Origin of the sequence: Pseudoxanthomonas sp. PXM02, assembly GCF_014851805.1 — a bacterium.
In the GTDB taxonomy this organism is placed as follows: Bacteria; Pseudomonadota; Gammaproteobacteria; order Xanthomonadales; family Xanthomonadaceae; genus Pseudoxanthomonas_A.
This window is the reverse complement of sequence record NZ_JACVAK010000001.1, coordinates 229,863-287,533: the sequence shown is the minus strand read 5'-3', so window position 1 is coordinate 287,533 and position 57,671 is coordinate 229,863. Positions and strand designations below refer to the sequence as shown.

48 protein-coding genes (2 of these 48 cut by a window edge) are annotated in these 57,671 nt (G+C 66.3%); 16 read left to right on the top strand and 32 right to left on the bottom strand.

Translation table 11 applies throughout. The annotated features are described in order from the left end of the window. Both IB225_RS01240 and cfa read left to right on the top strand, forming a co-directional pair. On the top strand, positions 1–571 hold the 3' portion of the coding sequence (locus IB225_RS01240) for a DUF3298 and DUF4163 domain-containing protein (RefSeq protein WP_225583413.1). The gene continues 224 nt to the left of window position 1, outside the view; the window shows 571 of its 795 coding nt (coding positions 225–795); the start codon falls outside the window, past its left edge; its stop codon occupies positions 569–571. A 5-nt stretch (positions 572–576) separates the two neighbouring features. Beyond that, positions 577–1,695 (top strand): cyclopropane fatty acyl phospholipid synthase, encoded by a 1,119-nt coding sequence (cfa, locus tag IB225_RS01235; RefSeq protein WP_192308982.1) that lies wholly within the window; start codon positions 577–579, stop codon positions 1,693–1,695. 63 nt (positions 1,696–1,758) lie between these two features. Here the strand turns inward: cfa and pilH are convergent, their stop codons facing one another. The 12 genes from pilH to purB form a co-directional block, all read right to left on the bottom strand. Beyond that, positions 1,759–2,151, bottom strand: a complete 393-nt coding sequence (gene pilH, locus IB225_RS01230) for a twitching motility response regulator PilH (protein WP_055942820.1) — start codon at positions 2,149–2,151, stop codon at positions 1,759–1,761. Positions 2,152–2,253: 102 nt separating this feature from the next. Continuing rightward, positions 2,254–3,249, bottom strand: coding sequence for a YhdH/YhfP family quinone oxidoreductase (locus IB225_RS01225; protein WP_192308980.1), 996 nt, complete (start codon positions 3,247–3,249; stop codon positions 2,254–2,256). A gap of 18 nt (positions 3,250–3,267) precedes the next feature. Beyond that, a complete protein-coding gene (locus tag IB225_RS01220) occupies positions 3,268–3,534 on the bottom strand; it encodes a GIY-YIG nuclease family protein (protein ID WP_345776557.1) in 267 nt (88 codons plus the stop codon). Positions 3,535–3,841: 307 nt separating this feature from the next. Further along, complete coding sequence (locus IB225_RS01215) at positions 3,842–4,435, bottom strand: TIGR00730 family Rossman fold protein (RefSeq protein ID WP_192308976.1); 594 nt, start codon at positions 4,433–4,435, stop codon at positions 3,842–3,844. Positions 4,436–4,533: 98 nt separating this feature from the next. Further along, a complete protein-coding gene (gene lpdA / locus IB225_RS01210) occupies positions 4,534–5,970 on the bottom strand; it encodes a dihydrolipoyl dehydrogenase (protein WP_192308974.1) in 1,437 nt (478 codons plus the stop codon). Positions 5,971–6,209: 239 nt separating this feature from the next. Then, positions 6,210–7,433: a dihydrolipoyllysine-residue succinyltransferase gene (gene sucB / locus IB225_RS01205; RefSeq protein WP_192308972.1), complete on the bottom strand. Its 1,224-nt coding sequence runs from the start codon at positions 7,431–7,433 to the stop codon at positions 6,210–6,212. A gap of 51 nt (positions 7,434–7,484) precedes the next feature. Then, positions 7,485–10,310 (bottom strand): 2-oxoglutarate dehydrogenase E1 component, encoded by a 2,826-nt coding sequence (locus IB225_RS01200; RefSeq protein ID WP_345776586.1) that lies wholly within the window; start codon positions 10,308–10,310, stop codon positions 7,485–7,487. A 186-nt stretch (positions 10,311–10,496) separates the two neighbouring features. Beyond that, the gene (locus IB225_RS01195; protein WP_192308968.1) at positions 10,497–11,408 is read right to left on the bottom strand and encodes a GNAT family N-acetyltransferase; all 912 of its coding nucleotides are present in this window, start codon (positions 11,406–11,408) and stop codon (positions 10,497–10,499) included. Next, on the bottom strand, positions 11,405–12,655 hold the full coding sequence (locus tag IB225_RS01190) for a cupin domain-containing protein (RefSeq protein WP_192308966.1): 1,251 nt from the start codon (positions 12,653–12,655) through the stop codon (positions 11,405–11,407). The genes IB225_RS01195 and IB225_RS01190 overlap by 4 nt, the downstream gene beginning before the upstream one ends. Positions 12,656–12,740: 85 nt before the next feature. Further along, complete coding sequence (gene bla / locus IB225_RS01185; protein WP_225583165.1) at positions 12,741–13,646, bottom strand: subclass B3 metallo-beta-lactamase; 906 nt, start codon at positions 13,644–13,646, stop codon at positions 12,741–12,743. Further along, positions 13,643–14,041, bottom strand: a complete 399-nt coding sequence (locus IB225_RS01180; RefSeq protein ID WP_192308964.1) for a VOC family protein — start codon at positions 14,039–14,041, stop codon at positions 13,643–13,645. Before IB225_RS01180 ends, bla begins: the two co-directional genes overlap by 4 nt. A 23-nt stretch (positions 14,042–14,064) precedes the next feature. After that, on the bottom strand, positions 14,065–15,432 hold the full coding sequence (purB, locus tag IB225_RS01175; RefSeq protein WP_192308962.1) for an adenylosuccinate lyase: 1,368 nt from the start codon (positions 15,430–15,432) through the stop codon (positions 14,065–14,067). Positions 15,433–15,571: 139 nt separating this feature from the next. Between purB and IB225_RS01170 the strand changes: the two genes are divergently transcribed. Beyond that, on the top strand, positions 15,572–17,008 hold the full coding sequence (locus IB225_RS01170) for a class II fumarate hydratase (RefSeq protein ID WP_192308960.1): 1,437 nt from the start codon (positions 15,572–15,574) through the stop codon (positions 17,006–17,008). A gap of 40 nt (positions 17,009–17,048) precedes the next feature. On the opposite strand, the gene IB225_RS01165 is transcribed toward IB225_RS01170, so the two are convergent. The 8 genes from IB225_RS01165 to IB225_RS01130 form a co-directional block, all read right to left on the bottom strand. Further along, the gene (locus IB225_RS01165) at positions 17,049–17,708 is read right to left on the bottom strand and encodes a DUF2884 family protein (RefSeq protein ID WP_192308958.1); all 660 of its coding nucleotides are present in this window, start codon (positions 17,706–17,708) and stop codon (positions 17,049–17,051) included. A 16-nt stretch (positions 17,709–17,724) separates the two neighbouring features. Then, the gene (locus IB225_RS01160; RefSeq protein WP_192308956.1) at positions 17,725–18,564 is read right to left on the bottom strand and encodes a hypothetical protein; all 840 of its coding nucleotides are present in this window, start codon (positions 18,562–18,564) and stop codon (positions 17,725–17,727) included. Positions 18,565–18,629: 65 nt separating this feature from the next. Continuing rightward, the gene (locus tag IB225_RS01155) at positions 18,630–19,304 is read right to left on the bottom strand and encodes a hypothetical protein (protein WP_192308954.1); all 675 of its coding nucleotides are present in this window, start codon (positions 19,302–19,304) and stop codon (positions 18,630–18,632) included. Positions 19,305–19,369: 65 nt separating this feature from the next. Next, complete coding sequence (locus tag IB225_RS01150) at positions 19,370–20,032, bottom strand: hypothetical protein (RefSeq protein WP_192308952.1); 663 nt, start codon at positions 20,030–20,032, stop codon at positions 19,370–19,372. A gap of 58 nt (positions 20,033–20,090) precedes the next feature. Continuing rightward, positions 20,091–21,089 carry an ABC transporter permease gene (locus IB225_RS01145; RefSeq protein WP_192308950.1) on the bottom strand — a complete coding sequence of 333 codons (999 nt, stop codon included), beginning with the start codon at positions 21,087–21,089 and terminating at the stop codon, positions 20,091–20,093. Next, positions 21,086–21,961, bottom strand: a complete 876-nt coding sequence (locus tag IB225_RS01140; protein ID WP_192308948.1) for an ABC transporter ATP-binding protein — start codon at positions 21,959–21,961, stop codon at positions 21,086–21,088. The genes IB225_RS01145 and IB225_RS01140 overlap by 4 nt, the downstream gene beginning before the upstream one ends. After that, the gene (locus IB225_RS01135; protein ID WP_192308947.1) at positions 21,961–22,323 is read right to left on the bottom strand and encodes a GntR family transcriptional regulator; all 363 of its coding nucleotides are present in this window, start codon (positions 22,321–22,323) and stop codon (positions 21,961–21,963) included. The genes IB225_RS01140 and IB225_RS01135 overlap by 1 nt, the downstream gene beginning before the upstream one ends. 3 nt (positions 22,324–22,326) lie before the next feature. Further along, a complete protein-coding gene (locus IB225_RS01130) occupies positions 22,327–22,587 on the bottom strand; it encodes a hypothetical protein (RefSeq protein WP_192308945.1) in 261 nt (86 codons plus the stop codon). 192 nt (positions 22,588–22,779) lie between these two features. Here IB225_RS01130 and IB225_RS01125 point away from each other — a divergent pair, with 192 nt between their 5' ends. The 6 genes from IB225_RS01125 (at position 22,780) to IB225_RS01100 (ending at position 27,305) form a co-directional block, all read left to right on the top strand. Beyond that, the gene (locus IB225_RS01125) at positions 22,780–23,286 is read left to right on the top strand and encodes a glutathione peroxidase (RefSeq protein WP_192308943.1); all 507 of its coding nucleotides are present in this window, start codon (positions 22,780–22,782) and stop codon (positions 23,284–23,286) included. 82 nt (positions 23,287–23,368) lie between these two features. Continuing rightward, the gene (locus IB225_RS01120; protein WP_192308941.1) at positions 23,369–24,304 is read left to right on the top strand and encodes an FKBP-type peptidyl-prolyl cis-trans isomerase; all 936 of its coding nucleotides are present in this window, start codon (positions 23,369–23,371) and stop codon (positions 24,302–24,304) included. Positions 24,305–24,344: 40 nt separating this feature from the next. Next, a complete protein-coding gene (locus IB225_RS01115; protein ID WP_192308939.1) occupies positions 24,345–25,697 on the top strand; it encodes a UDP-glucose/GDP-mannose dehydrogenase family protein in 1,353 nt (450 codons plus the stop codon). Further along, entirely contained in the window at positions 25,687–25,923 is a 237-nt protein-coding gene (locus tag IB225_RS01110; protein ID WP_345776556.1) for a SlyX family protein, read from the top strand. Before IB225_RS01115 ends, IB225_RS01110 begins: the two co-directional genes overlap by 11 nt. Before the next feature lie 36 nt (positions 25,924–25,959). After that, positions 25,960–26,589, top strand: a complete 630-nt coding sequence (locus IB225_RS01105; RefSeq protein ID WP_192308935.1) for a DUF2058 family protein — start codon at positions 25,960–25,962, stop codon at positions 26,587–26,589. Further along, positions 26,586–27,305: an alpha/beta hydrolase gene (locus IB225_RS01100; protein WP_192308933.1), complete on the top strand. Its 720-nt coding sequence runs from the start codon at positions 26,586–26,588 to the stop codon at positions 27,303–27,305. Before IB225_RS01105 ends, IB225_RS01100 begins: the two co-directional genes overlap by 4 nt. On the opposite strand, the gene IB225_RS01095 is transcribed toward IB225_RS01100, so the two are convergent. From IB225_RS01095 to IB225_RS01075, 5 genes are all read right to left on the bottom strand, one after another. Further along, complete coding sequence (locus IB225_RS01095; RefSeq protein ID WP_192310808.1) at positions 27,302–28,483, bottom strand: MFS transporter; 1,182 nt, start codon at positions 28,481–28,483, stop codon at positions 27,302–27,304. The genes IB225_RS01100 and IB225_RS01095 overlap by 4 nt on opposite strands. Positions 28,484–28,522: 39 nt before the next feature. Next, positions 28,523–29,878, bottom strand: a complete 1,356-nt coding sequence (locus tag IB225_RS01090) for an amidohydrolase family protein (RefSeq protein WP_192308931.1) — start codon at positions 29,876–29,878, stop codon at positions 28,523–28,525. 70 nt (positions 29,879–29,948) lie between these two features. After that, entirely contained in the window at positions 29,949–32,630 is a 2,682-nt protein-coding gene (gene metH / locus IB225_RS01085; RefSeq protein ID WP_192310807.1) for a methionine synthase, read from the bottom strand. A gap of 2 nt (positions 32,631–32,632) precedes the next feature. Next, positions 32,633–33,718, bottom strand: coding sequence for a homocysteine S-methyltransferase family protein (locus tag IB225_RS01080; protein WP_192308929.1), 1,086 nt, complete (start codon positions 33,716–33,718; stop codon positions 32,633–32,635). Further along, on the bottom strand, positions 33,715–34,644 hold the full coding sequence (locus tag IB225_RS01075) for a metalloregulator ArsR/SmtB family transcription factor (RefSeq protein ID WP_192308927.1): 930 nt from the start codon (positions 34,642–34,644) through the stop codon (positions 33,715–33,717). The genes IB225_RS01080 and IB225_RS01075 overlap by 4 nt, the downstream gene beginning before the upstream one ends. Positions 34,645–34,770: 126 nt before the next feature. Here IB225_RS01075 and IB225_RS01070 point away from each other — a divergent pair, with 126 nt between their 5' ends. Together IB225_RS01070 and IB225_RS01065 are read left to right on the top strand one after the other, a co-directional pair. Next, on the top strand, positions 34,771–35,919 hold the full coding sequence (locus IB225_RS01070) for an acyl-CoA dehydrogenase family protein (protein WP_192308924.1): 1,149 nt from the start codon (positions 34,771–34,773) through the stop codon (positions 35,917–35,919). Between the two features lie 162 nt (positions 35,920–36,081). Then, positions 36,082–37,956 (top strand): DUF885 domain-containing protein, encoded by a 1,875-nt coding sequence (locus IB225_RS01065; RefSeq protein WP_192308922.1) that lies wholly within the window; start codon positions 36,082–36,084, stop codon positions 37,954–37,956. Positions 37,957–38,016: 60 nt separating this feature from the next. On the opposite strand, the gene IB225_RS01060 is transcribed toward IB225_RS01065, so the two are convergent. Beyond that, positions 38,017–38,922 carry an SDR family oxidoreductase gene (locus IB225_RS01060; RefSeq protein WP_192308920.1) on the bottom strand — a complete coding sequence of 302 codons (906 nt, stop codon included), beginning with the start codon at positions 38,920–38,922 and terminating at the stop codon, positions 38,017–38,019. A 127-nt stretch (positions 38,923–39,049) separates the two neighbouring features. Between IB225_RS01060 and IB225_RS01055 the strand changes: the two genes are divergently transcribed. Further along, a complete protein-coding gene (locus tag IB225_RS01055; RefSeq protein WP_192308918.1) occupies positions 39,050–39,433 on the top strand; it encodes a helix-turn-helix domain-containing protein in 384 nt (127 codons plus the stop codon). Between the two features lie 199 nt (positions 39,434–39,632). Here the strand turns inward: IB225_RS01055 and IB225_RS01050 are convergent, their stop codons facing one another. From IB225_RS01050 to IB225_RS01030, 5 genes are all read right to left on the bottom strand, one after another. After that, positions 39,633–42,818: an efflux RND transporter permease subunit gene (locus IB225_RS01050; RefSeq protein WP_192308916.1), complete on the bottom strand. Its 3,186-nt coding sequence runs from the start codon at positions 42,816–42,818 to the stop codon at positions 39,633–39,635. Positions 42,819–42,830: 12 nt separating this feature from the next. Continuing rightward, positions 42,831–43,976 carry an efflux RND transporter periplasmic adaptor subunit gene (locus tag IB225_RS01045; RefSeq protein ID WP_225583163.1) on the bottom strand — a complete coding sequence of 382 codons (1,146 nt, stop codon included), beginning with the start codon at positions 43,974–43,976 and terminating at the stop codon, positions 42,831–42,833. A 341-nt stretch (positions 43,977–44,317) separates the two neighbouring features. After that, positions 44,318–47,482, bottom strand: coding sequence for an efflux RND transporter permease subunit (locus IB225_RS01040; protein WP_192308911.1), 3,165 nt, complete (start codon positions 47,480–47,482; stop codon positions 44,318–44,320). 16 nt (positions 47,483–47,498) lie between these two features. Next, positions 47,499–48,680, bottom strand: a complete 1,182-nt coding sequence (locus IB225_RS01035; protein WP_192308909.1) for an efflux RND transporter periplasmic adaptor subunit — start codon at positions 48,678–48,680, stop codon at positions 47,499–47,501. Next, positions 48,677–49,384 (bottom strand): TetR/AcrR family transcriptional regulator, encoded by a 708-nt coding sequence (locus IB225_RS01030; protein ID WP_192308907.1) that lies wholly within the window; start codon positions 49,382–49,384, stop codon positions 48,677–48,679. The genes IB225_RS01035 and IB225_RS01030 overlap by 4 nt, the downstream gene beginning before the upstream one ends. 367 nt (positions 49,385–49,751) lie before the next feature. On the opposite strand from IB225_RS01030, the gene IB225_RS01025 reads away from it, so the two are divergent. From IB225_RS01025 to IB225_RS01010, 4 genes are all read left to right on the top strand, one after another. Beyond that, positions 49,752–54,767: an NAD-glutamate dehydrogenase domain-containing protein gene (locus IB225_RS01025; RefSeq protein WP_192310806.1), complete on the top strand. Its 5,016-nt coding sequence runs from the start codon at positions 49,752–49,754 to the stop codon at positions 54,765–54,767. An 83-nt stretch (positions 54,768–54,850) separates the two neighbouring features. After that, positions 54,851–55,621, top strand: coding sequence for an NAD kinase (locus tag IB225_RS01020; protein ID WP_192308905.1), 771 nt, complete (start codon positions 54,851–54,853; stop codon positions 55,619–55,621). Positions 55,622–55,743: 122 nt separating this feature from the next. After that, on the top strand, positions 55,744–56,232 hold the full coding sequence (locus IB225_RS01015) for a hypothetical protein (protein ID WP_192308903.1): 489 nt from the start codon (positions 55,744–55,746) through the stop codon (positions 56,230–56,232). Between the two features lie 44 nt (positions 56,233–56,276). Continuing rightward, complete coding sequence (locus IB225_RS01010; RefSeq protein ID WP_192308901.1) at positions 56,277–57,185, top strand: 5'-nucleotidase; 909 nt, start codon at positions 56,277–56,279, stop codon at positions 57,183–57,185. Positions 57,186–57,199: 14 nt separating this feature from the next. On the opposite strand, the gene IB225_RS01005 is transcribed toward IB225_RS01010, so the two are convergent. Then, on the bottom strand, positions 57,200–57,671 hold the 3' portion of the coding sequence (locus IB225_RS01005; protein WP_192308899.1) for a DUF2939 domain-containing protein. The gene runs 71 nt beyond the window's last position; 472 of the gene's 543 nt are visible here — the last part of the coding sequence; its start codon lies beyond the right edge, outside the window; it ends in the stop codon at positions 57,200–57,202.

The following is a 57,671-nucleotide window of genomic DNA, read 5'->3' as shown; positions in this document are numbered from 1 at the left end:
GGCCGAGCGCGCCGAGCTGATGGAGGCGGTCGAGGCTTTCGGCAACGACAAACCTTCCGCACCGTACGAACTCTCGCTGGCCTTCGAGCAGGTCGTGGACACGCCGCGCATCGTCGCGGTCGCCGCCGATGGCAGCCGCTACACCGGCGGTGCGCACGGACAGCCGCTGATCGCGCGCTTCGTCTGGCTGCCGCAGCAGGACGCCCGCCTGACGGCCGGCGCGCTGATTCCCGACGCCAAGGGCTGGCAGGCCGTCAGTGACTACGTGCGCGAGCAACTGCACACCGCCGTCGTGAACCGGGCCGATGAAGACGAACTGGCACCGACCGATCGCGCGGCGCTGATCAAGAGCACGTTCCGGATGATCGACGAGGGCACCGAGCCGGAGGCCGGCAACTTCAGCGAATTCGTGCCGGTGCTCGATGCGTCGGGCCATATCACCGCGCTGCGTTTCGTCTTCCCGCCGTACCAGGTGGGCCCGTATGCCGACGGCACGCAGACGGTCGACGTGCCTGCCACGCTGTTGCTGCCGCACGTGGCGCCGGTGTACGCGGAGCTGTTCGCCCGCTGACCGCCATGCCGCACGTCCGCTTCGAGCGCAGGATCTCAGACCTGTTGGCCGAAGCGGATGTGCGGATCGGTGGCGACCGGCCGTGGGATATCCAGGTCCATGACCCGCGTTTCCACGCGCGTGTGCTGGGGCAGGGGTCGCTCGGTCTGGGTGAAAGCTACATGGACGGCTGGTGGGATGCCGTCTCGCTCGACGGCCTGCTGTTCCGTCTTCTCGCTGCCCGGGTGGACGAGCGCGTGCACGGTGCCGGCGAGCTCTTCGATGCACTGCGTGCCCGCCTGACCAACCTGCAGTCGCCGCGACGCAGCGGCGAAGTCGGGCGCCGCCACTACGACCTCGGCAACGATCTCTACGCCGCGATGCTGGGTCGGCGCCTGGTCTACAGCTGCGCGTACTGGCGCGATGCCGCCGATCTCGACGCTGCGCAGGAAGCCAAGCTCGATCTGGTCTGCCGGAAGCTGCAGCTGCGACCCGGCATGCGCGTGCTCGACATCGGCTGCGGATGGGGCGAAGCGCTGAAGTTCGCGGTCGAACATTACGGCGTCAGCGGCGTTGGCATCACGATTTCGAAGGAGCAGGCCGGCTATGCGCGTCGTCTGTGCGACGGCCTGCCGGTCGAGGTCCGGCTGCAGGACTACCGCGAGCTCGACGAACCCTTCGATGCCGCGTTCTCGCTGGGCATGTTCGAGCATGTGGGCGTGAAGAACTACGCCGCCTATTTCGACGTCGTGCGCCGCTGCCTTCCCCCGGAGGGCCTGTTCCTGCTGCACACCATCGGCGGTGGCCGCTCCGTGCAGCGGACCGATCCGTGGATCGCGCGCTACATCTTCCCCAACTCGATGCTGCCATCGACAGCGCAGATCGCACAGGCGATCGAGGGGCGGTTCGTGCTGGAGGACTGGCACAACTTCGGCGCCGACTACGACCTGACCCTGCAGGCGTGGCGCAGCAACGTCGAGTCGGCGTGGGATGTGCTTGATCCGCGTTACGACGAGCGTTTCCGGCGGATGTGGCGGTTCTACCTGTCGGCCTCGATGGCCACGTTCCGCAGCCGCCGGTCGCAGCTGTGGCAACTCGTGCTGTCGCCGCGCGGCATGACCGGCGGCTACGTCGCGCCACGTTGACGGTGCGCTGAAACGAAAAGAGCAGGCCGAAGCCTGCTCTTCATCGCCAAGTTGCTGCCGGTATCAGGCCGACGGCGCGGACGGCAGTTCGCGCGCATTGAAGATGCGCTCGATCACCTCGGCCAGTTCGTCCTCGGAAAACGGCTTGGTCAGGTAGGCCTTTGCGCCTTGGCGCAGGCCCCACATGCGGTCGGTATCCTGATCCTTGGTGGTCACCAGGATCACCGGGATGTGCTTGGTGGTGGCCTCGCGGCTCAACGTGCGCGTGGCCTGGAACCCGTTGAGGTTCGGCATCACCACGTCCATCAGCACCATGTCAGGCAGCTCGCGCTTGGCGACTTCCACGCCCGCGGCGCCGTCTTCGGCGGTGATGGATTCGTGCCCCAGTTTCTCGACGATGCGCTGGATGCCCAGCAGTTGCGACGGTGAATCGTCGACGATCAGAATCTTTGCCATGGATGTCCCCAGTGTTCCCCGCCACCGATTTTAGACCTTGTCGGTGACAACACAATGGGGTTGGCGGCCAACGGACAACGTCCGTCGCACCGCCGGTGCCGTTCATCCCATTCGCACCAGCGTGCGTCCGAACGAGCGCCCGTCCAGCATGGTGCGGAACACCTCGGGAAGCCCATCCAGCGTGGTTTCGCGGGTGCAGATCGTGTCCAGGTGCCGCGGCTTCCAGTCGCTGGCGAGGTGCTGCCAGACCTGCTCGCGGATGTCGCGTGCGGTACCCGCCGAGGCGACGCCCAGCAACGACACGCCCCGAATTATGAAGGGCATCACAGTTATGGGTAGGTCGGCCGTGGCGGCGAGGCCGGCACTGGCGACGTTGCCATAGGGTGTCGTCTGCGCGAGCAGGCTGGCCAGCATCGGGCCGCCGACGTTGTCGAGGCCACCGCCGAAGCGTGCAGACTCCATCGGGCGCGCGGTGGCCAGCGCGTCGCGGCCCAGCACCTCGGTGGCGCCGATCGACGTCAGGTACGCGGTGTTCTCGGGTTTACCGCTGACGGCATGCACTTCGAAGCCCGCTTTGCTGAAGATGTCGACGGCCAGCGAGCCGACGCCGCCGGTGGCGCCGGTGACGGCGAGCGGGCCGAGGTCCGGCGTCTGCCGGTTGTCGCGCATGCGGTACAGCGCCAGCGCGGCGGTGAAGCCGGCAGTGCCCAGGATCATGCTCTCGCGCAGGCTGAGTCCGGAGGGCAGGGGAATGACCCACTTCGCGTCGAGCCGCGCGTACTCGGCGTAACCGCCGTCGCGGGTTTCGCTGAGGCCGGAGCCGGTCACCAACACCGCATCGCCTTCCTTGAAGGCCGGGTCGGTCGACGCCACCACATGGCCGGCCACGTCGATGCCACCGACCAACGGAAAGCGCCGCAGGATCTTGCCTTCACCGGTACCGGCCAGCGCATCCTTGTAGTTGACCGATGAGTAGGCGGTCTTGATGACGACTTCGCCGGGATTCAATGCGTCGAGCGCGATGGTTTCGGTGCCGCTGCGATAGCCGGCGTCGTCGTTGTGGATGCGGAAGGCGTTGAAGGTCGTGGGGAGGGTCATGGTGTGCGAATCTCTCGTTCAGAGAATGTCGGGATACAGATCCCGCCACGTGGGATTTTCGGCTTCGACCAGCTGGATTTTCCAGAGGCGTTTCCACGCCTTCAACGCCTTCTCGCGGAGGATCGCAGATTCCATTTGCGTATGGACCTCGTACCAGACCAAAGTATGGCCGCCATGGCGCTGGGTGAAGCCTTCGGTCTGGTCGTGTTTGTGTTGCCAGATGCGTGCAGGCAAGTCGGATGTCACTCCGATGTAAAGTGTGCCTCTGGGCTGGCTTGCCAGCATGTAGACGCAGGGAATCCGTTCCCTTGGCATGACGGTGCACCTTCTGGCTCGCGCGAGCCAAGCCACTATAAGCCCCGACTTCGTCATTCCAGCGAACGCTGGAATCCATTGTCCATCCGGGTTCGGGGTCTTCAAGCAAGAGCAGATGGGTCCCAGCTTTCGCTGGGACGACGGCGTAAGTTAGTTCTCGCTTGGCATGGACACATCGCTCGTCATTCCAGCGAACGCTGGAATCCATTGCTCGTGAGCGCCGCGGCGGCTCGAGCAAAAGCAGATGGGTCCCAGCTTTCGCTGGGACGACGGGGCCTCACCGCAACGACTTCCGCCGCTTCTCATCCATCCACTTGTCCGCCTGCGCCGGGCTGTACGCGCGCATCCAGGCGACCATCGCATCGATGTCGTCGCCGTGCCACAGGTCGGCGCGCTGTTCCGGGTGCAGGAAGCGCTCTTCGACCATGCGGTCGATCATGCCCATCAGCGGCGCATAGAACCCTTCGACGTCGAGGAACGCGCAGGGCTTGTCGCCGATGCCGAGCTGGCGCCAGGTCAGCATCTCGAACATCTCGTCGAGCGTGCCGAAGCCGCCGGGCAGGGCGACGAACGCGTCGGACAGGTCGAACATGCGCTTCTTGCGCTCGTGCATGTTGGCGACGACTTCCAACTTGGTCACGCCCTTGTGCGCGACCTCCCAGTTGACCAACTGTTCGGGGATCACGCCGATCACCTCGCCACCGGCGGCGAGCACCGCGTCGGCGACGATGCCCATCAGGCCGACGTTGCCGCCGCCGTACACCAGCTGCAGGCCTTCCTTTGCGATGCGGTCGCCCAGCGCGATGGCGCGCTCGCGGTAGGCAGGCTTGTTGCCGGCGTTGGAACCGCAGTAGACGCAGATGCTCTTCATGGTCGTGTGTCCTGTGTTGCCTGTTGTCTGAAACGCAAAACGCCAGGCATCGCCTGGCGCATGCGGATCACGGCGACGGTGTCGTCGCCGTGCGAGCCTCAATTGGCCTTGTGGATCGCGCGCTTGTGCACGGCCATCGCGGCATCGTGCACCGCTTCGGACAGCGACGGGTGCGCGTGGCAGATGCGGGCCAGGTCGTCCGCGGAGCCCTTGAACTCCATGGTGAGCACGCCTTCGTGCACCAGTTCCGACACGTTGGCGCCGACCAGGTGCATGCCCAGCACGCGATCGGTTTCGGCGTCCGCGATGACTTTCACGAAGCCGGTCGGCTCCGCCATCGCCACGGCACGGCCCACCGCGGCGAACGGGAAGGAGCCGGCCTTGTAGGCCACGCCTTCGGCCTTCAGCTGCTGCTCGGTCTTGCCGACCCATGCGATCTCGGGCGAGGTGTAGATGACCCACGGGATGGTGTCGAAGTTGACGTGGCCCGGCAGGCCAGCGATCAGCTCGGCGACCGCGATGCCTTCCTCGAAGCCCTTGTGCGCCAGCATCGGCCCACGCACGCAATCGCCGATCGCCCAGACGCCGTCGACGCCGGTGTGGCAGTGCGCATCGACTTCCACCTGGCCGCGTTCGTTGAGCTTCACGCCAGTGCCGTCAGCCAGCAGGCCCTTGCTCGCGGCGCGGCGGCCCACGGCGACCAGCAGCTTGTCGACGGTGAGCGTCTTCTCGCCTTCGGCGTCGCTGTAGGTGACCACGACTTCCTTCTTCTTGCCCTTGCCGGTCACTTCGGTCTTCGACACCTTGGCGCCCAGGCGGATATCGAGGCCCTGCTTCTTGAACTCGCGTGCGGCGACCTTGGAGACTTCGCTGTCGGCGACGGCGAGGAAATCGGGCAGGGCCTCGAGGATGGTGACCTCGGCGCCGAGGCGCTTCCACACGCTGCCCAGCTCCAGCCCGATCACGCCCGCGCCGATCACCGCGAGGCGCTTGGGGACCTCGGTGAAGTCCAGCGCGCCGACGTTGTCGACAATGTACTCGTTGTCGAACTTGGCGAAGGGCAGTTCGATGGAGTCCGAACCGGCCGCGATGATGATGTTGGTGCCCTTCAGCTCGACTTCGCTGCCGTCGTGCTGCTTCACCTTGACGAGGTTGCCCGGCTGCAGCTGGCCGAAGCCGTAGTAAGCCGTCACCTTGTTGGCCTTGAACAGCTGCGCGATGCCGCCGGTGAACTGCTTCACGATGGCGTCCTTGCGGCCGACCATGGTGCCGACGTCGATCTTGGCGTCCTTGACGCTGATGCCGTGCTGTTCGAACTGGTGGGTCAGGTTGTGGTACTGGTGCGAGGAATCCAGCAGCGCCTTGGACGGGATGCAGCCCACGCGCAGGCAGGTGCCGCCCAGCGCGGGCTTGCCGTCCTTGCCCAGCGCGGCGTCGATGCAGGCGACCTTCATGCCCAACTGCGCGGCGCGGATGGCGGCGTGGTAGCCGGCCGGACCGGCACCGATGACGACGACGTCGAATTGTTCAGCCATTTCAGTGTCCTTTGCCTTTTCCCTTCTCCCATCGGGAGAAGGTGCCCGAAGGGCGGATGAGGGGGTGCCACAGTCGCTTATCCGATAGCCGTATTGGCGAGCGAGCCACAGCGAGTAAAGGAGATGAACAGCCGGTAGGTCGCCTCTACAACTCGCTGCGGCTCGTTCATCTTCACGGGCGCCTGGTTGCCGGTGGGGCGCCCCCAACCCCTCTCCCGATGGGAGAGGGGCTCGGTGCATCACATGCCCAGCAGCATGCGGTGCGGATTTTCCAGCTGGTTCTTGATGTCGACCAGGAACAACACCGCGTCCTTGCCGTCGATGATGCGGTGGTCGTAGCTCAGCGCCAGGTACATCATCGGCGCGGCGATCACCTGGCCGTTCTCGACGATGGCGCGCTCCTTGATGGCGTGCATGCCGAGGATTGCGCTCTGCGGCGGGTTGACGATCGGCGTGGACATCAGCGAACCGAAGGTGCCGCCGTTGGTGATGGTGAAGGTGCCACCCTGCAGGTCATCCAAGCCCAGCTTGCCGTCGCGCGCCTTCTTGGCGTACTCGGCGATGCCCTTCTCGATATCGCCGAAGCCCATGCGCTCGACATTGCGCAGCACTGGGGTGACCAGGCCCTTCTCGGTCGACACGGCGATCGAGATGTCGGCGTAACCGTGATAGATGATGTCGTTGCCGTCGACCGAGGCGTTGACCACCGGATGGCGCTGCAGCGCGTTGGCGGCGGCCTTGGCGAAGAAGCTCATGAAGCCGAGCTTGATGCCGTTGGCTTTCACGAAGTCGTCCTGCAGCTCCTTGCGCATCTCCATGACCTTGGCCAGGTTGACTTCGTTGAACGAGGTCAGCATGGCGATGGAGTTCTTCGACTGCATCAGGCGCTCGGCGATGCGCGTACGGATACGGGTCATCGGCACGCGCTCTTCCGGACGCGCGCCACCGGAGACGCCGGCGGTCTTGCCGCTGGCGTAGTTGACCAGGTCTTCCTTGGTCACCGCGCCGCGGCGGCCGGTGCCTTCGACGCTGGCCGGGTCGATGCCCTGGGTGATCGCGGTGAAGCGCGCGCCCGGCGGCAGCGCATCGGCGCCGGCAGGGGCGGGCTTCGTGCTGGACGGCGCGGCCGCGTCAGCCTTGGCGGCCTCGGCCTTCGGCTGCACTTCCTGCGCGCCGGCGGCCGGCTTCTTCTCTTCGGCGGCGGGCGCCGGCGCAGCGGCTGCGGCGCCTTCCTCGATGATCGCCAGCAGCTGCTGGCTGGTCACGGTGTCGCCTTCCTTGAACTTGATTTCCTTCAGCACGCCGTCGACGGGCGAGGGCACTTCCAGCACGACCTTGTCGGTTTCCAGGTCCATCAGGTTCTCGTCGCGCTTGACCGCGTCACCCACCTTCTTGTGCCAGGCGGCGATGGTGGCGTCGGAAACGGACTCGGGAAGAACCGGAACTTTGACTTCAGTGGCCATGGTGATGGGGCGTCCTGGTGGTGTTGTACGTAAAGAGGAATGGGGGGGGGCTTATTCGGCGACGTTGTCGTTGCCGAGCTTGTTGACGAGTGCGTCAGCGACGAGCTTCAGCTGCTCCTCGACGTGCTCGGCGAAATGGCCGGCAGCGGGCGAGGGCGAACGCGGGCGGCCCGCGTAGTGCAGCGATTGCTTGTCGGACAGGCAGGCCTGCAGGTGGTGCTTGATCTGGTACCACGCACCCTGGTTCTGCGGCTCTTCCTGGCACCAGACCACCTCGGTGGCCTTGCCATAGCGCTTGAGTTCGGCAGCCAGCTGTTCGCGCGGGAACGGATACAGCTGTTCGACACGCAGGATGGCCACGTCGTCCTGGCCGCGTTTCTGCGCGTCTTCCAGCAGGTCGTAGTAGACCTTGCCGGAACAGGCGACGACGCGCTTGACCTTCTTGGCGTCGGCGGTGGCATCCGGGATCAGGTGCTGGAATTCGCCGTTTGCCAGTTCGTCCAGCGTGGACACGGCCAGCTTGTGGCGCAGCAGCGACTTGGGCGTCATCACCACCAGCGGCTTGCGGGTGGTCATGCGCATCTGGCGGCGCAGCATGTGGTACGCCTGGGCGGGCGTGGTGGGCACGCAGACCAGCATGTTCTCCAGCGCGCACAGCTGCAGGAAACGCTCCAGGCGGGCGGAGCTGTGCTCCGGACCCTGGCCTTCGTAGCCGTGCGGCAGCAGCAGGGTCAGGCCGCTGATACGGCCCCACTTGGCTTCGCCGGCAGCGATGAACTGGTCGATCACCACCTGCGCACCGTTGGCGAAGTCGCCGAACTGCGCTTCCCAGATGCACAGCGTGTTGGGATCGGTGGTCGAGAAGCCGTACTCGAACGCCATCACCGCTTCCTCGCTGAGCAACGAGTCGATGATGGTCGCTTGCTCCGGCTGCTCCACCAGTTGGCGCAGCGGCAGGTAATAGCTGTCGGTCTTCTGGTCGTGCAGGATCGCGTGGCGGTGGAAGAACGTGCCGCGACCGGCATCCTGGCCGACCAGACGCAGGCCGTTGCCTTCCGCCAGCAGGGTGGCGTAGGCGAGGTTCTCCGCGAAGCCCCAGTCGGCCAGCTGTTCGCCGGCCGCCATCTTCACGCGGTCTTCGTAGATCTTGGCCACGCGCGGGTGTAGCGCGACGCCGGCCGGGATCGTGGTGATGATCTTGGCCAGCGAGTCCAGCGACTTGCGCTTGACCTTGGTGTCGACCGGATCGCTCAGCTTGCCCGACAGGTACTTCGACCAGTCGATCGCCAGCTCGTCGCCCTTCTGCTTGGCCAGCTCGGTGGTGTACTCGCCCGAGTCCAGCTTGTTGCGGTACGCATCGGCCATCGCCTTGCCGCCTTCGGCGGGGATGACGCCGGCGCCTTCCAGCTTGGCGGCGTACATCTCGCGGGTGGTCGCGTGCTTGCGGATGGTCTGGTACATCACCGGCTGCGTGGCGGCCGGCTCATCGGCCTCGTTGTGGCCGTGGCGGCGGTAGCAGACCAGGTCGATCACCACGTCCTTCTTGAACTGCTGGCGGAAGTCGTAGGCCAGCTTCGCCACGAACACCACCGCTTCCGGATCGTCGCCGTTCACATGGAACACCGGGGCGCCGACCATCTTGGCCACGTCGGTGCAGTACAGCGTGGAACGCGAGTCTTCCTTGTTGCTGGTGGTGAAGCCGATCTGGTTGTTGATGACGATGTGCAGCGTGCCGCCGACGGCGAAACCGCGCGCCTGCGACATCTGGAACAGCTCCATCACCACGCCCTGGCCCGCGAACGCGGCGTCGCCGTGCATGATGATCGGCAGCACGCTCTGGCGTGCGGCGTCGTTGCGGCGCTCCTGGCGCGAACGGACGCTGCCGGCCACGACCGGGTCGACGATTTCCAGGTGCGACGGATTGAAGGCCAGCGCCAGGTGGACCGGGCCGCCCGGGGTGGCGATGTCGGCGGAGAAGCCCATGTGGTACTTCACGTCGCCGGCGTGCGCCAGGTTGTTGTCGTGCTCGAACTTGCCTTCGAACTCGTCGAACAGCTTGCGCGGGCTCTTGCCCAGCGTGTTGACCAGCACGTTGAGGCGGCCGCGGTGGGCCATGCCGACCACGATGTCCTTGACCCCGCCTTCGCCGGCATTGCGGATCATGGTGTCCATCAGCGGGATCAGCGCGTCGCCGCCTTCCAGCGAGAAGCGCTTCTGGCCAACGTACTTGGTGTGCAGGTAGCGCTCCAGGCCCTCGGCGGCGGTCAGGCGCTCCAGCGTGCGGCGCTTGGCATCGTCGGACAGGCCGAACTGGCCGCCGGCGGTCTCGAGGCGCTGGTACAGCCACTGGCGCTGCTCGACTTCGGAGATATGCATGAACTCGACGCCGATGGGACCGGTGTAGGTCGCCTTCAGGCGGGCCAGCAGGTCGCGCAGCTTCATGCGGGCATGGCCGCCGACGTTGCCGGTGCTGAATTCGCTGTCGAGGTCGCGGTCGGACAGGTCGTGGAAGGCCAGGTCCAGGTCCGGCGTATTGAGCGGCGGGGTCAGGCCCAGCGGATCGATCTGGGCGCCGAGGTGGCCGCGCGAACGGTAGGCCGTGATCAGGCGGCCCACGTTGCGCTCGCGCTCATCGCCGCCACCGGTCGAGATGGCACCCTTGCCGGCCTGGCGGGCGGCCTCGGTGATCTGCTGGATGACCACCGAATGCGGCACGTCACCGGCCTCGTGGCCCTTGAAACCGTCGAAGTAGGCTTTCCATTTGGGCCCCACGCTGTCCGGGGCGACGAGGTACTGCTCGTACAGGTCTTCGACGTAGGAGGCGTTGCCCCCGTTGAGTTGCGAGGATTGCGCGAACTGCTTCAGGAGATTGTCCACGATGGTGATGGCGTGCTTGCGGTAGTCGAGGGGGCGCTGTCGGTCCATGTCGCGCGATGCCGCAAGGACAGGGACGAAAACCCGGAAATTATACCCCCATGCCGGGAGGGGGGCGTAACCGGATTGGACTAAAGACGCAGGGTGCAGGCCTGTGAAGGCAATGAATTCCGCAGGCGTTGCACGGGATCAGATGCCCAGCGCACGGTACTCGCTGACGGGCCGTGCGCGTTCCCACATCTGCGAGAACTCTTCGCGCAGCTGGCGGGCACGGCCCGCGTGCGCCAGTCCGGCTTCGCCATCGAAGCGGTTGCCCAGTGGCCGGAAGTAGTAGCCATGGTCGTCGTTGGCGACGAAGGCGGCGGTGTAGGGCAGGTCCACGGGATCCTGTACCTCGCGGAACGCGAACACGCTGGGCAGCCGCTGGCCCAGGCTGATCAGCGGGGCCAGCGCCCGCTGCGGGGTGCCGGCGTCCTGCAGCAGCAGCTGGACCTGCGCCCCGGTCTGGCGCGTGGCGAAGCGACGCAGTGCCTCGACGACGGCCGGGGCATCCCACAGGCCCGGGTCCAGCGTACGGCTGTAGACCACCAGGGACCGGCGTGCCTGGGCGATCACGGCGGTGGTGATGGCGACCGCTTCGGCGCGATGGGCGATGCCCGTCGGTCCGGTCAGCACGCGCCGCATGGCCTGGTGCTCGATGCCCGCCTCGATGAAGCGCTCGCCCTCCGGTACGAAGCCGTGGCGCGCGTAGAAGGCTTCGGCAGTCACCTGGGCATGCAGGGACACGTCGGGCCACCGTCGCTGGCGGGCTTCGTCCAGCAGGGCGGCCAGCAGGGCGTCGCCGACGCCCCGGCTACGCCAGGCCGAGAGCACCGCCATGCGGCCGATCCGGTGCTCCGGCGTCAGCCGTGCCGTGCCGATGGGGTTACCGGCGGCATCGCGGGCCAGCACGTGATGGCTCAGCGGGTCCAGCGCATCGCGCTCCAACTCGCGGGGGACCTGCTGCTCCTGCACGAAGACCACGTCCCGGACCTGGTGGACGGGTGCGGCGCCGGTGGCGTAGTCGACGGCTTCGACGTGGTACTCCCGCGGTGCGTTCATGCGTCCTCGTCCCCAAGACCCGGGTCATCATCGTCCAGGGCCAGCTGGTAGTGCCCCTGTGCGGCCAGCGCCATCACCGCGTCGCGGCCTGCCTCGCCAAGCGCGGCGTAAGTGGGGCCATCCAGGCTTTCCAGGGCGGCGAGCTGTTGCGCCTCCCTGACCGGCAGCGCGTAGTCCATGCCGTTGCAGAACAGGGTGGCGCCCTTGCGGCACCGGCGCCAGGCGAAGCGGGAGAACGGGTGGCGCAGCAGGCGCGCGCCCTGTTGCAGGTCCCACTCCATCTCAATGCGCGACGGCGCATCCGGTGCCGGCATCACGTCGCCCGAGGCACGGTACGTGGTGATGAAGCGGCCGAACCAGTCGCCCACCCGGTCCGGATCATTCATGCGCAGCGCATTCAACGCCTCGACCACGCGCTCCATCGCACGGGCGTCGATCTCGTTGGGATCCTGCGGCGCGGTCAGGTCTTCATCGTGGTAGCGCACGGCGTCGTCGGCGTCGGCGATCAGCGTGTCCAGGTAGTCGCCGATCAGCTCGGCCGAGGACGGCGCACGCATGCCCACCGAGAACGTCAGGCACGGGTTCTCCGCCACGCCGTGGTGCGGCACCAGCGGCGGCAGGTACAGCATGTCGCCCGGCGACAGCACCCACTCGTGGGTGGGATCGAACTGGCGCAGCAGCTTGATCGCCACGTCGTCCTGGAAGGAAAGGTCGGGCGCTGGCTTCCCCATCGCCACGCTGGCGTCGATCGTCCAGCGCCGCTCGCCCTGGGCCTGCAGCAGGAACACGTCGTAATGGTCCACGTGCGCGCCGACCGAACCGCCGGTGGCGGCGAAGCTGATCATGATGTCGTCCACGCGCCAGCGCGGCAGAAAGCGGAACTGTTCCAGCAACTGGCGGATGTCCGCATCCCACTTGTCCACGTCCTGCACCAGCAGGGTCCAGTCGTGGTCGGGCAGGCCCGGGAAATCTTCTTCCTGGAACGGACCCGTGCGCACGTCCCAGACACCCGTCGCCTTGTCCAGGCTGATCAGGCGAGCCAGCACGCCTTCTTCGCAGGCGAGGCCGGCAAGGTCTTCAGGCTGCACCGGCGTTTCGAAGTCCGGAAAGGCGTTGCGGATCAGCAGCGGGCGCTTGTGCCAGTAGTCGCGCAGAAAACGTTCGACCGGCATGCCCAGCGGGTGCTGGCGGGTGGCGTCGATCTCGAACGGAAGCGAACGTGCGCGGGGGGAGGTTTTCTTGTTCATCGGGTCCGGTTCGCGCGACGGCGCGCGGGGCAGGGAAGAGGGACGCCAGCGTCGCCAACGGCGGCGCGCGGAGCATTGATGCCGATCAAGGTGACGAGGGTGCGGGGGGGGCCGCTTCGTCGGCGAGTCGCTTGTCCAGTCGTTGCGTGGCTCGCTGGGCGTAGGCACGGCAGGCCCTCGTATCCACCAGGGCTGCCTTGGCTCCGGGACCAATCCGTTGCCACAGCTGGCTCGCGGACGGATGTGGCGTGATCAGGACATCGCAGTCCAGTGCCGAGATCCGCGCCAGCGTGTCGCGGAACGCGGCCACATAGCCCGGGTGCGCGGCCTCATCGCTGTAGCGGTACACGTCGTCGGAGATTGCGGTCAGGCTGTCGGCGTAAACGAACTGATGGCACGCCTGTTTCTCGCAGGAACGCCAGGTCCAACTGGTGCCACCCGGTGTGTGGCCGGGTGACGCGACCGCCTGCAGGGCCAGCGGACCTACGCGCACGACGCCATCATCAGCGAGCGTTACGACCCGCTCGACGCGCGCGATGGGTTCGGACACCTCGAACTGCGGATCGCCCCTGTCGGGCTTGCCGCGTTCAAGCACGCCCACGGCAGGCGCACGCGCGTACACGGGGGCACCCGTCGCACGCTGCAGCTCGGCCAGGCTGCCCGCATGGTCATGGTGTTCGTGCGAGAACACGATCGCGCGCACGTCTTCCGGCTTGAAGCCGAGCGCACGGATGTTCGCCAGGATCTGCGGACCCGCCTGCGGCGTGGCGGCGTCGATGAGGATGTGGCCTTCGTCCGAAGTCACCAGCAGCGCGCTGATGCCACAGGTGCCCACGTACCAGGTATTGCCGTAAACATGCAGCGGCGTGGCCGGATCATTCCAGCCCGCGTCGTCGGCGCAGGCCTTGGCCGCAGGAACGTCGGACGCGAGGGCCGCAACAGGAACAGCGAAGGCAAGCAGGCCGCCGAGCAGGGTGGAGCGCATCATCATGTGGCGATCTCGTCGTAGCCGCGGTTGACGAACTGCAGCAGGCACCAGCCATGGCCCCACGGATCGGCCAGGCGCACGATGCGGCCCCAGTTCGCTTCGCGAATGTCGGTCTCCTGCACCAGGCCGGCCTGCACGGCGCGGTCGAGGGCAGGTTCAAGGTGGTCCACCACCACGTCCAGGTGCACGGGTGTCCAGTGGCGGGCGTAGTCGCGGCGCGCATCGGCAGCGGCGATCGAGCCGGCGGGGTTCTGCAATACGTAGATCGGTGCCTGCGCACCGAGCAGTTCCACACCGCCATCGCCGAAGCGGCGCCCGGTAGTCAGTCCGAAGGCGCGGGTATACAGCGCCTCCGCGGCAGGCAGGTCGGGAACGTCGATGTTGATCAGCAGGTGCATCGCCGTTCCCTCAGGCCCGGAGGTCAGATGCTGCGTGCGAGCCGCTCGGCGAGGCCGGTATAGCTGCCCGGCGTCATCTCGCGCAGGCGCTGCTTGTCGTCGGCCGGCAGGTCGAGCGATTCGACGAAGGCGCGCATCGACTCGGCGGTGATGCCCTGACCGCGCGTCAGCGCCTTCAACTGTTCGTAGGGATTCGGCAGGCCATGGCGGCGCATCACCGTCTGCACGGCTTCGGCCAGCACTTCCCAGGCGGCGTCGAGGTCGGCATCCAGGCGCTGCGGGTTCACTTCCAGCTTGCCCAGGCCCTTGGCGAGCGAATCCAGCGCCACCTGCGTATGGCCGAAGGCCGTACCCAGCGCGCGCAGCACGGTGGAGTCGGTCAGGTCGCGCTGCCAGCGGCTGATCGGCAGCTTGGCGCTGAAGTGCTCGAACAGCGCATTGGCGATGCCGAAGTTGCCTTCCGCGTTCTCGAAGTCGATCGGGTTGACCTTGTGCGGCATCGTCGACGAGCCGACTTCGCCTTCCTTCAGGCGCTGCTTGAAGTAGCCCAGCGAAATGTAGCCCCAGATGTCGCGGGCGAGGTCGATCAGGATGGTGTTGGCGCGGCGCGCGGCATCGCCGATCTCGGCGACGTTGTCGTGGGGCTCGATCTGCGTGGTGTACGGGTTGAACACCAGGCCCAGGCCTTCGACGAAGCGCTGCGCGAACGCCGGCCAGTCGACATCGGGATAGCTGGCGACGTGGGCGTTGTAGTTGCCGACGGCGCCGTTGATCTTGCCGGTCAGCTCCACTGCGGCGATCTGCGCGCGCTGGCGCTCGATGCGCGCCACCACGTTGGCGATTTCCTTGCCCAGCGTGGTGGGCGAGGCGGTCTGGCCGTGCGTGCGCGACAGCATCGGCTGCGCGGCCTGCGCGTGGGCCAGCGTGCGCAGCGTGGCGGTAACGCCGTCGAGCGACGGCAGCAGCACTTCGCGGCGCGCCTGTTCCAGCATCAGCCCGTAGGACAGGTTGTTGATGTCTTCGCTGGTGCAGGCGAAATGGACGAACTCCAGCGCCGGGGCGAGTTCCGCATCGTCCTTCAGCTGCTCCTTGATGAAGTACTCCACCGCCTTGACGTCGTGGTTGGTGGTGCGTTCGATCTCTTTGACGCGCGCCGCATTGGCGACGCTGAAACCGTCGGCCAGCGCGCGCAGCTTCGCCGTCGCGGCGGCGGAGAACGCCGGCAGCTCGGTGATGCCGGCCTCGGCGCCCAGGGCCAGCAGCCATTCCACCTCGACCTTCACGCGGGCGCGGATCAGGCCGTACTCGGAGAAGATCGGGCGCAGCGCGTCGACCTTGCCGGCGTAGCGGCCATCGAGCGGGGAGAGGGCGAGCAGGGACGAATCCGACATGGGGGAGGAGGGCGGCTGAAAGGGAGCGTTCCATTTTACCCCGGGAAGGTCGCGATCCGGCCTCGCGTATCCTGTGGTCCCCGCCAGCCACCGGCCCCGTGCCGGCGCGCAAGCCGTGAATCCCTCCAGGAGACGGTTGATGACCAGCAAGAAGACCGCGGGCAAGTCCCGCAGTGCACGTACCCGTATCGAACACGACAGCATGGGCGAGTTGCAGGTGCCCGCCGAGGCGTTGTGGGGCGCGCAGACCCAGCGGGCGGTGCAGAACTTCCCCATTTCCGGCCGGCCGATGCCGCGCGGCTTCATCCGCGCGCTGGGTCTGGTGAAGGGCGCTGCCGCCGAGGTCAATGCCGGGCTGGGCCTGCTGCCCAAGGGCATCGCGAAGGCGGTGCAGGGCGCGGCACAGGCCGTGGCGTCGGGTGAGTACGACGCGCACTTCCCCATCGACGTGTACCAGACGGGCTCCGGCACGTCCTCCAACATGAATGCCAACGAGGTGATCGCCACGCTGGCGACGCGTAGCGGCAAGGCCAGCGTGCACCCGAACGATCACGTCAACCTCGGCCAGAGTTCCAACGATGTCATCCCGACGGCGATCCGCGTGGCGGCGCAGCTGGCCGTGGTGGAAGACCTGCTGCCCGCCATCAAGCACCTGCGCAAGGTGATCGACGCGCGTGGCAAGGCGCTGGGCAAGGTCGTCAAGACGGGCCGCACGCACCTGATGGACGCCATGCCGCTGACCTTCGGCCAGGAGTTCTCGGCCTGGTCGGCGCAACTGTCGTCGGCGCAGGAACGACTCGAAGATACGTTGAAGCGCGTGCGCCGGTTGCCGCTGGGCGGCACGGCCATCGGCACGGGCATCAACGCCGATCCGCGCTTCGGCGAACGGGTGGCCAAGGTACTGTCGGCGGGCACCGGCACGCGCTTCGAGAGCGCGGCCAACAAGTTCGAAGGTCTGGCGGCGCAGGACGATGCGGTCGAACTGTCCGGCCAGCTCAGCGCGCTCGCCGTCGCACTGACCAAGATCGCCAACGACCTGCGCTGGATGAACTCCGGTCCGCTGGCCGGTCTGGGGGAAGTGGAACTGCCGGCGCTGCAGCCCGGCAGCTCGATCATGCCCGGCAAGGTCAATCCGGTGATCCCGGAAGCCACGGTGATGGTGTGCGCGCAGGTGATGGGTTACCACACCGCGGTGACCGTCGCCGGGCAGACCGGCAACTTCCAGCTCAACGTCACGCTGCCGCTGATCGCCTACAACCTGCTGGATGGCATCCAACTGCTGTCGAACGTGTCGCGCCTGCTGGCTGACGACTGCATCGCCGGGTTGAAGGTGCGGTCGGACCGCGTGCAGGAAGCCCTGGATCGCAATCCGATCCTGGTGACGGCGTTGAACCCGGTGATCGGCTACGAGAAGGGCGCGGCCATCGCCAAGCAGGCCTACAAGCAGAACCGGCCGGTGCTGGACGTCGCGCGCGAGGTCACCGGGCTACCGGAGAAGACGCTGAAGCCGCTGCTCGATCCGGCGGTGCTGGCGAAGGGCGGTATCCACGGCAAGCCGGGCGGTGGCGGCGGCTGAACCAGGGAGGGCGCCCGCCGGGAAAGGCGCCGGTAGACACTCAAGGCGTGGGGGCAGGGGCAGGGGCCGGTTCCGCAGCCGCGGCATCGGCTTCCTGCGCGGCGTTGCCCTGGGTGGCCTTTACGGCCTGGCCAACGACGCGCCCCACGTTCTTGCCGGCTTCATAACTCTCGTCGTGCGAACTGCGGCACTCCTCGACGTCGGCCGGCTTCATGCCCGCATACGGCTGGAACGCGGGCAGCGCGGCGACCAGATCCTGCTGCGCCTTGTATAGCCCGGGCAGGTGATCGCAGATCTTCATCGCCTCGGCTTCTACCTTCTTGGCTTCGGCATCCATCTCCCGATCGATCCGGTCGGGATCGCCGCTGAAGATGCCGCGGACGGCGGCACCGACCGCCTTGCCGGCGAGCTTCGCGCCTTCCTTGCCGGTGGCGATGCCAGCTTCGGCGATACCGCCGAGCTGACGGTGGTAAGCGACCAGCAGCGCACGCTGCTCATCCGTCAACGGCACCGGTTTGCCGTCGACGATAAAGTCGCCCTTCGCCGACACTTCGGCGCGCGGATGACCGCTCGCGTTGAGCTTCAGGTTCTGGCCCCACAGGGCGCTGGAGGTCTTCGTGTCGCCGTCGGCCTCGCTGCTTTTCGAGCAGGCGACCAGCAGCAGGGCGGCGGACAGGGCAAGTGCGAGCGGTCGGATCACGGTGGTCTCCTGGAAATCAGCGGCGCTTGGGAATGTCGATCGGACCGGTGACGCCTTCGTGGTCGACGTCGCCGCTGCCCACCGAGCGGACGGTCAGGCTGCCGCTGACGTTGCGCACCTCCACGCCCCCGGAGCCTATCGAGCCGACCACGACGTCGCCGCTGATGTCGTGCACCTCGGCGCCGCCGGAGCCGATCGAGCCGATCTCGACGCTGCCGCCGCGCGACAGGTCGAACCCACCCGAACCGATGCTGCCTACGTGAGTGGCGCCGCGGATGTTGTCGGCTTCCACATCGCCGGAGCCGATCGACACGACTTTCAGGCTGCCTGCGCCATGGATGTCGACATCACCCGAACCCACCGACGCCGCCGCTAGTCCGCGGATGCTGCGGCCCACCGCGTGGCCGGAGCCGACGTCGGCGCTGAACACCGGTGCGCCGATGACCTCGGCCTTGCCGGAGCCGACCTTCACCTGGACGGGCAGATGCTCGGGCAGGGTCGCCGACAGGTTCATGTATGCGTAGTTGCTGCCGAGGAAGATGCCGCTGAACTTGCCGTCGTGGTACAGCCGCACGATCAGCTTGTCGCCGGCATGCCGCTGTTCGATCTTCAGGCTGGCAAGGCGGTCGGCATGGCTGCTGCAGGCCCGTCCGCTCATGGCGGCAGCGGCACCGCTGCGCGACTCCACCTTCAGATCATGCGGACCGACCTCGAACACCACGGTCTTGGCATTCCCGATATCCAGCGTGACCTGGCGGGGCTCTTCATGCTTGCAGTATCTGTCCGACGCCAGCGCGGGCGTGGACCAAGCCAGCAGGGCGAGCAGGGGGGAAGCGATCAGGGCAGTGCGCATCATCGGGTCTCCGGCATCGGGTCACACGCGGGAGTCGGCCACGCCGCCTCGCATGTCAGGATTAATGGCTAACGCGTCGCGAACTCGCGGCGGACGTCCTTCTCGCAGTTCTCTGCATCGTCTGCTTCCAGCGTGGCATACGGGCGGAACTGGGGAAGGCTCGCGGACAGGCGCTGCTGGCTCTCGTGCAGGGCGGGCAGGCTGCGGCAGATCTGGCGTACGCCGGGTTCGACCGTCTGCATGACCGTCTTCTCGATACGACGCTCCAGGCTGCCGGTCATGGCGCCGACCAGTAGGCTGAACAACCCGCCGTCCACCGCGTCCAGCGCCACCTGCGCACTGCGCTCGCCGATGTCCAGGCCGGCCTTGGCGATCTCGATCACCTGGCCGCGATAGACCAGCAGTTCCTGCCGCTGACGGCCGTTGATGGCCACCGGCTTGCCGTCGATCAGGAAGTCGCCGGCCGGGGTGATCTCCGCCTTGGGTAGCGAGGGGTCCTTGTCGCGTGCGCGACGCCCCGACTTGCTGAAGTGGAGACTGTCGCCCACCTCCAGATTGCCGGTCTCCAGTTCGCGGCGGGCCTTGGCCAGTTCGACACGGACTTCGTCGCGCGCCTCGGCCAGGTCCGCGCTGATCTCATTGTCGATGCTGCGATCCTTCGGGGCCGCGGCCTGCGCGGCCAGCGGCAGTGCACCGGCCAGGAGCAGCGACATCAGGGCACGACGGAGGTAGGGGTGGCGCATGTCGGGTCTCCTTTGCGTGGATCTGGGCGAGCCTGAAACGTGGCGTTCCGGGCGAGGGTGTCGGATCAGAACGTCCAGTTGCCGTCGCCGTTGGCGTCGCCGCAGTCATCCACGTCGGACTGGTCCATCGTGGCGTACGGAGAAAACTCGGGTACGGCGGCCGACAGCGCTTGCTGCGCCGACAGCAGGCCGGGCATGCGCGTGCATAACTGCGCCACCAGCGGCTTGATCTTGGCCTCGGCCTGTTCGCCAGCCTGCTTGCCGATCTCATCGCCGCTCTGGCCTGACAGCATGCCTTTCAGTGCGGACGCCGCCGCGTCGATGCCGACACGCGCGCCTTCCATGCCGATCGCCATGCCGTCACCGACCACGCCGAGCAGTTCGCCGCGGTAGGCCAGCACAAGCGCCTTCTGTTCCGGTGTGGTCGCGATGGACTTGCCATCGATCAGCAGTTCGCCGGCAGGGGTGATCTCTGCCTTCGGCAGGTTTTGCGTCTTGTCGCGGTTCAACGACAGGTTCTCGAAGGCCAGCTTGTCGCGCGCGGTGGCGATTTCCTGGCGCGCCTTGTCCATCTCTTTGCTGGCTTCGCCCAGGCCGTTGGCCACTTCGTCCATGGCCTTGGCGGCGACACCGGTAGGTGAGTTGCTGTTGTCGGCCGGCTGGCAAGCGGCAAGCGCGAGCACGCCGATCACGAGCAGCGGTGGCATCAGGGAGCGTGAGGTCTGCATGTCCGTGTCCTTGGTAGGGGCGGGCCGGGCAAGGCCCGCCGATAGAGGGGCAGCGTGCTTATTCGCTTTCGCGCCAGCGGCGCAGGTAGATCGCGCCGACGATCAGGACGACACCGATGGCGGCACCGATCCACAGGTCGGCCGTTGCGAAGGCCTGCCAGCTGCGCGTCAGGTCGATGGCGTTGGCCAGTTCGTCCGGCGAGTTGAAGTCGGCATTAGGGTTGGTGACGCCACCGGGCAGGGTGGGGAACCATGCACCGGGGATCACGCTCGCCAGGCCGCGATAGACCACCGTGTACCAGATGATGTCGTGACGGATCTGCAGGCCCGGCAGGATGTCGGTCATGCTGATGATCACGCAAGCCAGCACCGGCACCAGCACCGCCCACAGGAACGGTTTGCTGCGCGACCAGGCCGAGCAGAACATCAGCCAGCCCACCGCCGGCAGCGCCCAGAACACGTAGACGGGCAGCGAAGCCAGCACGCCGCCGATGATGCGCAGCGGATGCGAGTGGGTGAAGAGCGCCGAGCTCCCGGGCAGGCCGTTGACGGTGATGGTCAGGGCGGAGATCAGCCACAACGCCAGGCCGATCAGGATGCCCACGCTCACGGCCAGCAGCGGCGCCAGCACCAGCGCCCACGCCAGCTTGGACAGCACCATGTGCGTGTCGGACACCGGCAACGACTTCCAGAACAGCACGCTGCGGTCGCGGCGATCGTCGTACAGAGTGCCCAGCGCGTAGAAGAACACCACGAAGGCGAGTACCACGCAGGCCAGCGTCACGCCACCCAGCAGCATGCCGTCACCGATGCCGCCGACGATCGCCTGCGCCTTGTTGGGGGCTTCCTCGACGCTGAAGCCGCCGTCGCTCAGGGAACCGCGTGCCGCGATGCTGCCGACGATGGCCAGGATCAGGTTGAGCACCACGAAGATGCCGCCGGTGATGACGGGCGCCCAGAAGAAGCCGCCCCGGTTCTCCCAGAACTCGCGCTTCAGCAGCCACGTGAACGCACCCGGCTTGGAGGATTTGCCCAATGTCGAAGTCACGGCGTTCATGCGTAGGTTCCTTTCATGATGGCGACGAACAGGTCGGCCAGGCCAGGCGTGCGGGTCTCGCCAAGCGCGGCGAGGTGACCTTTCGGGGCGCCGTCGAACAGCAGCACGGTCTTGCCGAAGGGCAGGGCGCGCTCATCGATGGGTTTCAGTGCGCGGGCCTGTTCGACGGCATCGCCGCTGACCAGCACTTCGGTGTAACGCTCCGCGACGTCTTCCATCTGCGAGGTCAGCACGATCTTGCCGTCACGGATGAACATCACGTCGGTCAGGATGTGTTCGATCTCTTCCACCTGGTGGGTGGTGACGATGATGGTTTTCTGTTCGTCGAAGTAGTCCTCCAGCAGGCGCTGGTAGAACTGCTTGCGGTACAGGATGTCCAGGCCGAGCGTCGGTTCGTCGAGTACCAGCAGCTTGGCGTCGATGGCCATCACCAGCGCCAGGTGCAGCTGCACGATCATGCCCTTGGACATCTCGCGCACGCGCAGGTTGGGCTTGAGCTGGGTGTTGGCGATAAAGCGCTCGCATTTGGCGCGATCGAAACGCGGGTGGACGCCCTCGACGAAGTCGATCGCCTCCTTGACCTTCATCCAGCGCGGCAGCACCGCCACGTCGGCGATGAAGCAGACATCCTTCATCAGCTCGTCCCGGTCCTTGCGCGGATCCAGTCCCAGCACTTTCAGTTGGCCCTCGAAGGGCGTCAGGCCCAGGATGGCCTTCAGCGCAGTGGTCTTGCCGGCCCCGTTGGGGCCGATCAGGCCGATGATCTTGCCTGCCTCGATCTCGAAGCTGGTGTTGTCCAGCGCAAGCTTGTTCCTGTAAGCCTTGCGCAGGCCGTGGGCCGACACCACGGTGTTGGCGATTGCAGCATTCATCACTTGGTCCCCTTGGATTGCAGCAACTCTTCGATGGACAGGCCCAGGCGCTCGATGCGCTCGGCAACGGCCGGCCACTCTTCGGTCAGGAACCGTTCGCGCTCGCTGCCGCGCAGCTTCTTGGACGCTTCGTCGGTGACGAACATGCCCAGGCCGCGGCGCTTTTCGACCAGGGCTTCATCTGCCAGCTCCTGGTAAGCGCGTGAGACGGTAATCGGATTCAGCTGGTACTCCGCCGCCACCTGGCGGACGGACGGCAGGGCGTCGCCCGGCTTCAGGATGCCGTCCAGCATCATGGCGATCACACGATCCTTCAGCTGACGGTAGATGGGAGCACCGTCGCTCCATTGGATGGGCGCCATGGCTCAGCTCCTAGGACGCAGGGATTGGCCGAAGGAGAAGTACGGCATCGCCAGCGAGGCGCGGGCGCGGCGCTTGTGCTGGGTCGGCTCCGGAGTGCCTTCGTCGCCGGTGATCTCGCGGACGTCGGACTCCAGCGCGCCCACCAGCGCCGCGGATTCCGCCTCGGCCGTGCGGGCGCTGGTCATGCCCGCCAGGGTGCCCGCCGCCAGCAACAGGCCACCGACGGCCAGGCTGGGCAGGATGTGGGTCAGTTTCGGGTTCATTGCGTACCCCCCTGAGTTGGGTGAGTGGTGTTGTATTCAACTATAACACCAAAACACAGGCCGTCAACTACCCCGCAAGGTTTTGTCACCCAACTGAAGGCATACTTGTCATGTTCGCACTAGTGGAGCCTTCGCGTGCATCTCAAGTCATTGAAATCGTTTGCTTTTATAGCGTTTCTCGTAGCCCCGGCGATGGCCCTGGCCGGCGAAACGCTGGATGTCAGCTACCGCCCCCTGGCCGGGAAGGACCCCGTCAACCTGAAGGAACGATATGCGGGGCAGGTCCTTCTGATCGTCAACACGGCCAGCAAGTGCGGCTACACCCCGCAGTACGAGGGCCTGGAAGCCCTGAACCAGCGTTACGCGGCGCAGGGATTCGCGGTGCTCGGGTTCCCCTCCAACGACTTCAAGGGGCAGGAGCCGGGTAGCGAGCAGCAGATCCAGGAGTTCTGCACGCTGACCTACGGGGTGAAGTTCCCGATGTTCGAAAAGGTCGTGGTGACGGGTGACAACGCCACGCCGCTGTACAAAACGCTTGCCCAGGCGACCGGCACAGCGCCGGGCTGGAACTTCCACAAATATCTGATTGGTCGGGATGGCCGCGTGGTCGCGAACTTCCCCAGCAAGGTCGCGCCGGATGATCCGGTGGTGGTCGACGCGATCGAGCGCGAACTGAAGAAGCCGCGCGCCGCGCGTTGATGCAGTGCCTTCGCAGGTGGCCTCCGTGCCACAATATCGGTTTGGCGCCGCCATCGTGGCGCAGGTTTCAGGAGCAGGAAGGATGAAGCGGTCGGTTCGCGGCGCAGCCGTGTTGTTGGCAATCTCGTTTTCGATGCTGGGAGGCAGCGTGTCTGCACAGGAAAAAACCGCGCTGGTGTCTGAGCGCGACAAGGTCAGCTATGCCATCGGCGTGGACGTGGGCAATTCGCTGCAGCCGGTGGGTCCGTTCCTCGATACCGCCGCATTCCAGCGCGCACTGGTGAACACGTTCGAAGGCAAGCCGCCGCTGATCAGCGAGCAGGAAGCGCAGGCGACCGACCAGCTGCTGCGCGTGAACCTGGCCGTGGCCGATGGCCAGCCGATCCCGGGCATGCCGCCAGGCAGCACGCCGCCGCCGGTCGACAAGACCAAGGTGGGCCTGTTCCTGGGCACGTATGTGGTCGGTCCCTCGCTGCTGCCTTTCAAGAACGAGATCGACCCCGCCACGCTGGTGCAGGCCGTGCGCACGATCGCCGGCAAGACCGGCACGCCGCTGCTCACGCTCGAACAGGCGCAGGCTGAAATGCAGGCCTATCTCTCCAAGCGCCAGGCCACTGCCGGCCAGCGCAACCGTGATGAGGGTGCGAAATTCCTGGCCGAGAACAAGGCCAAGCCCGGCGTGATTACCACCGCTTCCGGCCTGCAGTACATGGTGTTGCGTCCCGGCAACGGCCAGCGTCCGATGTCCACCAGCCGCGTGCGCGTCAACTACGAAGGCAAGCTGCTCAACGGTGATGTGTTCGACAGTTCCTACGCCCGTGGCGAACCGGCCGAGTTCGGCCTGAACCAGGTCATCGCCGGCTGGACCGAAGGCGTGGCGCTGATGCCGGTAGGTGCGAAGTACCGTTTCTGGATCCCGTCCAACCTCGGTTACGGCCCCAATGGTGCGCCGGGCGGCAAGATCGGACCGGATGCGACGCTTACGTTTGACGTGGAATTGATGGGCGTTCTGCAATAAACCGCTGCTCCAATCGGCAATCCCACGAGGAAACTCCCGAATGCGTGTAGCGATTTTCGGTACCGGCTACGTCGGTCTCGTTACTGGTACCTGTCTGGCCGAAGTTGGCCATGACGTGATGTGCATCGACATCGACCCGGCCAAGGTCGATGGTCTGAACAACGGCATCGTGCCCATCTACGAGCCTGGCCTGTCTCCGATGGTGAAGGCCAACCATGCGGCTGGCCGCCTGCGTTTCACGACCGATGCCGCGCAGGCGATCGCCCACGGCGAGATCATCTTCATCGCGGTAGGCACGCCGCCCGATGAGGACGGCAGCGCCGACCTCCAGTACGTACTGGCGGTGGCGCGCACGATCGGACGCAATCTCCAGCGTCCCTGCACGGTGGTCAACAAATCCACCGTGCCGGTCGGTACCGCAGACAAGGTGCGCGCCGCCATCGAGGCGGAACTGGCCACGCGCGGCGCGGATGTCGCCTTCGACGTGGTGTCCAATCCCGAATTCCTGAAGGAGGGCGATGCGGTCAACGACTGCATGCGCCCGGACCGCATCGTGGTCGGCGCCTCGAGCCCGCAGGCGGTGGAGAAACTCCGTCGGTTGTACGCACCGTTCAACCGCAACCACGAGCGTATCGTGGTGATGGACGTGCGTTCGGCGGAGCTGACCAAGTACGCGGCCAACGCGATGCTGGCCGCGAAGATCAGCTTCATGAACGAGATCGCGAACATCGCCGAGCGCGTAGGCGCGGACGTGGAGCATGTGCGCCAGGGCATCGGCTCGGATCCGCGCATCGGCTGGCATTTCATCTATCCCGGCGCCGGCTACGGCGGGTCCTGCTTCCCGAAGGACGTGCAGGCGCTGGCGCGCACCGCGCAGCAGTACGGCTATACGCCGGAGTTGCTGCAGGCGGTGGAATCCGTCAACGAGCGGCAGAAGGGCCATCTGTTCGAACTTATCCAGCGCCACTACGACCGTGGCGAGGATGAAGGTGTGCGCGGCAAGACGTTCGCCGTGTGGGGCCTGTCCTTCAAGCCCAACACCGATGACATGCGCGAGGCGAGCAGCCGCCGGCTGCTGGCCGAACTGTGGGAAGCGGGTGCCCGCGTGCAGGCCTACGACCCCGAAGCCCGCGAGGAGGCTGCGCGCATCTTCGGCGAGCGCGACGATCTGGTGCTGTGCGATGACGCACGCAGCGCGATCGAGGGTGCCGATGCGCTGGTGGTGGTTACCGAGTGGAAGCAGTTCCGCAGCCCGGATTTCAGCCGTCTGCAGGAAACGCTGGGTGACGCCGTGATCTTTGACGGCCGCAATCTGTATGAGCCCGGCGACGTCGAAGCTGCCGGGCTGGCCTATTACGGCATCGGGCGCGGGAGGTCCGTGCGTGCAGGCTGATCTGCCCTTGCCCGGTGATGCGCTGGAACGCCGCCTGGTCGAACTGGAGACCCGACTGGCGTTCCAGGAGCATTCGCTCAACGAGTTGAGCGAGGCCCTGGCCGATGCGCGCGAGGAAAACCAGCGCACCGCGTTGCTGCTGCGCCATATGGTCGAGGAGTTGAGCAAGGTGCGCACTTCGCTGTTCGACGATCCCGCCAGCGAACCGCCCCCGCCGCATTATTGATACGCTTGGGGGACAGCAGTCCCCCTTGAAAGACCGATGACCGATTCACTCCGAGACCAGCTCCTGGGCCTGGGCTTCAAGCCTGCACCCAAGCCCGAGCGCAAACCCGAACGTCGTCCCGATCCGCGCCGCGATGCCCACAAGCCGGCGGGCAAGGGCGGCGCACACCCGAAGCCGGGGCAGGGCGGGAAGCCGCGCCCGCCGCAGGGCAACGCAAAGCCGAAGCCCAAGCGCAGCCAGGAAGACATCGACCTGGCCAAGGCCTATGCGATCCGCGCCCAGCGCGAGAAGGACGAGCGCATCGAGGCCGAGCGCGTGAAGCAGGAAGAGGCGCGCGTGCGTCGCGAGGCCAAGGCAAAGCTCGATGCCTTCCTCAAAGACAAGGCGCTCAACGATGCCGATGCGGATGTCGCGCGGCACTTCCCCTACGGCGGCAAGATCAAGCGCATCTACGTCAATGCGGAACAGCTGAAAGCCCTGAATGCGGGCGAGCTGGGCGTGGTGCAGCAGAACGGCCGCTACCTGCTGGTGACGTCGGCCGTACTCGCCGAAGCGGAGTCCATCTTCCCCCAGGCTGTCGCGCTGAAAGTCGATCCGGACGCACCGGCCGCAGACGATCCCTACGCCGACCCCCAGTACCAGGTGCCTGACGACCTGGTGTGGTGACGACGTCCGCCCGGCCACGGCTCTGCCTGTTGCCGGGCCTGGACGGCACCGGGCGTCTCTACGCCCCATTGGAAGATGCGTTGTCGGCCGATGCCGACATCGAGGTACTGGCTTACGACAGCACGCGGTTCCACGACTACCCGGCGCTTGCCGATGCGCTCGCGCCTGCGCTTGAACGGCATCGCGATGTGGTGCTGGTAACGGAATCCTTCGCGGGGCCGCTGGGTGTCTTGCTCGCCCATCGTTATCCCGAACGCATTCGTGCGCTGGTGATGGCGGCGAGCTTCGTCCGTCCTCCCTTGCCGCTGAGCGGAGCTGCGGCCGCGCTGCTGCAGCGGCTGCCCGCCGTCGCTCCCCCCTTGTTCGCACTAGAACACCTGCTTGCTGGCAGCGGACTGCCGCCGCCCTTGCGCGCCGAGTTCGAAGCGATCGTGGCCACCCTGCCGTTCCAGGTGATGCGCCAGCGCGCGCTGGCCGCGCTGCGTGTGGACGTCACCCGCGAACTGGCCTCGCTGCAGATGCCGCTGCTGTATCTGCAGGCCAGGCGGGACAGGCTTGTCTGGCCGCGAGCGGGTCGTGAAGTCCTGCGATGGGCACGCACCGCGCACCACGCGGTGGTCGATGCGCCGCATTTCCTTTTCCAGATGGCGCCCATCCCTGCCGCGACCGAGATCCGTCGTTTGCTGGACCGCTTGCATGGAGACGCACGTCCTTAGGCGGGTGTCGGACTCCTCACCAGCCACCGCCATACGATGAAGGCGGCTGCCAGCGCGATCACGGAGGAACAGAGGAAGGCGGCTTCACCGCCGACGCGCCACAGCTGGCCTGCGAGCAGCGCGCCACAGACGCCGCCGACACCCGAAGACAGGCCGTAGAAGACGCCTTGCCCGTGGCCGTTCATCCGTCCCGGGAAGAAGCGCACCAGCAACTGCATGGCCGCCGCGAAGAAAGCGCCGAAGTTCAGCGCGTGCGTCAGCTGCGCGATCACCATGACCGGGGTGTTGTCGGGGAACAGCGCGGTGACCAGCCAGCGCAGCGACGCGCTGAGCAACGCCACCATCAGTACCCGGCTGGCGTCCCAACGACGGAAGATACGACTGGACAGGAAGAACACGCCGATCTCCGCCAGCACGCCGACCGTCCACAGCACGCCCTGCGTCGCGGTCGGATAGCCGTGCTCGGACAGGTAGATCGAAAAGAACGTGTAGAACGGACCGAACGAGATCTGGGTGAGGAACGCAGCGACGAAGAAGGCGATCACCTGCGGTTGCCGCAGCCGCGCGCGGAAGCCTCCGTCGGCTTCCTGCGCCGGTACGCTCGGGTCGTGGGCGTAGCGATTGGCCAGCGCCGAACCCAGCACGCCCACCAGAACGGGCAGCATCAGCCAGGGCAGGGCGCCAACGCCGAAGCGCCGCTCGTCGATCAGCCAGCCGAAGGAAGCGACGACGACAATGAAGCCGATCGAGCCCCACACGCGGATCAGGCCGTAACGGTCACTGCGTGCACCGAGGTGCGACATCGTGATTGATTCGAACTGCGGCATCACCGCGTTGTAGGTGAAGCAGAAACCCAGCATCACCGCGAACAGTCCCGCGTGTTCCAGCGGCAGCAGGAAGAACGCGAAACACCCCATGGCCAGCGCACACCCCGCATGCAGCCAGCGGATGGGGCGCGCGGAGCGCGCGGCCAGGGTCGTCCAGAGGCTGGGCGACACGATGCGCGTGGCATACCACAGGCTCATCAGCACGCTGATGGCGGCCACGCCGAGGCCGCGCGACTCGAGATACAGGCTCCAGTACGGCGTGAACGCGCCGAGCACCGCGTAGTAGAAGAAGTAGAAGCTGGACAGGCGTGCTGCCGGATACGGAGCCGCTGCGGGAGAGGCGGGATTCATGTCATCGACCGCGGGGCGGCTCACGTTCCGGCGTATCGATCATGGCGCGTGCGCATCGTCCGAAGGACCATCCGACACCTGCCGACCGGCCTGCCAGACCGCGTGGATGCGACGCGTGTTGAGGATGTCCTGCAGCGGATCGGCATCCAGCACCAGCAGGTCGGCCCGCTTGCCCGTCGCAACGAGGCCACGATCGTCGAGACCCTGCAGGCGAGCGGCGTCCGAGGTGGCGACCGCCAGCGCCTGTGCCGGCGTGAAGCCGGCCATCGTCATCAGTTCGAGTTCGCGATGTTCGGCGAAACCGATCACGCGTTGCGGCATCGCGCCGGCGTCGGTACCGAAGCCGATGCTGACGCCAGCCTCGTGCAGTGTGCGCAGGTTGCGCAGGTTCGTCTCCACCGCCTTGCGTGCGCCGGGGATGTTGGCGCCGGCCAGTTGCTGCGACTGCCAATCCGGATCGCTCCACCGCGCCGCGACCGCTGCCGGCAACGCGTTGCGCAGGAACGGTGTCGCAAGCCATGCGGGATTCTCCGCGTACAGGTAATTGGCTTCGTCGATGCTCACGGTCGGGATATACCAGACGCCCTCGTCTTTCATCGCCTTGGCCAACGCCGGCGAGACGGCCTCGTCGCGGATGCCGTGGGCGATGATGTCCACGCCGGCGTCCACCAGGTCGGCCGCCTGGGCATGGTCGTGGATGTGCGCCGCCACCCGCAGGTCGACGCGGTGCGCTTCGTCGATGGCGGCGCGGTAGATCGCCGGTGCCATCATCGGGAAACGACCGTCCAGGTCATCGACCCAGAGTTTGATCAGGTCCACCCCTGAGTCCTTCTGAGAGCGCACCGCCGCACGTGCTTGATCGGGGGTGGCGGGACGGGCGACTGGATCATTGGCCAGCCCCATGATCTGTGCCGGCGGCGCACCGGCCACCGCGCCGATACCCGCGCCGGCGCCATAAAGCTGCGCACCCAGCGTGGCATCGTTAGAGATTTCGTCGCGGATAGCCGTGAATGCCTCGCCATTCATGCCCAGCGACGTCACCGTCGTCACGCCGTAGCGCTGGAACTGGCGAAGATCCCGCACGACGTTGTCGCGCGTGTAGAAACGATCGCCGTGCTCGAGCCCCTCGGTATTGCCGACGTGCGAGTGGTTGCTGACAAGGCCGGGCAGCACGTGCTTGCCCGTGTAATCGATGCGGCGCGCATCACGCCACTTCGGATCGCCCGCGTCGCCGACGTGGGCGATGCGTCCGCCTTCCACGACGATGTCGACGACGCCGAGGTCTTCACGGCCATCGAAGACCCTGGCGTTCTGCAGGACCACCGTATCGACGGCCAGTGCGGAGAAGGAAGAGAGGGCGATGGCAAGACCCGGCAGGATCGTTCGGCAGCGCATGGCGACTCCAGGGGTGGGGGACGGTCAGCTTAGCCCCCGTGCCATGACGCTGCCATCCTGCAAACGTCGGTTACTCGGGGTCGTAATCCAGGTTCGACGCGAGCCAGCGTTCCACCTGCGCCAGTTCCACGCCCTTGCGCTTGGCGTAGTCCGCCGCCTGCTCCTTCGACACACGGCCAACGACGAAGTACTGGCTCTGCGGATGGCTGAAGTAATAGCCCGACACCGCGGCGGTCGGCAGCATCGCGAAGCTCTCCGTCAGCGACATGTCGGCATTGCGGCCGGCATCCAGCAGGCGGAACAGCGTGCCTTTCTCGCTGTGCTCCGGGCAGGCGGGATAGCCGGGCGCAGGACGGACACCGACATACTGCTCGGCGATCAGGTCTTCGTTGTCCAGCGACTCGTCCGCCACATAGCCCCAGAACTCCTTGCGTACGCGCTGGTGCAGGCGCTCGGCCAGCGCCTCGGCGAGGCGGTCTGCCAGGGCCTTCAGCAGGATCGCGTTGTAGTCGTCGTGGTCGGCCTCGAAGCGCGCGACGTGCGCGTCGATGCCGATGCCCGCCGTGACCGCGAACATGCCGATCCAGTCCTGCTTGCCGGACGCCTTCGGCGCGATGAAGTCGGCCAGGCAGAAGTCGGGGCGCTCGACCGGCTTGTCGACCTGCTGGCGCAGGAAGTGCAGGCGTTCGCTGCGACCGTCGACCTGAAGTTCAACATCGTCGCCGATGCTGTTGGCGGGCCACAGGCCGAACACCGCCTTCGCGGTGAGCCATTTCTGGTCGACGATCTTTGCCAGCATGGCGCGTGCGTCGCGATACAGCTCACTGGCCTGCGGGCCGACCACGTCGTCGGTCAGGATCGCAGGGTACTTGCCGAACAGCTCCCACGCGTTGAAGAACGGCGTCCAGTCGATGCAGTCGACCAGTTCCGCCAGCGGGTAGTCGTCGAACACGTGCAGTCCGGGCTGGTTCGGTGCAGGCGGCACGTAGGTATCCCAGCCTCCCTCGAACTTTTGTCCGCGCGCTTTCTCCAGCGAAACCAGACGCTTGGCGTCGCCGCGATTCTTGTGGCGTTCGCGGATCTCCGCGTAGTCGGCATCGTTTGCCGCGACGAACGCATCGCGCATGTCGCGCGAGATCAGCGACTGGGCGACACCCACGGCGCGCGACGCGTCCTTCACCCAGACGGTCGGTGCGGTGTAGTGGGGGTCGATCTTCAGCGCCGTGTGCGCGCGCGACGTGGTGGCGCCGCCGATCAGCAGCGGCATCTCGAAGCCTTGGCGCTGCATCTCGCGGGCGACGTGGGTCATTTCCTCCAGCGACGGCGTGATCAGGCCCGACAGGCCGATCAGGTCGGCGTTCTCGGCACGGGCGGTATCGAGGATCTTCTGCGTGGGCACCATGACGCCCAGGTCGACGACGTCAAAGTTGTTGCAGGCCAGCACCACGCCGACGATGTTCTTGCCGATGTCGTGCACGTCGCCCTTGACGGTCGCCATGACGATCTTGCCGTTCGACTTGCCCACGTCGCCGGTCCGGAGCTTCTCCGCTTCGATGAAGGGCAGCAGATAGGCCACGGCCTTCTTCATCACCCGCGCGGACTTGACCACCTGCGGCAGGAACATCTTGCCGGCACCGAACAGGTCGCCGACCACGTTCATGCCGTCCATCAGCGGACCCTCGATCACGTCCAGCGGACGCGTGGCCTGCTGGCGGGCTTCCTCGGTGTCCTGGTCGACGAAGGCATCGATGCCATGCACCAGTGCGTGTGCCAGACGCTCGCTTACCGGCTTCTCGCGCCAGGCGAGGTTCTCGACCGGGGCTTCGCCTTTCTTGCCCTTGTAGCGGTCGGCGATCTCCAGCAGTCGTTCGGTGGCATCCTTGCGACGGTTGAGGACGACGTCCTCCACGCGCTCGCGCAGGTCGGCATCCAGGTCGTCATAGACCGGCAGGCCGCCCGCGTTGACGATGCCCATGTCCATGCCGGCCTGGATGGCGTGGTACAGGAAGACGGAGTGGATCGCGGCGCGCACGGGCTCGTTGCCGCGGAACGAGAACGACACGTTCGAGACGCCGCCGGAGACATGGCAGTGCGGCAGCGTCTGCTTGATGATGCGGGTCGCCTCGATGAAGTCGACGGCATAGTTGTCGTGCTCCTCGATGCCGGTCGCCACCGCGAAGATGTTGGGGTCGAAGATGATGTCTTCCGGCGGGAAGCCGACCTCTTCGGTCAGGATGCGGTACGCGCGCGTGCAGATCTCGACCTTGCGCGCGCAGGTATCCGCCTGGCCCGTCTCGTCGAACGCCATGACCACCGCTGCCGCGCCATAGCGCAGCACCTTGCGGGCATGGTCGATGAAGGCTTCCTCGCCTTCCTTCAGCGAAATCGAGTTGACCACGCCTTTGCCCTGCAGGCATTTCAGACCGGCCTCGATCACGCTCCACTTCGAGGAGTCGACCATCACCGGGATGCGGGCGATGTCGGGCTCGGACGCGATCAGGTTGAGGAAGCGGTGCATCGCCTTCTCGGAATCGATCAGGCCCTCGTCCATGTTGACGTCGAGGATCTGCGCGCCGTTGGCGACCTGCTGGCGGGCGACCTCGACAGCTTCCTCGTAGCGCTCTTCCTTGATCAGCTTGCGGAACTGCGCGCTGCCGGTGACGTTGGTGCGCTCGCCGACGTTGACGAACAGCAGGTCGGGCGTGAGGACCAGCGGCTCCAGGCCGGACAGGCGCGTATGGCGGGAAGCGATGGTCACGCGGCCTGCTCCAGCTGCACGGGCAGGCGGCGCGGCGGCAGGTTGGCCACGGCTTCGGCAATAGCCTTGATGTGCGCCGGCGTGGTGCCGCAGCAACCGCCGACCAGGTTCAGCAGCCCGGACTGGGCGAATTCCTTCAGCGTGGCCGCCATTTCCTCGGGCGTCTCGTCGTACTCGCCGAACGCGTTGGGCAGGCCCGCGTTGGGATGCGCACTGACATAGGCATCGGCGACGGTGGCCAGCGTGTCGACATGTTCACGCAGGTCCTTCGCGCCGAGTGCGCAGTTCAAGCCAACCGACAAGGGCCGGCTGTGCGCGACGGAGGTGTAGAACGCCTCGGCTGTCTGGCCCGACAGCGTGCGGCCGGAGGCATCGGTGATGGTGCCCGAGATCATGATGGGCAGGCGCGCACCGCGCGCGTCGAACACTTCCTCGATCGCGTACAGCGCGGCTTTCGCATTGAGCGTGTCGAAGATGGTCTCCACCATCAGCGTGTCCGCGCCGCCGTCGATCAGGCCTTCGATGGCCTCCCGGTACGTGGTGCGCAGTTCGTCGAAGCTGGTATTGCGGTAGCCCGGATCGTTGACGTCGGGACTAATCGACGCGGTGCGGCTGGTCGGTCCCAGCACGCCGATGACGAAGCGCGGCTTGTCCGGCGTACGCGCTTCGGCGAGGTCGCAGCAGTCACGCGCGACGCGGGCGCCGGCCTTGTTGAGCTCGTAGACGAGATGCTCCAGGTGATAGTCGGCCTGACTGACCGAGGTGGCGTTGAAGGTGTTGGTCTCGATCAGGTCGGCGCCCGCGTCGAGATAGGCCGTATGCACGCCGGCGATGACCTCGGGCTTCGTCAGCAGCAACAGGTCGTTGTTGCCCTTCAGGTCGTGGTCGCAACCGGGGCCATGCGTGTGCGCATGCTCGGCATCGCAGCCATCGGCGAACCGCGTGCCGCGATAGTCGGCTTCCTGCAGCCCGTGCTTCTGGATCATCGTGCCCATGGCGCCGTCGATGATCAGGATCCGCTGCTTCAACGCGTCGAGCAGCAGGGTGGAGCGCGCGGGGTTCAGCCAAGGTAGAGTCTTCATCGCTTGATGGCCGTGAGCGAAAGCACTTCGAAATGGGGCGGGCGCCGCTCGCGGGTAACGGTTTCGGCGTTGGCGATCTCCAGCCCGGCCTTCTCGGCGAACTTGCGCAGTTCCTTTTCCGAGAAACCCAGGTTGACGTGGCTGTAGGCTTCGACGACGGCCTTGTGTTCGTGCTTGCCGAGGCTGCTGAGCAGCAGGCGGCCACCCCGGCGCAGCACCCGCGCGGCTTCCGCGACCGCCTGGCCGGGCTTGGCCGAGTAGGTAAGGGCGTGCATCAGCACGACCAGGTCGAAGCTGCCGTCCTTGAACGGCAGGGCATGCATATCGCCCTCACGTACTTCCACGTTCGGGAAGCGGCGCAGGCGTTCGCCGGCGGCGGCCACGACGCGCGTGCTGGTATCGATGCAGACGTAGCGCTTCGAATGCGGCGACAACAGCTCCGCGAGCACGCCGTCACCGGAGGCGATGTCCAGGACGTCGCCAGTCTCCAGCAGGGGCAGGGCGGTGCGGGCCAGTGCTTCCCACGTGCGTCCGGGCGAGTAATGCCGCTCCATGTCGCCGGCCACGCTGTCTGCCCAGTTCTGGTCCGCCGCGCGATTGGCCAGTACACCATTGATGCGTTCGGCGTCCTGGCGCAACAGCGGGTCGTCGCTGCCATCGCGCAGGCTGCGCCACAACTCGCGCTGCACCGTGTCCAGGTTGTCTTCGTCGAAGCGGTAGTAGGCCGACACCCCGGCGCGGCGATCGCGCACCAGGCCGGCTTCCTTCAGCTTGGCCAGGTGGGTCGACACCCGCGGCTGGGCCAGCTGGGTGATCGCCGACAGCTCGGCGACCGTCAGTTCCTCGCGCGCCAGCAGCGCCAGCAGGCGCACGCGGGTGGCGTCGGCGAACACTTTCAGCCGGGTCGACCAGGCCTCCAGATCCATGAATATCTTCCTATCGCGATATAGAGATATTTTGAAGACTCGACCCCGCCACGGTCAACCCACGGCATACGCCCGCGGATGGTCGCGGGTTACAATTGGTATCTAACACGTCAGTCGAGGGTACCCGTGGATTTCGCATTCACCGAAGAGCAGTTGATGATCCAGGACGTCGCGCGCCGGATCGCCCAGGAAAAGATCGGCCCCAGCGCCGAACACCACGACCGGACCGGCGAATTCCCGCTGGACAACATCCGCCTGCTCGGCGAGAACGGCCTGATGGGCATCGAGGTGCCGGCCGAATACGGCGGCGCGGGCATGGACCCGATCGCCTACGTGCTGGCGATGATCGAGATCGCCGCTGCGGACGCCGCGCATTCCACCATCGTGTCGGTGAACAACTCGCTGTTCTGCAACGGCATCCTGAAGTTCGGCACCGAGGACCAGAAGCAGCTCTACGTGCGTGCCATCGCCGAAGGCCGCGAGATCGGTGCGTTCGCGCTGACCGAGCCGCAGTCCGGCTCCGACGCCACCGCGATGCGTTGCCGCGCCGTGAAGCAGGCCGACGGCAGCTTCGTCATCAACGGCAAGAAGAGCTGGATTACCTCCGGTCCGGTGGCGAAGTACATCGTGCTGTTCGCGATGAGCGAACCCGACAAGGGCGCGCGCGGCATCACCGCCTTCATGATCGACACCGAGAAGGCCGGCTTCCACCGCGGCAAGACCGAGCCGAAGTTGGGCATCCGCGCGTCGGCAACGTGCGAGATCGAGTTCACCGATTACGTGGCGCCCGCCGGGGACGTGCTGGGCAGCGAAGGCGAAGGCTTCAAGATCGCGATGAGCGTGCTGGACGCCGGTCGCATCGGCATCGCTTCGCAGGCGATCGGCATCGCCCGTGCCGCCTACGAGGCCACGATCGCTTACGTGAAGGAGCGCAAGGCCTTCGGTGCGCCCATCGGCACGTTCCAGATGACCCAGGCCAAGATCGCCGACATGAAGTGCAAGCTGGACGCAGCCACGCTGTTGACGCTGCGTGCCGCATGGGTGAAGGGCCAGGACCAGCGCTTCAGCAATGAGGCCGCCATCGCCAAGCTCACCGCCTCCGAGGCCGCCATGTGGATCACCCACCAGGCACTGCAGATCCATGGCGGCATGGGCTACTCGAAGGAAATGCCGATCGAGCGTTACTTCCGCGACGCCAAGATCACCGAGATCTACGAGGGCACCAGCGAGATCCAGCGCCTGGTCATCGCCCGCAACGAAACCGGCCTGCGCTGAGGCGTGGTGCGGACATGAGGCGCCGTCCTTCGGGACGGCGCCTTTTCCTTGTCCGGCGTCCGGGTTCCGCCCCCATCTTTGGTCATGGGACGGGCGCGGGACCGCTCCGTTAGAGTGGCCTGATGCGGGGGTCCGTCCCCCGTTTTCCTCCTGGAGACCCCGATGCGCAAAACCCTGATCGTCTGTGCCCTCACGCTGGCCCTGGCCGCCTGCGACAAAGGCAATGCCCCGGCCGCCGGCACCGCTGCCGATACGGCCACCCCGGCGGCGTCCGCCACCGACATCGCCGCCGAGAGCAAGCGGCTGAACGAGTGGTTCGAGAAGAAGTACGAGGAGCAACTGAAGTTCAGCCCGATCCAGCTGACCTTCCAGGGCCGCAAGGACCTGTACGACCAGGTCGACGACATGTCCGAGCAGGCCTCGCGCGACCAGGTCGCGTGGCAGAAGGCCAGCGTCGAGGAAATGGAGAAGTCCTTCGACTACGCCAAGCTCGATGACGAAACCAAGTTCTCCTACGACCTGTGGAAACTGCAGTACGAGAACGCACGCGACGGCCTGCCGTTCATGCAGGACGGCTACGCGTTCGACCAGATGAACGGTGCCCAGGGCTTCTGGCCGACCTTCCTGATCAGCTTCCACAAGGTCGACGAAGAAGCCGACTACACCGCCTACATCGCCCGTCTGAAGGCCACGCAGCGTGCGTTCGACCAGCTGCTGGTGCGCGCCCGCGCTTCCGCGGCGCAGGGGATCCGTCCGCCGAAGTTCGCCTATGAGGGCGTGATCGACCAGGCGAAGAAGGTCGTGGCCGGCGCACCCTTCTCCGCCGGCGCCGATTCGGCGATCTGGGCCGACGCGCAGGCCAAGGCCGACGGGCTGGTCAAGGCCGGCAAGATCGACGCCGCCCGCGCCACCGCGCTGAAGGATGAAGCGCGCAAGGCGCTGCTGGAGCAGTTCAAGCCGGCCTACGACGGCGTGATCGCGTGGAGCGAGGAAGAGCTGCCGAAGGCGGCCGTCAACGCCACCGGCGTTGGCACCACGCATCCGAACGGCAAGGCGTACTACGAGTATCAGCTGCGCCAGATGACCACCACCGGCATGACCGCCGATGAGATTCATGCGCTCGGCCTGAAGGAAGTCGAGCGCCTCCGGGGCGAGATGACCGCGCTGAAGGACAAGGTCGGCTTCAAGGGCGACCTGGATGCGTTCTTCGCTTTCATCGACACCGACAAGCAGTTCAAGTACCCCAACACCGACGCCGGCCGCCAGGCCTATATCGACGACGCCACCCGCGCCATCGACAACATCAAGAAGGTGCTGCCGGAGTACTTCGGCTTGCTGCCGAAGGCCGACCTGGTGGTCAAGCGCGTGGAGCCGTTCCGCGAGCAGGACGGCGCCGCCCAGCATTACTACCCGGGTACGCCGGACGGTTCGCGTCCGGGCGTGTACTACGCGCATCTGTCCGACATGAACGCCATGCCGAAGACCGAGCTTGAGGTGATCGCGTACCACGAGGGCCTGCCGGGCCACCACATGCAGATCTCCATCGCGCAGGAGCTGACCGGCGTGCCGAAGTTCCGCACGCAGTACGGCGTCACCGCCTATGCGGAAGGCTGGGGTCTGTATTCCGAGTGGCTGGCCAAGGAAATGCCGGGCACCTACCAGGATCCGTATTCGGAATACGGTCGACTGAGCTCGGAAATGTGGCGCGCCATCCGCCTGGTGGTCGACACGGGCCTGCATGCCAAGGGCTGGACCGAGCAGCAGGCCGTCGAGTACTTCGATGACAACAGCGCCGTGCCGCGTGCGGCGATCGAGTCCGAGATCAAGCGCTACCTGATCATGCCGGGCCAGGCCACGGCCTACAAGATCGGCATGATCAAGATCCAGGAGCTGCGCAAGAAGGCCGAAACCGAGCTGGGTGCCAAGTTCGACATCAAGGGCTTCCATGACACCGTGCTCGGCGGTGGCGCACTGCCGCTGAACCTGCTGGAGCGTCGCGTGGACCAGTGGATCGCAAAGGAAAAAGCCAAGGCCTGATTCTCGGCCGCTGGCGATGCCAAGAACCCCGGCCTTGTGCCGGGGTTCTTGTTTCCGGCGTCAGTGCGCCTTGGTCAGCAAATCGACGTTCGCCTGCAGCCAGGCGTCGAGCGTCGTCGGCGACTGCCCGGTCAGGCGTGCGTAGTCGTCGGTAACAGCGCCCAGGTCGCCGGCTGCCGTCGCCGCATCGAACGAAGCGAACACGTCGGCCAGCACCGGCGGAAAACCGTGAGCCGTCAGGCCACCGATCAGTTGTTCCTGGGTGATGTCGAGGACGGCAAGCGGTTTGCCGGTGAGAGCGGACACGCGGCTGGCGACGTCGCGCGCGGACCAGGCCTGTTCGCCAGTCAGCGTGAGGACCTGGTTTTCATTGCTATCGGATGCCAGCGCCGCGGCCGCAGCGCGGGCGAGATCATCACGCGCGATATAGGCGATGCGACCTTCTCCTGCGGCGGTCGCCCATTCGCCGGACGTCAGCGCCCCCGGCACGGAATAGGCGAGGTTCTCGAAGTACCAGGCGTTGCGCAGGATGGTCCAGCCGAGGGTCGACGCCGACAGCGCCTGCTCGGTGCCCCAATGATCCGGCGCGAACGACACATGCGATGTGTCGGCGGACGGCAATGAGGTGTAAACGACGTGCTTCACGCCAGCGTCCACCGCGGCCTGCACCGCGGCGCGATGTTGCGTCAGTCGCTTGCCGGGCTCCATCAGCGCATCGGTGCTGACCAGCAGCAGACGATCGGCGCCGGCGAACGCGGCAACCAGCGAGTCGGGCTGGTCGAAGTCCGCGGCGCGCACGGTCACGCCACGCGCTGCCAGGTCGGCAAGCCCGTCGGGCGAGCGGGTGGTGACGATGAGGCGTTCGGCCGGGACCTTCAGCGTGTCGAGCAGGTGGCGGACGACCGCGCCACCGAGCTGCCCGGAGGCACCCGTGACCAGCAGGGTGGGAGAGGAGGGGGTGCTCATGGAAACTCCTGGTTTGGTAACGGAAAGGACATTGGTTACCCTATGGTAGTAATGGCTTCCGCAGGAACAAGCAGGGAGCGCGAAGTAACCCGGTTACCGCAGGGTAACCATGCCCCGGATGTCGACCATGACGCTGCACCGTCAATCCCTGATCCTGACCGAGAACTGCCCCATCCGCGACGTCCTGGACCGGCTCGGCGACCGCTGGACCGTGCTGGTGCTGCACGAGTTGGCCGGGGGCACGCTGCGTTTTACCGAAGTGCGCAAGCGCATCACGGATATCTCGCCGCGGATGCTGGCACAGACGCTACGCAGGCTGGAGCAGGACGGGCTGGTGCGACGCGAGGTGTTCCCGACGGTGCCACCACGCGTGGATTACGCGCTGACGGCTCTGGGGGCGTCCTTCTTCGAGCGCATCGAAATGCTCGCGCAATGGGCGTCCGATCACCATGACGAAGTGCGCGCCGCACGCCAGGCCTACATCGCACCGGCGGCCAACGCGCCGCTTTGAGCGGTTTGCTGCGTGTAAGAAAGCTTCAGCCTTGACGCCGTTCGGCCGTGAAGCTTCGTGACCGAAGCCCCTCCTGAAGGACGCAGTCGGCTTCGGGCGGATCTCATGGCGTTGGAACAGGGGCAGGGGTGGAAAGGCTTACGTCGAGACAAAAAAGAAACCCCGGCAGCGCCGGGGTTTCTTCGGTTCAAGCTGCGCGTCAGTGGCCGGTGACCGGCTCCGGCGGCAGTCCATCACTGCCGTCGTGCTGAGGCGCGTTCTCTCGGTCGCGATCATGCGCATGGTCGCGAGCCAGGTACAGATAGAACGCCGGCAGCACGAACAGCGTGAACAGCGTACCGATGGTCATGCCCGAGGCGATCACCACGCCCATCGAGAAGCGCGAAGCCGCACCCGGACCGCTGGCGATCAGCAGCGGGACCATCGCGAACACCAGCGCAGCCGTGGTCATCAGTACCGGACGCAGGCGGATCGCCGCCGCTTCCTCGATCGCTTCGCGCTTGGACAGGCCACGCTCGATCTGCAGCTTGTTGGCGAACTCCACGATCAGAATGCCGTGCTTGGAGATCACGCCGACCAGTGTCACCAGGCCGACCTGGGTGTAGATGTTGATGCTCATGCCGGGGAAGGCTTCGATCTGCATCATGCCCAGGACGCCGCTGAGAATCGCCAGCACGTTGACCGTCAGCAACGCACCGCTGATCGCCATTGGCACGGTCAACAGCATGATCGTCGCATCGCGGAAGCTCTCGAACTGCGCAGCCAACACCAGGAAGATGACGATCAGGGCCAGCGCCAGCGTCACCAGCATCGCTGCGCCTTCCTGCTTGAACTGGCGTGACTCACCGGCATAGTCCACCGAGTATCCCTGCGGCAGGACGTCCTTGGCCGCCTGGTCGAGGATCGCCAGTGCCTCGCCCTTGGTGACGCCGGGACGCGGTGCGAACGTGATCGACACGGCGTTCAACTGCTGGAAGCGCTTGAGCGACTGTGGCTGCGCACTTTCCTTCAGTGTCACCAGCGTCGACAACGGGATCAGCTCGCCATCGCGGGTACGCGTGTAGTAGTTCTCCAGGTCGCTGGCGTTGAGGCGGTCGCTGCGCTGCACCTGTGGGATCACCAGGTACGAACGGTTCTGCATGGCGAAGCGGTTGGTGTAGCCGCCGGACAGCATCGCCGCCATGTCGGCCGCCAGGGTGCGCATGTCGATACCCAGCGTTGCGGCCTTCTCGCGGTCGATGTTGACCTCGATGCGCGGTTTGTCGATCTTCAGGTCCTTGTCCAGGAAGATGAAGCGCTTGCTCTCCATCGCCTTCATCAGGATCTGGTCGGCCAGCTCGGCGAGCTGGCTCAGCTCGCCGACGCCGCCGATGACGAACTCGCCACCGCCACCGTCGCCGCCCGCGCTGGGCAGCGAGGGAGGTACCAGCGCGAAGATGTTCAGGCCGCTCACCTGGCTCATCTTCGGTTGCAGCTCCTGCTGCAACACGGCGTTGGTCGAGCGATCACGCTCGCTCCACGGCTTCAGCACGAAACCCGCCATCGCGCTGGGGCTGGCGCCACCGCCGCTGCCACCGAAGCCACCGTTGAACAGGAAGTAGTCCTGCACTTCCGGCACGCCCTTGGCGATCGAGGTGACTTCTTCCGTGTAGCGCTCCACGTAGTCGAGCGTGGAGTAGGGGTCCGCACTGGCGACAGAGAAGATGAAGCCTTCGTCTTCCAGCGGCGCCGGTTCCTTGGGGGCCGTCATGTACAGGAAGGCGCACGAGACCAGCACCAGGATGCCGAACACGCCGACGACCGACTTGGTCTCCATCGTGCCGTGCAGCCGGCGCTGATAGCCGGCATTGAGCTTTTCGAAACGCTCGTCCAGCCACTTCTCCATCTTGCCCTTGCCGCCTTCGTGGTGCGGCCTGAGGATCTTGGCGCACATCATCGGCGTCAGCGTCAGCGCGATCACGCCCGACAGCAGCACCGAACCGGCCAGCGTGAAGGCGAACTCGGTGAACAGCACGCCGGTCATGCCGCCCTGGAAGCCGATGGGCAGATAGACGGCCACCAGCGTGGTCGTCATCGCCACGACCGGCCAGGCCAGTTCGCGCGCGCCCTTGATCGCCGCGTCGTACGGCGACATGCCCTCTTCGATGTGGCGGTGGATGTTCTCCAGCACGATGATGGCGTCGTCGACCACGATGCCGATCGCCAGCACCATCGCCAGCAGGGTCAGCAGGTTGATGGTGAAGCCCATCAGCAGCATCAGGAACAGCGCGCCGACCAGCGACAACGGCACTGTCACCGCCGGAATCAGCACGCTGCGCAGCGAGCCCAGGAACAGGAAGATCACCACGATCACGATGATCACGGCTTCCACGATGGTGCTGACCACCTCGTCGATCGCGTCTTGGATCTGCTCGGTGCTGTCGTAGGGAATGGTCGCCTTGATGCCTTCCGGCAGCTGCGGAACGATCTCGCCGTCCCACAGTGCACGCACGTTCTTGATCACGTCCAGCGAGTTCGCATCCGGGGATACGAAGATGCCCATGAACGTGGCGGCCTCGCCGTTGATGCGGACCGAAGTGCCGTAGCTTTCCGAACCCAGTTGTACGTCCGCGACGTCGCCGAGCCGGACGATGGCGCCGTTCTGCTCGCGGATGATCAGCTGCCGGAACTCGTCGGCATTGCGCAGGTCCGTGCGTGCCGTCATGTCGATGGCGACCATCTGGCCCTTGGTCGAGCCCACCGCCGCCAGCACGTTGTTCGACGACAGCGCCGTCGACACGTCGCTGGCCGTGACCTGCAGGGCGGTCATGCGGTCCGGCTTCAACCACACGCGCATCGCGAACGTGCCGGCACCGAGGATGTCGGCACGCTGCACGCCGGACACGGTCACCAGCTTGGGCTGTACCACGCGGGTCAGGTAGTCGGTGATCTGGTTGTTGTCGAGCGTCTCGCTGGCGAACGACACATACATCGCCGCGATCTGCTGCCCCTGCTGCAGGTCGATCACCGGATCTTCCGATTCCGGCGGCAGCTGGCCGCGCATCTTGTTGACCTTGGCCGCGATCTGGGTGAGCGCTTCGTTCGGGTCCTGGTCAAGCCGGATGTAGGCCTGGATGACGCTGACGCCGGCGGAGCTGGTCGAGCTGAGATACTCGATGCCTTCCGCGCTGGCGACTTCACGCTCCAGTGGCGTGGTGATGAAGCCCTGGATCAGATCGGCGTCCGCACCGTAGTACGTGGTGCTGATATTGATGACGGCATTGCGCAGTTCCGGGTACTGGCGCACGTTCAATTCGGTGAACGAGCGCAGGCCGAACAGCAGGATGAAGAGGCTGACGACGATCGCCAGCACCGGTTTGTTGATGAAGATGTCGGTGAATTTCATGCCGGCGCTCCGTCAACGGTTTTCGGGCTTGGGCTGGGCCTCGGTCACCGGCTGCACCTTGTTGTTGACCGTCACTTCGGCATCGTTGCGCAGCTTCAGCAGGCCGCTGGTGGCCACGCGCTCGCCGGGCTTGAGGCCTTCGGTGACCGCGATCAGGTCGCCACGGGTGGCGCCGGTCTTGACGAAGCGCTGGCGCACGATCAGCTTCTTGCCGGTCAGCGCGTTGCCCTGCATATCCTTCTCGCCTTCGGCGCGCTGCACTTCCTGGATCACATACACCGCGTTGCCGTACGGGTTGAAACTGATCGCCGTCTGCGGCACGACCACGACCTTGCGCGCGTCGCCGGTGTCGAATCCGACATGGGCAAAAGCGCCGGGGCGCAGGTTGTACTCGCCGTTGTCCAGCGTGGCCTGCACCTTGAAATTGCGGGTGGCCGGATCGACCTGCGGCTCCACCGCGGTGACCTCGCCTTCGAACACCTGACCGGGCAGGGCGTCGACGGTGGCGCGGATCTTCGCGCCGGGCAGGACCTGTCCCACGCGCTGCTCGGGCAGCGTGAAGTCGAGGTAGATCGGGTCCAGCGCCTGCAGGCTGACGATGGCATCGCCCGGGTTGAGGTACTGGCCCAGGTTGACCTTGCGGATGCCCAGCACGCCGTCGAACGGCGCGCGGATCGTCTTCTGGGCGATCAGGGCGCGCTGCGCTTCCGCCTGTGCGAGCGTCGTGGCGGCCTGCGTCGTGCGCTCTTCGGCTTCCGCCTGCGACACCAGCTTGTCGCGCGCCAGCGCCTGCCAGCGGTCGCGTTGCACCGCGGCCAGCTTGGCCGACGCATCCAGCGCCTTCAACACGGCCAGCTCATTGGCGGTGTTGAGCTGGGCGAGCACGGTGCCGGCCTTGACCGGCTTGCCGACGTCGATCGACAGGCTGCGCACGACGCCGCCGGCTTCGGTGGTGACGTCGGTGCCATTGATGGCGGTGAACGTACCGACGGCCTGCTGTGCGTCGATCCACTCCTCCTGCTTGGCGGTCCAGTCCGTCACCGCGGCAGCGGGCTGCGGCATGGTGTCGAAGAAATCGTTCATGCCCTTGCTCATGATCGCCTTGACGGCGAACACACCACCGAAGATCACGGCGACCGCGATCAGCATGAGGATCATGCGCTTGGTGGTGGAGGGCGTTTTCCGTGCGTGAGGGTCTTTCCGTGTCATGGTCGGGGTGTCTTCGATGCGGGGGAGTCGGGAGAGCGACGAGCGGGCGGGGGCAGGCTCGACACCATGTCGCAAAGGATTATCACGGTTTGAGACACAGGCTAGAAGTGCGAACCGGCCCTTGCATGCCGGCGGAATCGGTGAGCACATGCCGGCCTCAGCGTGGCCGCGCGCCCTTGGACCTTGCGAAACGATTGTTACGCTTCTGGCGCAGCCCGCTGCGCACCGCCTCAAACGAAAACAGCCCCGGCGTTGGCCGGGGCTGTCGGGGAACATCCGCTTCAATGCGATCAGCGCGACGCGGGATTCTCCTGTTCCAGCAGGTATTCCTTGGACGGCTCGTCCATCTTGTCGCCCAGCAGGCGGCGGACCGCCACGAAGAACACCGGGATCAGCAGCAGGCCCAGGAAGGTGGCGAACACCATGCCGCCGATCACGCCGGTGCCGATCGCATGGCGGGCGTTGGCACCCGCACCGCTCGAGATCGCCATCGGCAGCACGCCCATGATGAAGGCGAACGAGGTCATCAGGATCGGGCGGAAGCGCAGGTGCGAGGCCGTGATGACCGCGTCGCGCAGGGTCTTGCCCTGCTTGCGCTCCATCACGGCGAACTCGACGATCAGGATCGCGTTCTTCGCGGCCAGGCCGATGATGGTGATCAGGCCGATCTTGAAGAATAGGTCGTTCGACAGGCCGCGCATCATGGTGAAGGCCAGTGCGCCCAGGGCGCCCAGGGGCACCACCAGCAGCACCGCCACCGGGATCGACCAGCTCTCGTACAACGCGGCCAGGCAGAGGAACACCACCACGATCGACAGCACCATCAGCAGCGTGGCGCTGTTGCCGGCCAGGATTTCCTGGTACGACATGCCACTCCAGTCGTAACCGAAGCCCTGCGGCAGCTGGTCGGTGACGATGTTCTCCATGGTCGTCATGGCCTGGCCGGACGAACTGCCCGGCGCGGCGGAGCCGTTGATGTTGACCGCCGAGTAGCCGTTGTAGCGCGACAGCGACGGCGGCACCGAGGCCCACGACGACTGCACGACGTTGGACAGCGGAATCATCGCGCGGCCGCCGCTGGCGTCGGTCTGCTGGCTGCTGGGCGAGTAGATGCGTGCCAGCGAGTCGGCGCCCGTGCGGTAGGGCGCGTCGGCACGCATGTTCACGCGCTTGATGCGGCCTTCATAGAAGAAGTCGTTGACGTACACCGGTGCCAGCATCAGCTGGATGCCGTTGTAGATGTCGCTGAGCGACATGCCCATGGCCTGCGATTGCACGCGGTCCACGTGCAGCTGCAGCTGCGGTGCGTTTTCCAGCGTGTTGGGACGCACGGCCATCAGGCTCTTGTCCTGCGCCGCCGCGCCGAGCAACTGGTTGCGCGCCGCCATCAGGGCCTCTTCGCCCAGGCCGGCACGATCCTGCAGCCACATGTCGAAACCGCCGAACTGACCAAGGCCCTGGATGGTCGGCAGGTTCACCACGAAGATCTGCGCACCCTTGATGCCGTACAGGCGCTGGTTGGCCTGCTGGATGAACTCCGGCACGGTGACATCGCGCTCGTCCCAGTGCTTCAGGCGGATGAAGGCCATGCCGACGTTTTCGCCCTGGCCGAGGAAGCTGAAGCCGGAGATTTCCATGACGCTGTCGAAGCCGTCCATCTGCTGCAGCGTGCCGCGGATCTGGGTGAACACCTGCTTGGTCTTCTGCAACGAGTTGCCCGGCGGCAGCTGCACGATGGCCAGCGCATACCCCTGGTCTTCTTCGGGCACGAAGCTGCTGGGCAGCTTGGTGAACATGAAGCCGGCCAGCACCGTCAGCAGCGCGAACACGATCATCCAGCGCGGTGCGTGCTTGATGGCCGCACCGATGTGGCCGACGTAGGTCTTCTCGATCTTGCCGTAGTACTTTTCGAACGTACGGAAGACGATGTTCTTCTTCTCGTGGCTGTCGTGCTCGTGCTGCTTCAGGAACGTCGCGCAGAGTGCCGGGGTGAAGCCCAGTGCCAGGAACGCCGAGAACGCCATCGAGATGGCGATGGTCAGTGCGAACTGCTTGTAGATTTCGCCCGAGGCGCCGCCCTGCAACGCGGACGGGATGAACACCGCCGCCAGCACCACGGTGATCGCGATGACGGCGCCGGTGATCTGGCCCATCGCCTTGATGGTCGCCTCGCGCGGCGGCAGTTTCTCTTCCGCCATGATGCGCTCGACGTTCTCGATCACCACGATGGCGTCGTCGACCACGATGCCGATGGCCAGCACCAGCGCGAACATCGTCAGCTGGTTGATGGTGAAGCCGATCAGGCTCAGGCCCCAGAACGTGCCCAGCAGGGCCACGGGAATGACCAGCGTCGGGATGATGGTGGCGCGGAAGTTCTGCAGGAACACCAGCATCACCAGGAACACCAGGATCACCGCCTCGATCAGCGTCTTGACGACTTCCTCGATCGAGATCTTGACGAAGGTGGTGGTGTCGTACGGCGAGAACCAGCTGACGCCCGGCGGGAAGCTGGGCTGCAGTTCGTCCATCTTGGCGCGCACGGCCTCGGCCACGTTCAACGCGTTGGCGCCCGGCAACAGCTGGATGGCGAAGGCGCCGACGGGCTTGCCGTTGAACTGGGTGTCGAAGCCGAAGTTCTGCGCGCCGAACTCGACGCGCGCGACGTCCTTCAGGCGCACGGTCGAACCGTCGCTGTTGGCGCGCAGGATGATCTGCTCGAACTGCTCGGGCGAGGTGAAGCGACCCTCCGCCGATACGGTGGCGGTGAACGCCTGTCCTTCAGGCGCAGGGTCGGAGCCGACCGAGCCGGCGGCGAACTGCACGTTCTGGCCGCGCACCGCGGTCAGGACTTCGGTGGCCGACAGGTTGTAGCCCTGCAGTTTGCCCGGGTCCAGCCACAGGTTCATGGCGTACTCGGAACCGAAGTGCTGGGTGCTGCCGACGCCCGGCACGCGCGAGATCTGGTCCAGCACGCGCGAGGCGACGATGTCGTTGAGGCGGTTGCGGTCGATGCTCGGGTTGTCGGACTGCAGGCCCACCACCATCAGGAAGCCGGCGTTGGCCTTGGCCACCACCACGCCCTGCGCGGTGACTTCACTGGGCAGGCGTGGCGTCGCCAGCGATACCTTGTTCTGCACCTGCACCTGGGCGATGTCCGCATCGGTGCCGGTTTCGAACGTCAGCGTGATCGACGCGCGGCCGGACGAACTGGAGCTGGAGCTGAAGTACAGCAGGTTGTCGATACCGGTGAGCTGCTGCTCGATGACCTGGGTGACCGAGCGCTCGGTGGTTTCGGCAGAAGCGCCGGGGTAGGTCGCACTGACCGTCACCTGCGGCGGCGCGATGGAGGGATAGGACTCCACGCCGAGGTTGAGGATCGCGATCACGCCGGCCAGCGAGATCAGGATCGACACGACCCAGGCGAAGATCGGGTGGTTGATGAAGAACTTGGGCATGGGGGCGGGTCCTTACTTACTCGGCCTTGCCTTGCGCCGGCGCGGCCTTGGCCTGTTCGGCCTTCGCGGCGGCGGCCTGCTCGGCGGTCACGCCCTTGGCTGGCGCGCCTTCCTTGACCTTCTGCAGGCCTTCGACGATGACCTGGTCGCCGGCGGCCAGGCCGTCGGTGACCAGCCAGTTGGCGCCGATCGCCTGCTGCGTGGTGATGTTCTTGCGCACGACGTTGCCGTCCTTGCCGATCACCATGGCGAAGGCGCTGACGGTGTCGCGCTGGACGGCGCCCTGCGGGATCAGGAACGCACCCTTCTGCTCGCCCAGGGTGGCACGCAGCGTCACGAACGTGCCCGGCAGCAGCGTGCGGTCGGCGTTCGGCACGGTGGCGCGCAGCGAGACGCTGCCCGTGGCCGGGTCGACGACGGTATCGGAGAAGTCGAGCGTGCCGGTCTGGTCGATCGCCCGACCGTTCGGCAGGATCACCTGCACCGTGCGCTGGCCTTCGCCGGCCAGCTGCACCTTGCCGTCGCCCTGCGCCTGCTGCAGTGTCTGCAGCTCGCTGGAGCTCATCGAGAAGTTGGCGTACAGCGAGTCGATCTGGTCGATGGTCGTCAGCAGCGTGGCGTCACCCTGGCCGACCAGTGCACCTTCGGTGACCTGCTGCTTGCCGGCGCGGCCGGAAATCGGCGCGGTGACCGAGGCGTAGCCCAGGTTGATGCGCGCGGTCTCGACATTCGCGCGGGCCTGCTGGACGGCGGCAGCGGCGCTGCGTTCGGCGGCCTCCGCGTTGTCCAGGTCCGACTTGGAGACGAACTTCTGCGGGGCCAGCTGGCGCGCACGGTCCGCGGACACCTTGGCATTCGCGTAAGTGGCCTGTGCGGAGGCCAGGTTGGCCTGCGCCGCGCTGAGCGAGGCCTGCAGTGGCGCGGGATCGATCAGGAACAGGGTCTGGCCTTCCTTGACGTCGCTGCCTTCCTGGTAGACGCGCTTCTGAACGACGCCGGCGACGCGCGCGCGCACGTCCGAACTGCGGTAGGGCGACAGGCGGCCCACCAGGTCACGCTGCAGCGGCACGTCCTGCGGCGTGGCGTTGAGCACCACCACTTCGGGCGGCGGCATCTGCTGCTGCTCGGGCTTGCTGCAGGCCGCGAGGACCGCCAGCAGCGCGCTGGCCAGGGCGAGGGAACGGATGGGGGACGTCATGGGGAAGCTCCGTTTCTTTTTCTTGGAGACGTGGGAGAGGAAAGCGGTGATCGGATGCGGCGACCCGCGGGCGCGGGCGGCGATGCGTCGTCGTCGGAGGTGGGCGCGAAGGCCCGCAGGAAGGTGTCGACGGCGAACTCGGCCCAGCGGCGGCGCGCACGGTCGCCTGCGCGGTGGGCCACGCCGAAACGCTGCCGTTCGAAATCCATTCCCACGATCATGCTGAGCAGCAGCTCCGCGGCGTAGTGCGGATCGTCATGCCTCAGGCGTCCCTGGTCCATCGCGTGCTGCAGCCAGGTGGCGAGGCGCCGGACCAGAGTATCGCAGGCCTGCTGGAAGAGATCGCGGGCTTCTTCGGGAAATTGGTGCGCTTCGGCGGCCAGCAGGCGGCTGGTCGACGCGATGATGGGATCGTTGAGGTGCCTCAGGTGCTCCATCGCGAACGCCAGCAGGGCGGCATGCGGATCTTCCACCACGGGCGACAGCGGTACCGTGGCCAGGTCCTGGTGCTCGGCGATCACGCTGCGCAGCAGTTCCTGCTTGCTGCCGAAATGCGCATAGAGCGTCTGCTTCGAGCAGCCCGCGCGCGCCGCGACCGTGTCCATGCTCATGCGGAAGCCCTGCTCGGACATGAGCTCGCGCACGGCCTGATGGACGCGGGCGCGACGCTGGTCGGGCGCGGCAGTGGCGGGGGAGGGGCGCATCGGGGCTAGACTATACCGTCCAGTTTAGAATTTTGACAGCCTTGAAAATGCGGCATTTCCGTGCACAAAGCGGGCGCGCGGACTTGTGAAAACCGCGTGATGACATCCGCCGATCCGTGCGCAGCCGCATGGTGTATCCGCCGGTGGTTCAGTGCTGCGCACAGCACGTTTCGACCGCAGGGCCGCGTGCCGCGCTAGACAATCCCGCGAACGATTGCAAGCGATGCTTATGACGCCTCGCAGCAAGTTTTGTCATGGCGTCGAGGGATACAATGACCATTCGACTACCAATCGTTGAGTCACTTCCTGCATGAACGCTGCACGCAGCCCGAAAAAAGCCTCGAAACCGTCGTCCAAACCGGAAGCCGTGAAGGCCACCAAGTCGGTGAGCCCGAAGGCGACGCCCACCAAGAAGGTGGCGGCCCGACCGGAGAAGGCGGCGAAGGCCGCGGGGGAGAAGGGCAAGGCGGTGGTGAAGGCAGGCGAAGCGTTCTCGCTGTCGCCGATCCTCGATGCGATCCGCAAGCGTGTGTCCGGCGCGACCGCGCAGGCGGAGGCGCGCACGTTCGCCGAAGCGTTCTACAAGCGCATGGAAGAAGACGAGTACCCGCACCACAGCGCGGATGGCTGGGCGGCGATCGCTGCCGACACGTTGGCGTTCGCGCGCAGCCGCAAGCCGGGCACCGCCAACGTCCGCATCTTCAACGCGTCGCAGAAGACGCACGGCTGGGAATCGCCCCACACCGTGTTGCAGATTGTCAACGACGACATGCCGTTCCTCGTCGACTCCGTCAGCATGGCGCTGGCAGAGATGGGCGTGGGTGTCCATGTGCTGGGCCATCCGTTGGTCCGTTTCACCCGCGACAAGGCCGGCAAGGTGTCGGCAGTGGGCGAGGGCAAGCACGAGTCGCTGATGCTGCTGGAAATCGACCGCCTGCCGCCGGAGGAAATGGCGCAGGTCGAGAAGCGCATCCGCAGCGTGCTGGATGAAGTCCGCGCCATCGTGCGCGACTGGTCCAGCATGCGCGAGAAGATGCTGGCACTGGCCGACGACATGGCGACCCGCCGGATGCCGGTGGACGATGATGGTCGTCGCGAAGCGCAGGAGTTCATGCGCTGGGCCGCTGCCGACCACTTCACCTTCTTCGGCTACCGCGAGTACCGCGTCGAAAAGAGCACCGGCATCCTCGCCGCCGTCGAAGACAGTGGCCTGGGCCTGCTGCGCGAGGGCGACACCACGCCGCCACGCAACATCAAGACGCTGGCCGCGCACTACCTGCCGCAGGGCGGTTCGGTGGATGCGCTGATCCTCACCAAGACCAACCGTCGCTCCACCGTGCACCGCCCGGGCAACATGGACTACATCGGTGTGCTGGAGTTCGACGCGCAGGGCAATCCGATTGCAGAACAGCGCTTCATCGGCCTGTACACGTCCAGCGCCTACAACCGCCGTCCGTGGGAAATCCCGCTGGTGCGCGAGCGCCACGAGTACGTGATGCAGAAGTCCGGCCTGTCGCCGAGCGGCCACAGCGGCAAGGCGCTGCGCCACATCCTGGAGACGCTGCCGCGCGAAGAGCTGTTCCAGTCCAGCGACGAGGAACTGTTCCGTACCTCGATGGGCATCCTCGGCCTGCAGGAGCGCGTCCGCAGCAAGCTGTTCCTGCGTCGCGACCGCTACGGCCGCTTCTATTCGGCGCTGGTCTACATCCCGCGCGAACGTTTCAACACCGACGTGCGCCTGCGCATCGAATCGCTGCTGAAGGACGCCATGCGGGGCGAGTACGTCGACAGCAGTGTGCTGCTCGGCGAGTCGCCGCTGGCCCAGCTGCACCTGACCATCCGTCCGAAGGCGGGCGAGCAGGTCGACGTGGACACCGCGTCGCTTGAGGCCGATATCGCCCACCTGCTGCGCAACTGGCAGGACGACCTGCGCGAGACCCTGATCAGCCGTCACGGCGAATCGCAGGGCCTGTTGCTGGCGGGCGGCTACGGCCGTGCGCTGCCCGCGGGCTACATCGAAGTCGTGTCGCCGGAAGGCGCTGCGCGCGATGTCGAGCACCTGGCCGCGCTCAACGGCAAGGACGATCTGCGCCTGAGCCTGCATGAGTCGCGCCGCAAGCGTCCCGGCCAGGGCCGCCTGCGCCTGAACCTGTACAAGCAGGAATCCGACATCCCGCTGTCCGACGCGCTGCCCCTGATGGAGAACATGGGCCTGCGCGTGATCTCGGAACATCCGTTCCGCCTGGAGACCGCGCAAGGTGCGCGTTACATCCAGGAGTTCGAAGTCGAGCCGGTGGGCGGCGACTTCGATGTCGAACGTCTGGCGCCCTCGTTCGAGGATGCCTTCGCCCGCGTGTGGCACGGAGACGCCGAGAACGACGGTTTCAACAAGCTGGTGCTGGGCGCCGGACTGGCCTGGCGCCAGGTCGCGCTGCTGCGCGGTTACTGCAAGTACCTGCTGCAGACGGGCGTGCCGTTCTCGCAGAGCTACGTCGAAGAGACGCTCAACCGTTATCCGCTGCTCGCCCGCCTGCTGGTGGAGCTGTTCGAAGCCCGCTTCGATCCGGCGACCGGCAGCGAGAGCAAGGCACAGATCAAGGAAGGCCAGGAGCGCTTCGCGGCACAGCTGAAGCCGCTGGCAGGCAGCGACGAGGCGGCGCAAAAGACGCTGGCCGCGCTGGTCGACGCGCGTGGCGGCAAGCGCGAGCAGCAGGTCGAGGCCGCGCACCAGGCGCTGCTGAAACTGATGGACCGCGTGTCCAGCCTGGACGAGGACCGCATCCTGCGCGGCTTCATGGGCGCCATCGAGGCGACCTTGCGCACCAGCTTCTACCAGCGTGGCAAGGACGGGCAGCCGGCGCACACGATCAGCTTCAAATTCGATTCGGCCAAGGTGCCGGACCTGCCCAAGCCGCGTCCGTATCGCGAGATCTTCGTGTACGGGCCGCGCGTCGAAGGCGTCCACCTGCGCTTTGGTCCGGTCGCGCGTGGCGGCCTGCGCTGGTCCGACCGCCGCGAGGATTTCCGTACCGAAGTGCTGGGACTGGTGAAGGCGCAGATGGTGAAGAACACCGTCATCGTGCCGGTCGGCGCGAAGGGTGGCTTCTTCGTCAAGCGTCCGCTGGTGGGCGGCGACCGCGATGCCGTGCTGGCCGAAGGCATCGCCTGCTACAAGCTGTTCATCCAGGGCCTGCTGGACATCACCGACAACATCGTCGGCAACAAGATCGTGCCGCCGGTCGACGTGGTGCGCCACGACCAGGACGATCCGTACCTGGTCGTCGCTGCCGACAAGGGCACGGCCACGTTCTCCGACATCGCCAACGGCCTGGCCATCGCGCACGGCTTCTGGATGGGCGACGCGTTCGCTTCCGGCGGTTCGGTGGGCTACGACCACAAGGGCATGGGCATCACCGCCCGCGGTGCGTGGGAGTCGGTCAAGCGCCACTTCCGCGCGATGAACCGCGACAGCCAGACCGAGGACTTCACCTGCGTCGGTATCGGCGACATGTCGGGCGACGTATTCGGCAACGGCATGCTGCTGTCCGAACACATCCGCCTGCTGGCCGCGTTCGACCACCGCCACATCTTCCTGGACCCCAATCCGGATGCGGCGAAGTCGTTCAAGGAACGCGACCGCATGTTCAAGGTGCCGCGTTCCAGCTGGGCCGATTACGACGCCAAGCTGATCTCCAAGGGCGGCGGCATCCATCCGCGCAGCGCCAAGTCGATCGAGATCACGCCGGAAGTGCGTGTCGCGCTCGGCATCGCCGACGGCGTGAAGTCGATGACGCCGAACGAGCTGATGAGCGCCATCCTGAAGTCGCCGGTCGACCTGCTGTGGAACGGCGGCATCGGTACCTACGTCAAGGCCGCCAGCGAGACGCATGCCGACGTCGGCGACCGCGCCAACAATGGTCTGCGGGTCGACGGCCGCGACCTGCGCTGCAAGGTGGTGGGCGAGGGCGGCAACCTCGGCCTGACCCAGCTGGGCCGCATCGAGGCCGCGCAGCACGGCGTGCTGCTCAACACCGACTTCATCGACAACTCCGCCGGCGTGGATACCTCGGACCACGAGGTGAACATCAAGATCCTGCTCAACGGCGTGGTGCAGGCGAAGAAGCTGTCGATGGACGCGCGCAACAAGCTGCTCGCGGACATGACGGACGAAGTAGCCGACCTGGTGCTGTGGGACAACTACCGCCAGAACCAGGCCATCAGCCTGATGGAGCGCATGAGCGTGTCGCGCCTGGGTTCCAAGCAGCACTTCATCCAGACGCTGGAATCGCAGGGCCTGCTGGACCGCCAGATCGAATTCCTGCCGTCCGATGCGGAACTGGCCGAACGCAAGGCACGCGGCCAGGGCCTGACCCGCCCGGAACTGTCGGTGCTGCTGTCGTACTCGAAGCTGGTGGCGTTCCAGCAATTGCTGGAATCCGACATCCCCGAGGATCCGTACCTGTCCAAGGAACTGCAGCGCTACTTCCCGCAGCCGCTGCAGAAGAAGTATGCCTCGGAGATGGAGAAGCACCGCCTGAAGCGCGAGATCATCGCCACGGCGGTCACCAACACCACCATCAACCGCATGGGCGCGACTTTCCTGCTGCGCATGCAGGAAGACACCGGCCGCTCGCCGGCGGAAGTTGCCAAGGCCTTCACCATCACGCGCGAGACGCTCGATGCGAGGGCGCTGTGGAACCAGATCGACGCGCTGGATGGCAAGGTACCGGAGTCGGTGCAGATCGACGCCCTGCAGGTCATCTGGCAGGTGCAGCGCAACTTCACCCGCTGGCTGCTGACCCGCCAGGGCCCGATCCCCGCGATCGCCACGGCGGTGGAGCGCTACCACGACGGCTTCAACGAGATCCGCGCGGCCGAGGGCGTGCTGCCGGATTCGCTGCGCCCGGCGTACAACGCCAGCCTGCAGGAGTGGAAGGACAAGGGTCTGCCGGCGGCACTGGCGGGCCAGATCGCCGCGCTGCCGTACCTGGAGCCTTCGTGCGACATCATCGAACTCGGACGTGCGCGCAAGCTCAAGCCGGTCGAGGTGTCGAAGGTCCATTACCGGCTGGGCGAAGCCCTGCACCTGCCGTGGTTGCAGGACCAGATCGAAGCCCTGAAGGTCGATGGCCGTTGGCATGCGGTGGCACGTGGCGTGTTGCGCGACGAACTCGCCGCGCATCAGCGCACCTTGACCAACCAGGTGCTGTCCCTGCCGGGCGGTAACGCCGACGCCAAGGTCAAAGCCTGGCTGGGTCGCGACGATGCCGGCTTGCGCTTTACGCTCAACATGCTCAACGAGCTGGCCGCGCAGAAGACGCTGGACTACCCGACGGCATCGGTGGCGGTGCAGCGGTTGGGGCAGCTGGCATCGCAGGGCTGAGCCGGTATCCCTGGCGATGAAAAGGGCGGCCTTCGGGCCGCCTTTTTTATGTACGCTGTACACGCCCGACGATGGAGCCACGGATGTCCGCGAATCCGACAATCGCCTTTCTCGCCAGTCCCACGCCTGAAGCACAGGAGGCGTTGGCGACGCTGCAGCGCGAACATGGCGCGCACGCCCCCGACCAGGCGGACGTGCTGTGCGCACTGGGAGGCGACGGGTTCATGCTGCAGACGCTGCACCGGCACGGCGCACTCGGCAAACCGGTGTTCGGCATGAAGCTGGGTACGGTGGGCTTTCTGATGAACCACTATCGCGCCGATGATCTGGTCGAGCGCATCGCCGCCGCCGAACCGGCCAAACTGCGTCCGCTGGAGATGCTGGCGTTGACCGAGTCCGGCACCACCACTGCATCGCTGGCGTACAACGAGGTGTCGCTGCTGCGACAGACGCGGCAGGCCGCCCATCTCTGCATCGACCTCAATGGAGAGACGCGGCTGGACGAGCTGATCTGCGATGGCGTGCTGACCGCGACACCAGCCGGCAGCACCGCATACAACTTCTCGGCGCATGGCCCCATCCTGCCGCTGGGCTCGCACACCATCGCGCTGACCCCGATCGCGCCGTTCCGCCCGCGCCGCTGGCGCGGTGCCATCCTGAAGGCCGATACGGAAGTGCGCTTCCGTGTGCTGGACCCCTACAAGCGTCCCGTCAGCGCCACGGCCGATTCGCACGAAGTGCGCGACGTGGTGGAAGTGACCATCCGCGAATCGCGCGACCGCACGGTGACGCTGCTGTTCGATCGCGAGCACAACCTCGAAGAGCGCATCCTCAGCGAGCAGTTCATGACCTGAGCGAGGCGCGATGTCCTTACGGACGTCACGCTTTCGCCGCGTTGCGGCTTGCCGGTGCGCTGCACGCGTGCTATCCAGCCCCCGTAGCGGTTCGGTTCGCATCCACCCGGGGAGGAGTCCAGATGCCATTGAAGTGCGCGTTGGCGCTGTGCGCCCTGCTGGTCGTGGCCGATACGGCTGCCTGCAACCTGTCCACTGGCGTCACGCCTTTCGCAAAGGGAGCGGGCGTGCAGGCCGTCGAGGATGCCGGCCTGAAACCGCCGGTGCTGGAACTGGTCAGCCTGACCCGCGGCGTGGACGGACGCGCCTCCTGCGACGCCAGTGGACTGCTGACGCTGCGCGTGGAGTGGCCGCGCGGCACGGACTACAAGATCCGCGACCTGGGTTTCGAGTTCCGCGTGGTGGGCGATGATGCGCTGGCAATCTTTCCGCCCGCGCCCGTCGTGGCGCCCGTCGAAGGCAAGCGCAGCGAGTTCGTGTTCCTGTGGCGGGACGGGCCACCGGCCCAGCAGGCGCGTATCGATCTGGTCGTCGAAGTCCGGGCGGTGACTGCGGACAACCGCCGCGGTCCACCCGCGCAGTTGCGCATCGCCGCGGCGCCCGGAGGCTAGCTGCCGTCTCGCCTCCTGCGCCATGGATCGCCGATACTGTGCGCATGGCCGATAACACCCCCCGCCTGCTGACCGTTGCCGTCACCTCGCGCGCCCTGTTCGATCTGGAAGAGAGCCACACGCTGTACGAGCGCGAGGGTGTGCAGGCCTATGCCGACTACCAGCGCACGCACGAGGACGACGTGCTCGCCCCAGGCATCGCTTTCCCGGTCGTACGCAAGCTGCTGGCTCTGAATGCCGGGGCACCCGCGGATACGCCGCGCGTCGAAGTGATCCTGCTATCGCGCAACTCGGCCGACACTGGCCTGCGCATCTTCAATTCCATCCAGCACTACGGGCTGGGCATCGTGCGCGCGACGTTCACTGCCGGCGAACCGACCTGGCCCTACGTGAAGCCGTTCGGCACCGACCTGTTCCTGTCCGCCAATCCGGATTCCGTGCGGCGGTCGCTGGAGCACGGCATCGCCGCGGCAACCATCCTGCCCGCCGGTGCACCGCAGCTGCGCCACGAACACCAGTTGCGCATCGCCTTCGACGGTGACGCCGTCATTTTCGGGGATGAGAGCGAACGGATTTCGCGCGAACAGGGCGTCGAAGCATTCGGCAAGCACGAACAGGCGCGCGCACGCGAGCCGTTGTCAGGCGGTCCGTTCCGCAATTTCCTGTCGGCCCTGCACCAGTTGCAGCAGGTGTTTCCGGCGGACGAGCGCTCGCCGATCCGCACCGCACTTGTCACTGCGCGCTCCGCGCCCGCGCACGAGCGCGTGATCCGTACGCTACGGGAGTGGGGCGTGCGCCTGGACGAAGCACTGTTCCTGGGCGGACGCCACAAGGGCCCGTTCCTCGAAGCCTTCGGTGCCGACATCTTCTTCGACGACTCGCAGCACAACATCGACAGCGCGCGCCAGCACGTCGCGGCCGGCCACGTGCCGCATGGCGTGGCGAATCCCTGATGTCGACGGGCCGCTTACAGCGGCAGGCGGATATCGGTCAGCCGCCAGCGCAGGCCTTGCCGGCTGAGGACGAACACCACCGGCTGGCCGTTTTCGTCATGCACGGTGGCGGTGAAGCGCGACAGCGACTCGTAGTGATGCTCGGCGTCCTTGAGCGGTTCCGCCGGCACGGCCGGGGCGTAGGTGTCACCGCCCACGGTCTCGCCGATGGCACGCTTCCAGGTGGCGCGCCCCTCCAGCACGGCCGCGATACCCATCGGGGTGACCAGCGTGTCCACGCCGCGGCCGAGCACCTGGTTGGCGATCGACAGGGCGGCTGCGCCGAACAGGTTGGATGACACCTCCGGTCCCGCCTTGCGCGCCAAGTAGTCTTCCACCTGCGCGCGCAGGTTGACCCGCAGGGAGGGGAAGTCGACATGCTTCTGCAGCTTCGCCGTGTCCTGCTCCGCCAGTGCGGTGCGGATGCCATGGATGGCCAGGTACGGT

Coding starts and splice junctions, on each gene's coding strand:
- cfa (WP_192308982.1), top strand. CDS start 577: ATGCCGCACGTCCGCTTCGAGCGCAGGATCTCAGACCTGTTGGCCGAA.
- pilH (WP_055942820.1), bottom strand. CDS start 2,151: ATGGCAAAGATTCTGATCGTCGACGATTCACCGTCGCAACTGCTGGGC.
- IB225_RS01225 (WP_192308980.1), bottom strand. CDS start 3,249: ATGACCCTCCCCACGACCTTCAACGCCTTCCGCATCCACAACGACGAC.
- IB225_RS01220 (WP_345776557.1), bottom strand. CDS start 3,534: ATGCTGGCAAGCCAGCCCAGAGGCACACTTTACATCGGAGTGACATCC.
- IB225_RS01215 (WP_192308976.1), bottom strand. CDS start 4,435: ATGAAGAGCATCTGCGTCTACTGCGGTTCCAACGCCGGCAACAAGCCT.
- lpdA (WP_192308974.1), bottom strand. CDS start 5,970: ATGGCTGAACAATTCGACGTCGTCGTCATCGGTGCCGGTCCGGCCGGC.
- sucB (WP_192308972.1), bottom strand. CDS start 7,433: ATGGCCACTGAAGTCAAAGTTCCGGTTCTTCCCGAGTCCGTTTCCGAC.
- IB225_RS01195 (WP_192308968.1), bottom strand. CDS start 11,408: ATGAACGCACCGCGGGAGTACCACGTCGAAGCCGTCGACTACGCCACC.
- IB225_RS01190 (WP_192308966.1), bottom strand. CDS start 12,655: ATGAACAAGAAAACCTCCCCCCGCGCACGTTCGCTTCCGTTCGAGATC.
- bla (WP_225583165.1), bottom strand. CDS start 13,646: ATGATGATGCGCTCCACCCTGCTCGGCGGCCTGCTTGCCTTCGCTGTT.
- IB225_RS01180 (WP_192308964.1), bottom strand. CDS start 14,041: ATGCACCTGCTGATCAACATCGACGTTCCCGACCTGCCTGCCGCGGAG.
- purB (WP_192308962.1), bottom strand. CDS start 15,432: ATGTCGGATTCGTCCCTGCTCGCCCTCTCCCCGCTCGATGGCCGCTAC.
- IB225_RS01170 (WP_192308960.1), top strand. CDS start 15,572: ATGACCAGCAAGAAGACCGCGGGCAAGTCCCGCAGTGCACGTACCCGT.
- IB225_RS01160 (WP_192308956.1), bottom strand. CDS start 18,564: ATGATGCGCACTGCCCTGATCGCTTCCCCCCTGCTCGCCCTGCTGGCT.
- IB225_RS01155 (WP_192308954.1), bottom strand. CDS start 19,304: ATGCGCCACCCCTACCTCCGTCGTGCCCTGATGTCGCTGCTCCTGGCC.
- IB225_RS01150 (WP_192308952.1), bottom strand. CDS start 20,032: ATGCAGACCTCACGCTCCCTGATGCCACCGCTGCTCGTGATCGGCGTG.
- IB225_RS01145 (WP_192308950.1), bottom strand. CDS start 21,089: ATGAACGCCGTGACTTCGACATTGGGCAAATCCTCCAAGCCGGGTGCG.
- IB225_RS01140 (WP_192308948.1), bottom strand. CDS start 21,961: ATGAATGCTGCAATCGCCAACACCGTGGTGTCGGCCCACGGCCTGCGC.
- IB225_RS01135 (WP_192308947.1), bottom strand. CDS start 22,323: ATGGCGCCCATCCAATGGAGCGACGGTGCTCCCATCTACCGTCAGCTG.
- IB225_RS01130 (WP_192308945.1), bottom strand. CDS start 22,587: ATGAACCCGAAACTGACCCACATCCTGCCCAGCCTGGCCGTCGGTGGC.
- IB225_RS01125 (WP_192308943.1), top strand. CDS start 22,780: ATGGCCCTGGCCGGCGAAACGCTGGATGTCAGCTACCGCCCCCTGGCC.
- IB225_RS01120 (WP_192308941.1), top strand. CDS start 23,369: ATGAAGCGGTCGGTTCGCGGCGCAGCCGTGTTGTTGGCAATCTCGTTT.
- IB225_RS01115 (WP_192308939.1), top strand. CDS start 24,345: ATGCGTGTAGCGATTTTCGGTACCGGCTACGTCGGTCTCGTTACTGGT.
- IB225_RS01105 (WP_192308935.1), top strand. CDS start 25,960: ATGACCGATTCACTCCGAGACCAGCTCCTGGGCCTGGGCTTCAAGCCT.
- IB225_RS01095 (WP_192310808.1), bottom strand. CDS start 28,483: ATGAATCCCGCCTCTCCCGCAGCGGCTCCGTATCCGGCAGCACGCCTG.
- IB225_RS01090 (WP_192308931.1), bottom strand. CDS start 29,878: ATGCGCTGCCGAACGATCCTGCCGGGTCTTGCCATCGCCCTCTCTTCC.
- IB225_RS01080 (WP_192308929.1), bottom strand. CDS start 33,718: ATGAAGACTCTACCTTGGCTGAACCCCGCGCGCTCCACCCTGCTGCTC.
- IB225_RS01075 (WP_192308927.1), bottom strand. CDS start 34,644: ATGGATCTGGAGGCCTGGTCGACCCGGCTGAAAGTGTTCGCCGACGCC.
- IB225_RS01065 (WP_192308922.1), top strand. CDS start 36,082: ATGCGCAAAACCCTGATCGTCTGTGCCCTCACGCTGGCCCTGGCCGCC.
- IB225_RS01060 (WP_192308920.1), bottom strand. CDS start 38,922: ATGAGCACCCCCTCCTCTCCCACCCTGCTGGTCACGGGTGCCTCCGGG.
- IB225_RS01055 (WP_192308918.1), top strand. CDS start 39,050: ATGACGCTGCACCGTCAATCCCTGATCCTGACCGAGAACTGCCCCATC.
- IB225_RS01050 (WP_192308916.1), bottom strand. CDS start 42,818: ATGAAATTCACCGACATCTTCATCAACAAACCGGTGCTGGCGATCGTC.
- IB225_RS01045 (WP_225583163.1), bottom strand. CDS start 43,976: ATGATCCTCATGCTGATCGCGGTCGCCGTGATCTTCGGTGGTGTGTTC.
- IB225_RS01040 (WP_192308911.1), bottom strand. CDS start 47,482: ATGCCCAAGTTCTTCATCAACCACCCGATCTTCGCCTGGGTCGTGTCG.
- IB225_RS01035 (WP_192308909.1), bottom strand. CDS start 48,680: ATGACGTCCCCCATCCGTTCCCTCGCCCTGGCCAGCGCGCTGCTGGCG.
- IB225_RS01030 (WP_192308907.1), bottom strand. CDS start 49,384: ATGCGCCCCTCCCCCGCCACTGCCGCGCCCGACCAGCGTCGCGCCCGC.
- IB225_RS01020 (WP_192308905.1), top strand. CDS start 54,851: ATGTCCGCGAATCCGACAATCGCCTTTCTCGCCAGTCCCACGCCTGAA.
- IB225_RS01015 (WP_192308903.1), top strand. CDS start 55,744: ATGCCATTGAAGTGCGCGTTGGCGCTGTGCGCCCTGCTGGTCGTGGCC.
- IB225_RS01010 (WP_192308901.1), top strand. CDS start 56,277: ATGGCCGATAACACCCCCCGCCTGCTGACCGTTGCCGTCACCTCGCGC.